The organism is Halococcus hamelinensis 100A6 (genome assembly GCF_000336675.1).
Classification (GTDB): Archaea; Halobacteriota; Halobacteria; order Halobacteriales; family Halococcaceae; genus Halococcus; species Halococcus hamelinensis.
Window position 1 is genome coordinate 1 of record NZ_AOMB01000017.1, and the last position, 53,978, is coordinate 53,978.

General features: G+C 68.8%; 61 protein-coding genes, 1 tRNA gene and 2 pseudogenes (1 of these 64 running past the window's edge). 37 read left to right on the forward strand and 27 right to left on the reverse strand.

The annotated features are described in order from the left end of the window. Nucleotides 1-360, reverse strand: a pseudogene (locus C447_RS06055) (proteasome subunit beta); the annotation flags it as partial. A gap of 93 nt (nucleotides 361-453) precedes the next feature. Here C447_RS06055 and C447_RS06060 point away from each other — a divergent pair. Continuing rightward, nucleotides 454-822 carry a DUF555 domain-containing protein gene (locus C447_RS06060; protein WP_007691915.1) on the forward strand — a complete coding sequence of 123 codons (369 nt, stop codon included), beginning with the start codon at nucleotides 454-456 and terminating at the stop codon, nucleotides 820-822. Here the strand turns inward: C447_RS06060 and C447_RS06065 are convergent. From C447_RS06065 to C447_RS06080, 4 genes are all read right to left on the reverse strand, one after another. Then, a complete protein-coding gene (locus C447_RS06065) occupies nucleotides 819-2,669 on the reverse strand; it encodes a DUF2070 family protein (RefSeq protein ID WP_007691916.1) in 1,851 nt (616 codons plus the stop codon). The two genes, C447_RS06060 and C447_RS06065, sit on opposite strands and share 4 nt — an antisense overlap. Nucleotides 2,670-2,692: 23 nt before the next feature. After that, complete coding sequence (locus C447_RS06070; RefSeq protein ID WP_007691919.1) at nucleotides 2,693-3,274, reverse strand: GMP synthase subunit A; 582 nt, start codon at nucleotides 3,272-3,274, stop codon at nucleotides 2,693-2,695. 51 nt (nucleotides 3,275-3,325) lie between these two features. Continuing rightward, nucleotides 3,326-3,862 (reverse strand): DUF7097 family protein, encoded by a 537-nt coding sequence (locus tag C447_RS06075; protein ID WP_007691921.1) that lies wholly within the window; start codon nucleotides 3,860-3,862, stop codon nucleotides 3,326-3,328. Between the two features lie 64 nt (nucleotides 3,863-3,926). Continuing rightward, entirely contained in the window at nucleotides 3,927-5,426 is a 1,500-nt protein-coding gene (locus C447_RS06080) for an MATE family efflux transporter (protein WP_007691924.1), read from the reverse strand. A 311-nt stretch (nucleotides 5,427-5,737) separates the two neighbouring features. On the opposite strand from C447_RS06080, the gene C447_RS06085 reads away from it, so the two are divergent. After that, nucleotides 5,738-7,186, forward strand: coding sequence for a DHHA1 domain-containing protein (locus C447_RS06085; protein ID WP_007691926.1), 1,449 nt, complete (start codon nucleotides 5,738-5,740; stop codon nucleotides 7,184-7,186). A gap of 22 nt (nucleotides 7,187-7,208) precedes the next feature. Here the strand turns inward: C447_RS06085 and C447_RS06090 are convergent, their stop codons facing one another. Continuing rightward, nucleotides 7,209-7,649: a hypothetical protein gene (locus C447_RS06090; RefSeq protein WP_007691928.1), complete on the reverse strand. Its 441-nt coding sequence runs from the start codon at nucleotides 7,647-7,649 to the stop codon at nucleotides 7,209-7,211. Between the two features lie 98 nt (nucleotides 7,650-7,747). On the opposite strand from C447_RS06090, the gene C447_RS06095 reads away from it, so the two are divergent. Next, nucleotides 7,748-8,779, forward strand: a complete 1,032-nt coding sequence (locus C447_RS06095; RefSeq protein WP_007691930.1) for a tyrosine--tRNA ligase — start codon at nucleotides 7,748-7,750, stop codon at nucleotides 8,777-8,779. 112 nt (nucleotides 8,780-8,891) lie between these two features. On the opposite strand, the gene C447_RS06100 is transcribed toward C447_RS06095, so the two are convergent. Further along, nucleotides 8,892-8,964 (reverse strand) — tRNA-Arg (locus tag C447_RS06100). Between the two features lie 43 nt (nucleotides 8,965-9,007). Continuing rightward, nucleotides 9,008-9,325: a twin-arginine translocase TatA/TatE family subunit gene (tatA, locus tag C447_RS06105; RefSeq protein WP_007691932.1), complete on the reverse strand. Its 318-nt coding sequence runs from the start codon at nucleotides 9,323-9,325 to the stop codon at nucleotides 9,008-9,010. Nucleotides 9,326-9,411: 86 nt separating this feature from the next. Between tatA and C447_RS06110 the strand changes: the two genes are divergently transcribed. Continuing rightward, complete coding sequence (locus C447_RS06110; protein ID WP_007691934.1) at nucleotides 9,412-9,888, forward strand: redoxin domain-containing protein; 477 nt, start codon at nucleotides 9,412-9,414, stop codon at nucleotides 9,886-9,888. Nucleotides 9,889-9,929: 41 nt separating this feature from the next. Beyond that, nucleotides 9,930-10,751, forward strand: coding sequence for an HD domain-containing protein (locus C447_RS06115; RefSeq protein ID WP_007691936.1), 822 nt, complete (start codon nucleotides 9,930-9,932; stop codon nucleotides 10,749-10,751). A 309-nt stretch (nucleotides 10,752-11,060) separates the two neighbouring features. Here C447_RS06115 and C447_RS06120 read toward each other — a convergent pair whose 3' ends face one another. The 4 genes from C447_RS06120 to C447_RS06135 form a co-directional block, all read right to left on the reverse strand. Next, entirely contained in the window at nucleotides 11,061-11,903 is an 843-nt protein-coding gene (locus C447_RS06120; protein WP_007691937.1) for a polyprenyl synthetase family protein, read from the reverse strand. A 244-nt stretch (nucleotides 11,904-12,147) separates the two neighbouring features. After that, the gene (locus C447_RS06125) at nucleotides 12,148-13,116 is read right to left on the reverse strand and encodes an electron transfer flavoprotein subunit alpha/FixB family protein (protein ID WP_007691939.1); all 969 of its coding nucleotides are present in this window, start codon (nucleotides 13,114-13,116) and stop codon (nucleotides 12,148-12,150) included. Beyond that, entirely contained in the window at nucleotides 13,113-13,907 is a 795-nt protein-coding gene (locus C447_RS06130; RefSeq protein ID WP_007691941.1) for an electron transfer flavoprotein subunit beta/FixA family protein, read from the reverse strand. The genes C447_RS06125 and C447_RS06130 overlap by 4 nt, the downstream gene beginning before the upstream one ends. Before the next feature lie 43 nt (nucleotides 13,908-13,950). Beyond that, nucleotides 13,951-15,048 (reverse strand): helix-turn-helix transcriptional regulator, encoded by a 1,098-nt coding sequence (locus tag C447_RS06135; RefSeq protein WP_007691943.1) that lies wholly within the window; start codon nucleotides 15,046-15,048, stop codon nucleotides 13,951-13,953. 107 nt (nucleotides 15,049-15,155) lie between these two features. On the opposite strand from C447_RS06135, the gene C447_RS06140 reads away from it, so the two are divergent. After that, nucleotides 15,156-16,622, forward strand: a complete 1,467-nt coding sequence (locus C447_RS06140; RefSeq protein WP_007691945.1) for a DUF7096 domain-containing protein — start codon at nucleotides 15,156-15,158, stop codon at nucleotides 16,620-16,622. A 27-nt stretch (nucleotides 16,623-16,649) separates the two neighbouring features. Beyond that, complete coding sequence (locus tag C447_RS06145) at nucleotides 16,650-17,102, forward strand: type IV pilin (protein WP_007691946.1); 453 nt, start codon at nucleotides 16,650-16,652, stop codon at nucleotides 17,100-17,102. A gap of 329 nt (nucleotides 17,103-17,431) precedes the next feature. On the opposite strand, the gene C447_RS06150 is transcribed toward C447_RS06145, so the two are convergent. Further along, a complete protein-coding gene (locus C447_RS06150) occupies nucleotides 17,432-18,052 on the reverse strand; it encodes a methyltransferase domain-containing protein (protein ID WP_007691947.1) in 621 nt (206 codons plus the stop codon). A 451-nt stretch (nucleotides 18,053-18,503) separates the two neighbouring features. Between C447_RS06150 and C447_RS06155 the strand changes: the two genes are divergently transcribed. The 9 genes from C447_RS06155 to C447_RS06190 all read left to right on the forward strand — a co-directional run bounded on the left by C447_RS06155 (nucleotide 18,504) and on the right by C447_RS06190 (nucleotide 24,463). Continuing rightward, entirely contained in the window at nucleotides 18,504-19,433 is a 930-nt protein-coding gene (locus C447_RS06155) for a DUF1028 domain-containing protein (protein ID WP_007691948.1), read from the forward strand. A gap of 38 nt (nucleotides 19,434-19,471) precedes the next feature. Beyond that, a complete protein-coding gene (locus tag C447_RS18110) occupies nucleotides 19,472-19,618 on the forward strand; it encodes a hypothetical protein (RefSeq protein WP_007691950.1) in 147 nt (48 codons plus the stop codon). A 310-nt stretch (nucleotides 19,619-19,928) separates the two neighbouring features. Further along, on the forward strand, nucleotides 19,929-20,204 hold the full coding sequence (locus C447_RS06160; RefSeq protein ID WP_007691952.1) for a PadR family transcriptional regulator: 276 nt from the start codon (nucleotides 19,929-19,931) through the stop codon (nucleotides 20,202-20,204). 70 nt (nucleotides 20,205-20,274) lie between these two features. Continuing rightward, on the forward strand, nucleotides 20,275-21,306 hold the full coding sequence (locus C447_RS06165) for a glycosyltransferase (protein ID WP_007691955.1): 1,032 nt from the start codon (nucleotides 20,275-20,277) through the stop codon (nucleotides 21,304-21,306). Nucleotides 21,307-21,342: 36 nt separating this feature from the next. Then, entirely contained in the window at nucleotides 21,343-22,335 is a 993-nt protein-coding gene (locus C447_RS06170; RefSeq protein ID WP_007691956.1) for a beta-ribofuranosylaminobenzene 5'-phosphate synthase family protein, read from the forward strand. 35 nt (nucleotides 22,336-22,370) lie between these two features. Continuing rightward, nucleotides 22,371-23,039 carry an HD domain-containing protein gene (locus C447_RS06175; protein WP_237713368.1) on the forward strand — a complete coding sequence of 223 codons (669 nt, stop codon included), beginning with the start codon at nucleotides 22,371-22,373 and terminating at the stop codon, nucleotides 23,037-23,039. A gap of 63 nt (nucleotides 23,040-23,102) precedes the next feature. After that, the gene (locus C447_RS06180) at nucleotides 23,103-23,531 is read left to right on the forward strand and encodes an arsenate-mycothiol transferase ArsC (RefSeq protein WP_007691960.1); all 429 of its coding nucleotides are present in this window, start codon (nucleotides 23,103-23,105) and stop codon (nucleotides 23,529-23,531) included. A gap of 49 nt (nucleotides 23,532-23,580) precedes the next feature. Further along, complete coding sequence (locus C447_RS06185) at nucleotides 23,581-23,901, forward strand: transcription factor S (RefSeq protein WP_007691962.1); 321 nt, start codon at nucleotides 23,581-23,583, stop codon at nucleotides 23,899-23,901. Between the two features lie 55 nt (nucleotides 23,902-23,956). Continuing rightward, nucleotides 23,957-24,463, forward strand: coding sequence for a YkgJ family cysteine cluster protein (locus C447_RS06190; protein ID WP_029601847.1), 507 nt, complete (start codon nucleotides 23,957-23,959; stop codon nucleotides 24,461-24,463). Between the two features lie 55 nt (nucleotides 24,464-24,518). Here C447_RS06190 and C447_RS06195 read toward each other — a convergent pair whose 3' ends face one another. Further along, nucleotides 24,519-24,995: a redoxin domain-containing protein gene (locus C447_RS06195; RefSeq protein ID WP_007691965.1), complete on the reverse strand. Its 477-nt coding sequence runs from the start codon at nucleotides 24,993-24,995 to the stop codon at nucleotides 24,519-24,521. A gap of 71 nt (nucleotides 24,996-25,066) precedes the next feature. Beyond that, nucleotides 25,067-25,924: a ZIP family metal transporter gene (locus C447_RS06200; protein WP_029601848.1), complete on the reverse strand. Its 858-nt coding sequence runs from the start codon at nucleotides 25,922-25,924 to the stop codon at nucleotides 25,067-25,069. Between the two features lie 150 nt (nucleotides 25,925-26,074). Here C447_RS06200 and C447_RS06205 point away from each other — a divergent pair, with 150 nt between their 5' ends. The 3 genes from C447_RS06205 to C447_RS06210 all read left to right on the forward strand — a co-directional run bounded on the left by C447_RS06205 (nucleotide 26,075) and on the right by C447_RS06210 (nucleotide 26,905). Continuing rightward, nucleotides 26,075-26,272 (forward strand): hypothetical protein, encoded by a 198-nt coding sequence (locus C447_RS06205; protein WP_007691970.1) that lies wholly within the window; start codon nucleotides 26,075-26,077, stop codon nucleotides 26,270-26,272. A 120-nt stretch (nucleotides 26,273-26,392) separates the two neighbouring features. Continuing rightward, nucleotides 26,393-26,542 (forward strand): hypothetical protein, encoded by a 150-nt coding sequence (locus C447_RS17885; protein WP_153300683.1) that lies wholly within the window; start codon nucleotides 26,393-26,395, stop codon nucleotides 26,540-26,542. Between the two features lie 138 nt (nucleotides 26,543-26,680). Further along, the gene (locus tag C447_RS06210) at nucleotides 26,681-26,905 is read left to right on the forward strand and encodes a hypothetical protein (RefSeq protein WP_007691972.1); all 225 of its coding nucleotides are present in this window, start codon (nucleotides 26,681-26,683) and stop codon (nucleotides 26,903-26,905) included. Between the two features lie 51 nt (nucleotides 26,906-26,956). Here C447_RS06210 and C447_RS06215 read toward each other — a convergent pair whose 3' ends face one another. From C447_RS06215 to C447_RS06230, 4 genes are all read right to left on the reverse strand, one after another. Continuing rightward, complete coding sequence (locus tag C447_RS06215; protein ID WP_007691983.1) at nucleotides 26,957-28,234, reverse strand: amidohydrolase; 1,278 nt, start codon at nucleotides 28,232-28,234, stop codon at nucleotides 26,957-26,959. A gap of 38 nt (nucleotides 28,235-28,272) precedes the next feature. Beyond that, on the reverse strand, nucleotides 28,273-28,599 hold the full coding sequence (locus C447_RS06220; protein ID WP_007691984.1) for an uS10/mL48 family ribosomal protein: 327 nt from the start codon (nucleotides 28,597-28,599) through the stop codon (nucleotides 28,273-28,275). A 385-nt stretch (nucleotides 28,600-28,984) separates the two neighbouring features. Beyond that, a complete protein-coding gene (locus C447_RS06225) occupies nucleotides 28,985-29,329 on the reverse strand; it encodes a hypothetical protein (protein ID WP_029601849.1) in 345 nt (114 codons plus the stop codon). 142 nt (nucleotides 29,330-29,471) lie between these two features. Continuing rightward, a complete protein-coding gene (locus C447_RS06230; RefSeq protein ID WP_007691988.1) occupies nucleotides 29,472-30,188 on the reverse strand; it encodes a glycosyltransferase family 2 protein in 717 nt (238 codons plus the stop codon). A 149-nt stretch (nucleotides 30,189-30,337) separates the two neighbouring features. Here C447_RS06230 and C447_RS06235 point away from each other — a divergent pair, with 149 nt between their 5' ends. Together C447_RS06235 and C447_RS06240 are read left to right on the forward strand one after the other, a co-directional pair. Further along, entirely contained in the window at nucleotides 30,338-31,498 is a 1,161-nt protein-coding gene (locus tag C447_RS06235) for a glycosyltransferase family 2 protein (protein ID WP_029601850.1), read from the forward strand. Nucleotides 31,499-31,588: 90 nt separating this feature from the next. Continuing rightward, nucleotides 31,589-32,857, forward strand: a complete 1,269-nt coding sequence (locus C447_RS06240) for a glycoside hydrolase family 26 protein (RefSeq protein ID WP_029601851.1) — start codon at nucleotides 31,589-31,591, stop codon at nucleotides 32,855-32,857. A gap of 30 nt (nucleotides 32,858-32,887) precedes the next feature. Here C447_RS06240 and C447_RS06245 read toward each other — a convergent pair whose 3' ends face one another. Then, nucleotides 32,888-33,883 (reverse strand): glycoside hydrolase family 26 protein, encoded by a 996-nt coding sequence (locus tag C447_RS06245; RefSeq protein WP_007691992.1) that lies wholly within the window; start codon nucleotides 33,881-33,883, stop codon nucleotides 32,888-32,890. A 141-nt stretch (nucleotides 33,884-34,024) separates the two neighbouring features. Between C447_RS06245 and C447_RS06250 the strand changes: the two genes are divergently transcribed. The 5 genes from C447_RS06250 (at nucleotide 34,025) to C447_RS06265 (ending at nucleotide 37,944) form a co-directional block, all read left to right on the forward strand. Then, nucleotides 34,025-35,026, forward strand: a complete 1,002-nt coding sequence (locus C447_RS06250; protein ID WP_007691993.1) for an AAA family ATPase — start codon at nucleotides 34,025-34,027, stop codon at nucleotides 35,024-35,026. 85 nt (nucleotides 35,027-35,111) lie between these two features. Further along, entirely contained in the window at nucleotides 35,112-35,243 is a 132-nt protein-coding gene (locus C447_RS18745; protein ID WP_255409229.1) for a hypothetical protein, read from the forward strand. Next, on the forward strand, nucleotides 35,237-36,226 hold the full coding sequence (locus C447_RS06255) for a YeiH family protein (RefSeq protein ID WP_007691994.1): 990 nt from the start codon (nucleotides 35,237-35,239) through the stop codon (nucleotides 36,224-36,226). Before C447_RS18745 ends, C447_RS06255 begins: the two co-directional genes overlap by 7 nt. Before the next feature lie 38 nt (nucleotides 36,227-36,264). Beyond that, complete coding sequence (locus C447_RS06260; RefSeq protein ID WP_007691995.1) at nucleotides 36,265-36,999, forward strand: helix-turn-helix domain-containing protein; 735 nt, start codon at nucleotides 36,265-36,267, stop codon at nucleotides 36,997-36,999. A gap of 69 nt (nucleotides 37,000-37,068) precedes the next feature. Continuing rightward, the gene (locus tag C447_RS06265; RefSeq protein WP_007691996.1) at nucleotides 37,069-37,944 is read left to right on the forward strand and encodes a sulfurtransferase; all 876 of its coding nucleotides are present in this window, start codon (nucleotides 37,069-37,071) and stop codon (nucleotides 37,942-37,944) included. Here C447_RS06265 and C447_RS06270 read toward each other — a convergent pair whose 3' ends face one another. Continuing rightward, nucleotides 37,945-38,907, reverse strand: a complete 963-nt coding sequence (locus tag C447_RS06270; protein WP_049904399.1) for a methyltransferase domain-containing protein — start codon at nucleotides 38,905-38,907, stop codon at nucleotides 37,945-37,947. A gap of 125 nt (nucleotides 38,908-39,032) precedes the next feature. Between C447_RS06270 and C447_RS06275 the strand changes: the two genes are divergently transcribed. Further along, on the forward strand, nucleotides 39,033-39,602 hold the full coding sequence (locus C447_RS06275; protein ID WP_007691998.1) for a TATA-box-binding protein: 570 nt from the start codon (nucleotides 39,033-39,035) through the stop codon (nucleotides 39,600-39,602). Nucleotides 39,603-39,685: 83 nt separating this feature from the next. Next, nucleotides 39,686-40,060 (forward strand): DUF7473 family protein, encoded by a 375-nt coding sequence (locus tag C447_RS06280; RefSeq protein ID WP_007691999.1) that lies wholly within the window; start codon nucleotides 39,686-39,688, stop codon nucleotides 40,058-40,060. Nucleotide 40,061: 1 nt separating this feature from the next. On the opposite strand, the gene hisG is transcribed toward C447_RS06280, so the two are convergent. After that, a complete protein-coding gene (gene hisG / locus C447_RS06285) occupies nucleotides 40,062-40,907 on the reverse strand; it encodes an ATP phosphoribosyltransferase (protein WP_007692000.1) in 846 nt (281 codons plus the stop codon). A gap of 134 nt (nucleotides 40,908-41,041) precedes the next feature. Between hisG and C447_RS06290 the strand changes: the two genes are divergently transcribed. From C447_RS06290 to C447_RS06300, 3 genes are all read left to right on the forward strand, one after another. Then, nucleotides 41,042-42,262 carry an FAD-dependent oxidoreductase gene (locus C447_RS06290; protein WP_007692001.1) on the forward strand — a complete coding sequence of 407 codons (1,221 nt, stop codon included), beginning with the start codon at nucleotides 41,042-41,044 and terminating at the stop codon, nucleotides 42,260-42,262. 169 nt (nucleotides 42,263-42,431) lie between these two features. After that, on the forward strand, nucleotides 42,432-42,641 hold the full coding sequence (locus tag C447_RS06295) for a hypothetical protein (protein WP_007692002.1): 210 nt from the start codon (nucleotides 42,432-42,434) through the stop codon (nucleotides 42,639-42,641). Nucleotides 42,642-42,741: 100 nt separating this feature from the next. After that, a complete protein-coding gene (locus C447_RS06300; RefSeq protein ID WP_007692003.1) occupies nucleotides 42,742-44,031 on the forward strand; it encodes an amidohydrolase in 1,290 nt (429 codons plus the stop codon). A gap of 4 nt (nucleotides 44,032-44,035) precedes the next feature. On the opposite strand, the gene C447_RS06305 is transcribed toward C447_RS06300, so the two are convergent. Further along, complete coding sequence (locus C447_RS06305) at nucleotides 44,036-45,679, reverse strand: PQQ-dependent sugar dehydrogenase (protein ID WP_007692004.1); 1,644 nt, start codon at nucleotides 45,677-45,679, stop codon at nucleotides 44,036-44,038. Between the two features lie 82 nt (nucleotides 45,680-45,761). Further along, a complete protein-coding gene (locus tag C447_RS06310; protein WP_007692005.1) occupies nucleotides 45,762-46,820 on the reverse strand; it encodes a hypothetical protein in 1,059 nt (352 codons plus the stop codon). A gap of 150 nt (nucleotides 46,821-46,970) precedes the next feature. Between C447_RS06310 and C447_RS06315 the strand changes: the two genes are divergently transcribed. Continuing rightward, nucleotides 46,971-48,245: an adenosylhomocysteinase gene (locus C447_RS06315; protein ID WP_007692007.1), complete on the forward strand. Its 1,275-nt coding sequence runs from the start codon at nucleotides 46,971-46,973 to the stop codon at nucleotides 48,243-48,245. Further along, the gene (gene hjc / locus C447_RS06320) at nucleotides 48,242-48,667 is read left to right on the forward strand and encodes a Holliday junction resolvase Hjc (protein WP_007692009.1); all 426 of its coding nucleotides are present in this window, start codon (nucleotides 48,242-48,244) and stop codon (nucleotides 48,665-48,667) included. Before C447_RS06315 ends, hjc begins: the two co-directional genes overlap by 4 nt. A 211-nt stretch (nucleotides 48,668-48,878) precedes the next feature. Here the strand turns inward: hjc and C447_RS06325 are convergent, their stop codons facing one another. Next, nucleotides 48,879-49,544 carry a potassium channel family protein gene (locus C447_RS06325; RefSeq protein ID WP_007692011.1) on the reverse strand — a complete coding sequence of 222 codons (666 nt, stop codon included), beginning with the start codon at nucleotides 49,542-49,544 and terminating at the stop codon, nucleotides 48,879-48,881. Nucleotides 49,545-49,650: 106 nt separating this feature from the next. On the opposite strand from C447_RS06325, the gene C447_RS06330 reads away from it, so the two are divergent. Further along, nucleotides 49,651-50,430 carry an NAD-dependent epimerase/dehydratase family protein gene (locus tag C447_RS06330; protein WP_007692020.1) on the forward strand — a complete coding sequence of 260 codons (780 nt, stop codon included), beginning with the start codon at nucleotides 49,651-49,653 and terminating at the stop codon, nucleotides 50,428-50,430. A 27-nt stretch (nucleotides 50,431-50,457) separates the two neighbouring features. Here C447_RS06330 and C447_RS06335 read toward each other — a convergent pair whose 3' ends face one another. Next, nucleotides 50,458-50,742, reverse strand: coding sequence for a translation initiation factor eIF-1A (locus C447_RS06335; RefSeq protein WP_029601964.1), 285 nt, complete (start codon nucleotides 50,740-50,742; stop codon nucleotides 50,458-50,460). A 125-nt stretch (nucleotides 50,743-50,867) separates the two neighbouring features. On the opposite strand from C447_RS06335, the gene C447_RS06340 reads away from it, so the two are divergent. Both C447_RS06340 and C447_RS06345 read left to right on the forward strand, forming a co-directional pair. After that, nucleotides 50,868-51,581: a class I SAM-dependent methyltransferase gene (locus tag C447_RS06340; RefSeq protein ID WP_007692024.1), complete on the forward strand. Its 714-nt coding sequence runs from the start codon at nucleotides 50,868-50,870 to the stop codon at nucleotides 51,579-51,581. Nucleotides 51,582-51,697: 116 nt separating this feature from the next. Next, nucleotides 51,698-52,360, forward strand: a complete 663-nt coding sequence (locus C447_RS06345; RefSeq protein ID WP_007692025.1) for a 2,5-diamino-6-(ribosylamino)-4(3H)-pyrimidinone 5'-phosphate reductase — start codon at nucleotides 51,698-51,700, stop codon at nucleotides 52,358-52,360. 18 nt (nucleotides 52,361-52,378) lie between these two features. Here the strand turns inward: C447_RS06345 and C447_RS06350 are convergent. Continuing rightward, nucleotides 52,379-53,615, reverse strand: a pseudogene (locus C447_RS06350) (FAD-dependent oxidoreductase). An 83-nt stretch (nucleotides 53,616-53,698) separates the two neighbouring features. Here C447_RS06350 and C447_RS06355 point away from each other — a divergent pair. Further along, on the forward strand, nucleotides 53,699-53,978 hold the 5' portion of the coding sequence (locus tag C447_RS06355) for a DUF357 domain-containing protein (protein ID WP_007692029.1). It continues 5 nt past the right edge of the window; only the first 280 of its 285 coding nucleotides appear in the window; its start codon is at nucleotides 53,699-53,701; its stop codon lies beyond the right edge, outside the window.

Genomic DNA, 53,978 nt, shown 5'->3' on the forward strand with positions numbered 1-53,978 from the left:
CCCGCTCAGAGATGTGTATAAGAGACAGGCCTCGTAGAGGCGGACCTCGGCCTGGAGGTTGTTGATCAGCGCCTGAGCCGCGCTCACGGCCCCGGAGATGGTGAGCGCGCCGCGGGGGTGGATCTCCGCGATCTTCTCGGCGCGCTTGCTCGCGACGAGGTTGCCCGCGCTGGCGCGGCGGTCGGTGGCGAGCACGACGCCGTCGGTCGTGGTGAGGCCCACGGTCGTGGTGCCGGTCTTGGTGATCTGCTCGTCGGACATGTCGTGCGTCGGCAGGTCGCCGAGTTCCGGGCCGTAGAGACCCTCCGTCGCCGCTTCTCCCGGCCGGCCGAGATCCGGGCTGTTCGGGAAGTCTTGCATACCACCGTTACCGGCCCGACGCTTAAAAGACCAGTCCTTCCGTGCGTCACTCGAAACCACAAGGTTCGACCCTCTACATCACGACGACCAGCTATGACCGACTATCTCGTTGCGATGGAGGCGGCGTGGCTTGTTCGCGACGTCGACAACATCGACGACGCGATCGGCGTCGCGGTGAGCGAAGCGGGCAAACGACTCAACGACCAGGACAAGTCCTACGTCGAGGTCAACGTCGGCGCGACGGGCTGTCCGGCCTGTGGCGAGCCGTTCGATTCGGCCTACGTCGCCGCCGGCACGGCGTTGGTGGGACTGGTCCTCGAGATCGACGTGTTCAACGCCGACGGCCAACAGCACGCCGAACGGATCGCCAAGAGCGAGGTCGGCGGCGCGCTCCGTGACGTCCCGCTCTCGGTGGTCGAGACCATCGAACTCGACGGGGACGAGGAAGAAGCCGCGAGCTAGGTGAACAGGAAGACCACGACGCTCACCGCGAGCATCGCGACGGCGAACGCGCCCGCGAGCGCACTCCCCATCCCGAGCATCGCGTTGGCGTGGCTCGCGAGGGTCTCGGTTCTGTCGTTGCCGAACACGGTGACGCGGGCGCGTTCGGTCGCCATGCCCGCCTCGACCGGTTCGCGGTCGGCGAGGGCCTCCTCGACGAGCGACGCGATGAGCGCGATGAGTTCGTCGTCCGGGATGGCCCCGCCGACCTGGTTCGCCGACTCGACGGTGTTGACGACGTGGGTGTCGGTCGTCATCACCTCCGCCGAGCCCGCGTCGATGTGGTCGAGGATCGCCTCCCGGAGCCCCGGTTCCATGTTGTTGCCGTCGACCAGAACGTAGACCGCGGTCTCGTCCTCGACGGTGAACGCCGCGACCCGGATGCCGAGCGGGCCGATACCCTCGCTCGCCGTCCACGGCGTCTCGTCCCACGCCACCCCGAGTTCGATCGGACCCTGCGGCGCGTTCGCGAGCGCCGCCGAGACCTCGCCGACGCCCTCGATGAGGTCGAACGAGCGCTGGCTGCCGGGGACCACGTGGCCGAGGTCGTCGCCGGTGAGGCCGTCGTTCGCGTTGTGGGCGTCGACCACCATCGCGTCGACGCCGTGGGAGCGCGCCTCGGCGACCGCCGACAGCCCCACCGAGTAGTCGATGTCGTCGGCGAGCCCCGGCGCGTAGGTCGCGACGACCATCGCGCCGTCGCCCATCGCCTGCCCCGTGACGGAGGCCTCGCCGACGCGGCGTCGAACCGGCGGGCTGCCGGTCGTCGAGTACTCGATCCGGTCGTGGGCACGCGAAACCGCGTCGAGGAGGGTGTCGACTTCGCGCTCGGAGACGAGGTTGAAGTCGTGGCCCGCGGTTGCGTGGGGCGGGAATCCCAGCCCGTTAGCGCTTTTCGCGACGCGCTTCGGGAGGTTGCCGCCGCCGATCTCGCCCATCGGCCCTGGATGTACCATGGGAAGCACGAACCGCGCCTTCTCGGAGCCGTCGGAGCGACGGGCCGAGAGCACGCTCACCGGCACCACCGCCTCCTCGCCGAGCGCCGCGAAGAACTCCTCGAGTTCGTTGGATCCCTCCGCGATGTGGCCGATGAACCCCCGACCGAAATCCAGCACGCTCACGCCGAGGCTCCGTCGCCACGGCCGGTCGATGACGCGGACGAACACCACGACGGCGAGAGCGTAGAACGCACAGAGAAGCGCGAGAACGGCGAAATCGAGCGGTTTGACCGCCCCGAACTCGGCGGGGCCGCGGCTCGGCCGCGAGAGGAAGGACTGGACGAGCGGGCCGCCGACCTCGACGTAGCGCGCGGTGCCGCTGTAGACGAAGACGAGGAACGCCGCCGTCGCGGTCTGGATCCCCGCCGGGATCGCCGTGACGACGAGCGACTTCCGCGAGACCGCGAGCAACACCGCGAGTCGGATGGCACCAACCGCGGCGAGGCCGACGGTGAGCGCGTCGAAGACGAACTGCTGGCCGAGCGGCGTGAGGACGGCGATCGCCCCCGCGACCACGAGGACCGCGACCAGGAAGACCTCGCAGACCAGCGCGAGCAGGGAGGCGCGGTTCGGCGTGAGCTGGCCACCGAGCCGTCGGTCTATCGGCGGGGTGGCGACCGCCGCGACTATCGTCGGGACGCCGATGAAGAAGACGCCCTGCCAGGCGTCTTCGAGCACGAACTCCGAGTCGAACGCCGCGACGCCCGCGATCGCCGCGACCACGAGGGCGAACCCGAGGCTCGCGTACCACTTCGGGGCGCGAAAGACGAACCGCGAGAGCGCCGCGAGGTCGCCCTGGGTCTCGGTCATTCGGGAAAACCACCCAGTGGCGGCTAAATCCCTCTTTCGGTGGCCCGCTCGCAGACCGCCCGGAAGTTCTCGAACACCGCCTCGCCCTCCTCGGTGTGGGCGACCTCGGGGTGCCACTGGACGCCGAAGAGGTTCTCGCTGGTGTCGCTCATCGACTCGATGCCGCAGATGTCGCTCCGCCCCGTACGTTCGAAGTCAGGGGGGAGCTCGACGACCTGGTCGGCGTGGCTCGCCCACACCCGCGTCTCGGGCGCGAGCGAACCGACCAGCGGGTCCTCCGGGTCGTCGATCTCGACGGTGACGTCGGCGTAGCCACCGTACTCGCCGGGTTCGACGCGCCCGCCACGCTCGACCGCGAGCACCTGCATCCCGAGACAGATCCCGAGCACGGGAACACCCATGTCGAGATACTCGTCACACCGCCCGCCCGCGTCGGGTTCGTCGGCCGAGTCGGGGCCGCCGGAGAGTACGATCCCGTCGGCCTCGATTTCCTCGGGGGGCGTGGTGTTGTCGACGATCTCGGTCTCGACGCCGATGTCGCGGAGCGCCCGGCCTTCGAGGTGGGTGAACTGGCCGTGGTTGTCGACGACGACGATCCGGGTCATGCCCGAGACTGGCGACGCGCCGGCTAAAATCCCCCGAAACGCGCGCGCCGGTCAGCCGTCGTCGGCCTCGCGGCGTTCGGCGGCCGAGGCGAACTCGAACTCCGCTTGCTCCTGGCTCCGACGGCCCTCGCGGGCGGCGAGCGCCTCGGGGTCGGGGTTGGCGTCGTCGTCGATCCGCGCCCACGAGCCGTGGATCTTGGCGTGACACCACCGACAGAGGTATACAGTAATTTCGTGGCTCACCGCGCGCGAGTCGTCGTCGGCGTACGAGAGGTGGTGTTCTTCGAGCAGCGGCCGCTCGGTGGTGTGGGCCACCCGGCGCTCGTCGAGGCCACACCGGACACACTCACGCGAGCGGTTTCGGGCCCGGAACTGCGGGCAGTCCCGCCAGTCCCAGTCGGGGCCCGACTCCGTCACGACCGGGCACGCGAAGTCGTCGGCCTCGCGCTCGCGGGCGAACGCGGGGTCGTGGGAGCCGTACTCGAGCGCGTACCGACACCGGCCGTCGTCGGTGAGGTGGTCACACCGCTCGACGAACGCGTACGGGTCGGCGACGCCGACCGACGTCCCGGCGGGCGTCTTCTCCATGGCCGACCTCGGCCGCGAACCGATTTGAATCCTCGGTCGTCCAACGGGACCGATCTCGGGGGAGTCAGTCGTCGGTCGTCGAGGTCGTGGTTCGCTGGTGGTTGGCCGACTCCTCGTCGGCGGCGAGGTTGCGGTCGCGCCAGGTCCCGCGGCGGAACCAGAGGTACGACGCGAGCGCGCCGATCACGTTCGAGGCGGGGAAGGAGAGCCAGAGCCCGCTCACGCCGAGGAGGCCCGCGCCGAACCAGGCGACCGGCAGCCGGATCAGTCCGAGGGTACCGACCGCGATGACCGCGGCGACCATCGTGAACCCCGCGCCGCGGAAGCCGCCGGTGTAGACCCGCATGATCCCGATGAAGCCGAACGTCGGCGCGGCGTAGCGGATGAACGTCGCGCTGGTCTCGACGACGGCGGGGTCGGTCGTGAACACCGCGGCGATCGGCCGGGCGAAGAGCCACGCCACGACGCCCACGGCCGAGAGGATCACGAACAGCACCGCCGCGGCGACGTGGTTCGTCCGGTCCGCTCGGTCGGCCTTCCCGGCTCCGATGTTCTGACCGGTCATGGTCTCGACGCCCTGTGAGAGCGCGATCGCCGGCAGGAAGACGACCGAGAAGACCCGGGTGCCGATCCCGTAGGAGGCGACCACTGTGGTCGAAAAGGAGGCCACGACCACCAGCAGGAGGTTGATCGAGACCGCTCGGACGGCCCCCTCGACCGAAGCCGGCACGCCGAGCGCGACCATCCTTCGGGCGTACTCGAGGTCCGGCACCATCTGCGAGAGGCGGATCCGCACGCCCTGGTCGGCGCGGAACATGATCCAGAGCCCGACCACGAACGCGATCGCACGCGAGCCGATCGTGGCGACCGCCGCGCCCTGGATACCGCTTCCCGCGTACCCGGTCGTGGCGTAGAGGCTAGCTTCGAGCCCGCCGAGACCGAAGAAACCGAACAGCGGGTTCGACTCGAACCCGAAGATCAAGAACGGGTCGAGCACGATGTTGATCACGACCGAGACGAACATCACGACCATCGGCGTCACCGTGTCGCCGTAGCCCCGCATCAGCGAGATGAACATCGCGAACCCGAAGACGAAGACGAGGCCGATCATGAACACCCGCATGTAGCCCGCCGCGAGCGGGGCGATCGCGTCGTTCGCGCCCAGGAGGTCGACGAGTACGTCCACGGAGAAGTAGCCGACCACGCCGAGGAGCAACGAGACGAGTATCGAGAAGGCGATCGTCTGCGAGGCGGCGTACTCCGCGCGGCGCTCCTTGCCCGCACCGACGTACTGCGCCACGAGCACGCTGCCCGCGACCGAGAGGCCGATCGCGAGCGAGATAACGAGAAAGACCATCGGGAACGCGAAGCTGATCGCCGCGAGCGCGTTCGTGCTGTGCTGGCCGAGCCAGAAGGTGTCCGCGAGGTTGTAGGCGGTCTGAAAGAGGTTGGTGATGACGATCGGCAGCGCGAGATAGAACAGCGGTCGGCCGATGCCGCCGGACGTCAGGTCGAACTCGTCGCGGGTCTTGAACAGTCCCCGCAGGCTGCCCCTGCGGCTCACTCCGCGAAGCCTCCCGGGCGGGGCCGTAACCGGACCTCATCGTCCGATGGTCGGTCGTGGTTCGTGGTCGATTCGGTCCGTCGCGGGCCGCTCCTCGTCGGAGCCGATGCGAGCGATGCCGGGGGGTGAGCGAGTTCGTAATTCATCGTGTTCGTTCGATACTGACTATGCAGTCAGTGGTTGGCGTGAGTAGCCGTCCGGTGGCTTAAACGTTTTCGGCAGCCCGGTTCGGGTCGGGCGAGTCGCGAACCCGTCGGCGGTCGGGCCGCCGTCCGGAAGCTTAAATCCGATCCCGGCGTACCGGACGACGAATGGCTGGTCCGGTCCCCGAACTCACGACACGCGCGGCGGCGTGCGCGGAGGCGCTCCGCGCGGCGGAGTCGGTCCTCCTCGCCTCCCACATCGACGCCGACGGCCTCACGAGCGCCGCGGTCGCGACGACCGCGCTCTCGCGCGCCGGGATCGACCACGAGGTCGCCTTCGAGAAACAGCTCGACGCCGACGCGATAGCGGGGATGGCGTCGCGGGCGTTCGATACGGTCCTGTTCACCGACTTCGGGAGCGGCCAGCTCGACGTCATCACGGACCACGAGGCGGCCGGCGACTTCACACCCGTCGTCGCGGACCATCACCAGCCCGCCGACGCGGAGACCGAGTTCCACCTGAACCCGCTGTTGTTCGACCTCGATGGGTCGACCGAACTCTCGGGGGCTGGCACCACGTACGTCCTCGCGCGGGCGCTCGGCGAGACACGGAGCGACGAACCGCGAGCCGCAGGCGAAGCGGGGGCGAACCGCGACCTCGCGGCGCTGGCGGTCGTGGGCGCGGTCGGCGACATGCAGGACTCGACGGGGGAGCTCGTCGGCGCGAATCGGGGGATCGTCGCCGAGGGCGTCGCGGCGGGCGTGCTCGAAGAGACCACCGACCTGGCGCTCTACGGCAAACAGACCCGCCCGCTCCCGAAGCTCCTCGAATACGCCAACGACGTCCGAATCCCAGGGATCTCGGGGAGCGAGCGGGGCGCGACCGCGTTCCTCTCGGAGCTCGAGATCGACCTGGAGGGCGAGAACGGCTGGCGGCGGTGGGTCGACCTCGATAGTGAGGAACGCCAGCGGGTGGCGAGCGGGCTGCTCCAGCGTGCGGTCGCCCGCGGGGTGCCCGCCGATCGGATCGACGACCTCGTCGGGACGACCTACCTCCTGACCGACGAACCCGCGGGCAGCCAGCTCCGGGACGCGAGCGAGTTCTCGACCCTCCTCAACGCGACCGCGCGCTACGAGCGCGCCGACGTCGGTCTCGCGGTCTGCTGTGGCGACCGCGACGAGGCGCTGGCGGAGGCCGAGACGCTGCTCTCGAACCACCGCCGGAACCTCGCGACCGGCATCGACTGGGTGAAGCGCGAGGGCGTGACCCAGGCCGACCACCTCCAGTGGTTCGACGCGGGCGAGCGGATCCGCGACACCATCGTCGGCATCGTCGCCGGGATGGCGATGGGCACCGACGGGGTACGCGGCGACCGACCGGTGATCGCGTTCGCGACGAAGAACGAGACCGAAACGAAGGTCTCCGCGCGCGGCACCCACCGACTGGTTCGGTCCGGCCTCGACCTCTCGGCGGTCGTGGGCGAGGCCGCACGCGCGCTCGACGGCGACGGCGGCGGCCACGACGTCGCCGCCGGGGCCACGATCCCCACCGACTCGAAGGCGGCGTTCGTCGAGCACGCCGACGCGCTCGTCGCCGACCAGTTGGGTGAGGCGTGAGCGGTATCCGAAGTGGTTCGTCTTATGCGGGCGCGTCGAGGTCGAGAAGCGTCCAGAGGATGATCTTCGCCTCCACGAGGTCGCGGGTCTCGACGAGGTCGTCCTCGTCGAACGTCTCGACGACCCGCCGGCTCTCGGCGATCATCTCGGTCTCGGCTTCGGTGTGGTCGGGTTCGTCGCGAACGTCGTTCAACAGCGCCTCGAAGTCCTCGCGGATGTCGAAGGAGGCGTAGGCGACGTTACACCGCGAGAGCGGGTTCTGGTCGAGGTCCACGACGAGGTCCCGCACGAGCTCCCAGTCGTTCTCGCAGAAGTGGATCGAGACCTCGCCCACGATGTCGCGCCACGCGATCGACCCAGCGTGTTTCATCCCCTGCACCGCTCGCGGCGGGAGGTCGAGCCGGGAGGTGGTCTCGGGGTTCGCACAGAGACAGCAGGGCTGTTCGGTCTTGCCGGTGTACACGCCACGAGTACGGGCCACAGCCGCATGGGGCTGTTCGTTGCGGCAGCCCCGGGCGGGCGAAGGGAACGGCTTAACAGCGCGCACGGGACAGAGAGGATATGGACGACGCGGAGCGCGGCCACCTCGTGCGGCGCAACACCGCCGAGGTCGTCACCGACGACGAACTCGACGAACTCCTGGGCGGCGATCCGACGGTGTACATCGGCTACGCCCCCACCGGCGAGATGCACATCGGGCACTTCACCACGATTCGAAAACTCGCCGACTTCCTGAAGGCGGGGCTCGAGGTCAAGGTCCTGATAGCCGACCTCCACGCCCACCTCGACGACGAGAAGAGCCCCTTCGACCTGCTCGACGCGCGCGCGACCTACTACCGCGAGGCGATCGAGGCGATGGTCGAGGCGGCGGGGGGCGACCCCAGCGAGATCGAGTTCTCCCAGGGTCGCGACTTCGAACTCGACCCCGACTACTCGCTCGACCTCCTCAGAACCGCCGCCGACACCACGATCTCCCGGGTGCAGCGCGCCGGCAGCGAGGTCGTCCGCCAGTCCGAGAACCCGAAATTGGGGGGATTGATCTACCCGCTGATGCAGACGCTGGACATCGACGCCCTCGACGCCGACGTCGCCTACGGCGGGATCGACCAGCGCGGGATCTACATGCTGAGCCGCGAACTGTTCGCCGACCGTGGCGAGAAACCTCCAGTGTGCGTGTTCGCGCCGCTGCTCTCGGGGCTCGCGGGCGGGAAGATGAGCGCCTCCGACGCGAGTTCGAAGGTGAATCTCACCGACGATTCCAGCACTGTGGCCGAGAAGCTCCAGGGCGCGTACTGCCCCCAGGGCGAGGTCACGGACAACGGCGTGCTCGAATACCTCGAATACCTCGTCTTCCCGGTGCTCGACGAGCGCGGCGAGTCGTTCGTCGTCGAGCGCCCCGAGGAGTACGGCGGGGACCTGACCTACGAGACGTACGACGACCTCGAAGCCGACTTCGTGAGCGAGGAGCTCCACCCGCAGGACCTCAAGAACGCCGCGGCCGACGCCATCTCGTCGGTGGTCGCGCCGGTACGCGACCGGCTCACCGACCGGCCCGAGCTGTTGGCGGAGGCCTACCCCGACGAACACGCCTAACGACGGAAAACAGCCACGATAGGCGCGACGAGAATCACGGTCGGACGTGCTCACATCGCTGCGCGCGGTCTCTCTGATCCGAACGCTGTCGCCCGCCTCCTTGACGGCCGAACGGGCGTGACGGGATTCGAACCCGCGGTCTAGAGGTTAGGAACCTCTCGCCCTCTCCGCTAGGCCACACGCCCCGACGAAAGCTGTGGGCGCGAGGTGAAAAACCGTACCGTTCCGTTACTGGTTGCTCTCGACTTCGGTGTTGCGCTCGTTGACCTCGGGTGGGTCGTAATCGACGTCGTTGTCCTGCGAGGCGGCGTCGGTCGACTCGCTGGCCGTCCCCGAGTCGGCGTCGACGTTGCTGGTCTGCATCTCCTCGAGTTCGTCCTCGACTTCGTTTCGGCCCTTGTCGAACTCGCCACGAGCCTGACCGAGCGCGCCGGCGAGTTCTGGGATCTTGTTCGCACCGAACAGGAGGACGATGATCACGAGAACGATCAACACCTCCGGTCCACCCGGGATACCGGGAATCTGGAGCAGCGATAGTCCAACCATTGTATCTCAATCTTACGATGTGTGAGTTATAGGCTTTTTGCTCAGCGAGCAGAAGCGTCTTCACCACGGCGAACGACCCGTAGACGATGCTTTCCGAGAACGATACGGCTCCCGACTTCACCGCCCCGCTCGCGAACGGCGACGTCGGCGAGCGGTTTGCGCTCGCCGACCGCCTCGACGAGGCCCCGCTGGTGCTCGCGTTCTTCCCCGGCGCGTTCTCCTCGGTCTGTACCGGCGAGATGAACACCTTTCAGGAGCGACTCGGGAGCTTCGAGGACGCGGGCGCGACGATCTACGGGGTCAGCGTCGACTCGCCGTTCGCGCTCAACGCCTTCCGCGAACAGGAGGGCCTCGACTTCGACTTCGTCAGCGACCCGAACCACGAGGTCGTCGAGGCCTACGACGCCACGATGGGCTTCGAGGACCTCGGGATCGACGAGGTCGCCCAACGCGCGGTGTTCGTCGTCGACGACGAGGAAACGATAGCCTACGCGTGGGCGAGCGAGAACCCGGGCGTCGAACCCGATTACGACGCGGTCGAGGCGGCCGTGCGCGACGCGTAGGAACCAGAATCGGTTTTCCCTCGCGGGCCCAACCCCACCCCATGAGTGACAACGCGGACCCCGGCTCGAACGGCCGGGTCTACGACCCCGATGCCGACCACGCCTTCCCCGACGAGCGCCTGAACCGGGTGCTCGAAGTCGTCGAATCGGACGAGGAGATCCAGGCCTACCTCGACGCCCAGAACGTCAACCCGGTGGCACGAAAGCGCTACAACGACCACGGCTCCCAGCACATCTCGATCGTCAGAAATCGTTCGCTCTGTCTCTACGACCTCCTCAAGGCCGGCAACGTCGATTTCAACGGCGCGGCCGACCAGGGGCTCGACGAGGCCGACGAGGCCGTCATCATCGCGCTCGCCGCCACGCTCCACGACATCGGCCACGTCGTCCACCGGACCGACCACCCCTACTACTCGATCCCGCTCGCCGCCGACCTCCTCGACCGCCTCCTCGCCGAGTTCGAGTGGTACGACGTCGGCGAGCGCGTGCGGATGAAGGGCGAGGTGCTCCACGCCATCGTCGCCCACGACACCGACGAGACGCCGCTGACGCTCGAAGCCGGGATCGTACGGGTCTCGGACGCCCTCGACATGGAGCACGGCCGGTCGCGGAGACCCTACGAGGAGGGTGGCCGCGGCATCAACACCGTCTCCAGTCAGGCCATCCGGCAGGTCTCGCTCCAGCCGGGCGACGGGGTACCCGTCCTCGTCGAGATCGAGATGACCGACGCCGCCGGCGTCTATCAGGTCGACACGCTGCTCAAGGCCAAACTCAATGGGTCGGGGCTCGAAGACGACATCCGCATCGTCGCGGTCACCACCCGCGATCCCGAGGAACGCCTCGTCGAGCGCGTCGAGCTCTAAGCAACCACTTTTTTGGACGAGGGAATCGCTCGCTTCCGGCTCGCTCAACCCCCGTCCAAAAACCTGGACTAAAAACTGCTGCTCGCTCCCTACGGTCGCTCGCGGTACAACCACTTACATCTCCGCACAGCATGACCGCCCGCTCAGCACAGCACCGCCGAAGCCCTCACCGCGCGCTCACTTCGTTCGCTACTCACTCGCCTTCGGCTCGTTCGCGCGGTTCGCCCTTCATCCGCCAGGCCCGGACCGCATCCGCGCCACGACCGCCGGACGGCGACCGCTAACCGCACCGCCGCCGCAAGCGGCGGCTCACCGCTCGCGGACCACCACGAACTCGGCGAGGTCTCGGAGGTACTCGGCGGCTCGCTCGTCGGCGACGTCGACCGAGTCCAACGCCGAGAGCGCCCCGTCGGCCGTCTCGCGCGCCAGCGCGTTGGCCTCCTCGGGCGTGAGGTCGGTGACCTCCACGAGGGATGGCCGGTCCATCTCGCTGTCCTGGCCCGTCGGTTTCCCGAGGTCGTCGGCGTCGGCGGTGGCGTCGAGCACGTCGTCGCGGATCTGGAAGGCCACCCCGACGCCCTCGGCGTACTCGCCGAAGGCCTCGACGGTGCGGGCGTCGGCGTCGGCGGCGATCGCCCCGAGCTCGGCGGCGGCCCGGAACAGCGCCCCCGTCTTCCGGCGAGCGAGCGCGAGGTACTCCTCCTCGTCCGTGGGTCGGGCGACGAGTTCGGTGGCTTCGCCCTCGCCGAGTTCGACCATCGCCTCGCTCACGACCTCCGTCGCGCGCTCGTCGTCGAGGAAGAGCGCGAACGCCTCGCCGAGCAGCCCGTCGGAGGTGATCAGCGCCGGGCCATAGCCGAAGGCGGCCCACGCGCTGTCGGTCCCGCGTCGAACCTCGGAGTCGTCGATGATGTCGTCGACCACCAGCGAGGCGTTGTGGACGAGTTCGACCCCCACGGCGAAGTCCACCGCGTCGGCCGCCTCGCCGCCGGCCGTCTCACAGGACAGCACGGTCACGGTCGGGCGAACCCGTTTCCCGTCCGACAGCGCGACGTGGGCGATCCGCTCGCTCAACTCGTCCGGGTCGACCACCTCGCACACCGATTCGAGGCGCTCCTCGACCATGCCTCGACGGTGTTCGAGGTACTCCATCGCCATACGATTCGGTTGGAACGGCCCGCGAAAGTAGGTGACGGTCCCGGATTCGACGACCGAACCCGACGGACCCGTCCCGCCGAAGGGTTGAATCCGAAGCGGAGGGCAGTTCCTCTATTTCCCGGACGATACCCTTCCCAGTCACGACCTCGCGTCGAGGTGCTGCGGTCGCGTCCTACTGTCCACGGCAGGACGACCTGCCGCGCGAATCGTTCCTCACCGAGGCGCTCCTGTAATCCGTTCAGACCTCGGGTGGCTCGCCGCCGAACTCCTCGATCAGCGCGGGCACGACGTCGAAGAGGTCGTCGACGATCCCGTAGTCCGCGAGGTCGTAGATCGGCGCGCTCGGGTCGTCGTTGATCGCGACGATGGTCTCGGCCCCTTTCATCCCAGCGACGTGCTGGACGGCCCCCGAGATCCCGATCGCGATGTAGACCTCCGGCGTGACGACCTTCCCGGACTGGCCGACCTGGCGGTTCTTCGGGAGCCAGCCGTTGTCGACGATCGGGCGGGAGGACGAGAGCGTCGCGCCGAGGGTGTCGGCGAGCGCCTCGATCAGCGCGAGGTTCTCCTCCTCCTCGATACCCCGGCCCACCGAGACCAGCACGTCGGCGTCGGTGATGTCGACGTCGCCGCCGCCGACCTCCTCGAAGCCCGTCACCGTCGAACGAACCTGCGACTCGTCGACGTCGACCTCGAACGCGGAGACGTCGGCGTCGCCGGTGCCCTCGACGGGCGGCCACTCGCCCGGCCGGACGGTGAGCGCGACCCGGTCGGCATCGACGTCGACGACCGTCTCGACCTTCGAGCCGTACATCTCGCGGGTGACCGCGAGGCCATCGTCCCGATGGACGCCGATCGCGTCGGTCACGAACGGGAGCGAGAGCCGGCTCGCGACCGCCGGCGCGTAGTCCAACCCGTTCACCGAGTGGGGCATCAGGAGTACATCGGGATCGAGGTCGTCGTGGAGCGCCTCGACGGCCTGGACGTAGACGTCGTGGTTGAACTCCTCACCCTCGTCGACGGTGTGGACGACGTCGACGCCCTCGCGGTCGAGGTCGTCGGCGAAGGCCTCGACCTCCCCACCGACGACGGCCAAGTGGAGCTCGCTGTCCGTGGCGTCGGCGAGTTCGCGTCCCACAGTAGCGAGTTCGAAGCTCACGTCGCGGAGGTCGCCGCGGCGGTGTTCGGTGATCCCAAGCACTGTCATCCCTCGACCACCCCCTTATCGCGGAGGAGGTCGGCGAGCTGCCCGGCGGTCTCCTCGGAGCTCCCCTCGTAGACCGTGGCGTCGCTCACGGTCTCCGGTTCGTAGAGTTCGGTCAGCGAGACCGCACCTTCGGTCGCGGAGGCATCGAGCCCGAGGTCGGCGAGTTCCTTCGGCGCGATCTCCTTCGACTGGGCCTGACGGATACCCCGGAGGCTCGCGTACCGCGGGTCGTTGATCCCGGTCTGTATCGTCAGCACGGCCGGGGTCTCGACGTCGGTGAGCTCCTCGACGCCGCCTTCGAGTTCGCGGCGAACCGACGCCTGGTCGTCGCCGGCCTCGTAGTCGAGGTGGTTCACGACCGCGGCCCACTCGAAACCGATCCGCTCGGCGAGGCTGACGCCCGTGGCCCCGAAGGCCGAATCGCCCGACTGGACGCCAGTCAGCACGAGGTCCGGTTCCTCCTCCGCGGCGACCGCGGCGAGGACCTCGGCTTTGGTCGTGCTGTCGAGATACTCAGTACTCGCGAGGTCGTCGTCCCAGACCCGAATCGCGCGGTCGACGCCCTTCGCGAGCGCCATCCGGATGGTCTCGTCGGCGCGCTCGGGGCCGACGGTCACCGAGACCACCTCGACGTCCTCGCCGGCTTCCTGGATCCCGACCGCGGCCTCGACGGCGTAGTCGTCCCACTCGTTCAGGTCGTAGGTCAGGTACCGCTCGTCGATCCCGAGGCCGTCGACCTCGAAGTCGTCCTCGACCTCCGCCACCTCCGCCACCGTCACGAGGATCTTCATGAAAAATCCAGTCGCCGCGCGGATGTTAACCGTTCCGAAAGCCTCACTCCTCGTCGGGGAGGCTGATGAGGTTCTCGCGCCCGATCCGGAGTTTGTTCACCCGGCCGTCCTCGTCCATCGCCGACAGGAGCTGTGAGACCTTCGCGTTCGACCAGCCGGTGGCCTCGACGATCGAGGCCTGCTTCATCCGGCCGTCGTTCGCCGCGAGCAGCCGCTCGACGCGCTCCTCGTCCGAGAGGAGCTCCTCGTCCACGTCGGCCAGGACGGTCGTCTCGTCGGGTTCGTCCGACGGGCCGGGTGGGTCGGCGGTCCCCGCCCGCGCTGCCCCAGCCGTTCCATCGCCCGGTCCGTCCGACTCGTCGTCGCGCCGCGTCATGGCGTAGGCACCGGCTACCACCACACCGATCACGAGCAGGACGCTCCCGACCGCGAGCGGCGGCACCGACCCGAAGAGGCCGGAGTCGGAACCCGGCGTCGACGTCGCGGGCTGGTTCCCGCGGCGTTCGAACCAGACGACCGGCGTCCCCTCGGAGAACGATGCCGGCCCCTCAAACCTGACGGTACCGTTCGCGAACCCGGCCCCCGTCGGCGACCGGATGACGCCGTAGTCCGGCGGCGATTTGACGAGCAGCGTCTGGCGCTCGGTCAGCCCCGGGAGCCACGTCCCCTGGGTTCCGTTGAACGCATCGCCGACCATGATTCGGCCGTCGGCGGTCCGGGCGAACTCGGCCCAGGTGAACCCGAGCGTGAGGCGACCGATATCGCTACCCGAACCGTTCGTGGCGATCGTGGCGTTTCGACTCACGTTCGTGACGTTCATCGACCGACCCGTGGCGACGCTGGAGGTGTTCGCGGCCCGCCGGAACGTCGAGGCGGAGATGCCGGCGTCGCCGGCCTCGAACGCCTCGCCCAGCGTCCGAAACGCCGCGGTGTCGTTGGCGTCGTCGAGGACGAACCGGGTTTCGAAGCTGAACCGCGCGTCGCCGTTGGGCTGGGGCTGGATGACGATAGTGGTCGTCGACGTGGCGTTGGTCGCCGTCGGCTCGTCCGCGGAGGACTGCGCGGCGACGGATACAGGTGCAGCGAGCGCGACGACGGCAACGACGACGATCGCCAGCCCCAACACCGCCCGGGAGCGCATACCCCGTCTGTTCGGGCCGCGGCGAAAACGTTTTCCATCCCTGAAGTGTCCGCCGACCGTCGACCGGCCCGATGGTTTTTGTGCGTTCGGCGCACCCATCCCGATGGATGCGTCGCGCGCTCGCGGTGGTGCTGGTTTGCTGTCTGCTCTCCGGAACGGCGTTCGCGGTCGCCGACGGAGCCGTGTCACCGAGCGTGGCGGGAGTGACACCGTCGCCGAACACCACCGGATCGCTCACCGTGGACCCCGACGCGCTCGAAACCGCGTCCTACCGGCGGGCGACCCTCGACGTCTCGGCCACGCTCACCCTCGCCACACGCAGCCTCGACGGCCAGTTCGAACAGCGTGTGCTCGACGAGCGTGCCAACGAACTCGACGCCGCGAGCGCCCGCCGCGCACAGCTCAACCGCAGCGTCGCCCGAGTCGAAACCGGCATCGCCCGGCTCCGCGCCCGCCAGACTGCGGCGGTCCGCGGCTACAACAACGGTACGCTCACCGACCGTGAGTTCGTCGTCGAGCTCGCGTACATCGACACCGCGGCGGGGCGGCTCGAAACCGCGGCGGGTCGGGTAGCCGACCGGGCGGACTCGCTCGCCGGAGCCCAGATCGACGGCCAGCCCGTCGACAACTGGGCGCAGAACCGGCAGGTCCAGCTCGGGGCGCTCGAAGGACCCGTCCGCGAACGGATCGCGGGCGCGCTCCGCGGCGAGAACACGGTTCGGATCGAGAACCAGCCGGTGCGGATCGACGGCGTCAACGCGACCCCCACCACGCGACTCGAACCCCTTCGAGTCTACGTCGAGACCACCGACGCCGGGGTCGTGCTGGCGACGGTCGACGACGGCACCTACCTCCGGGAGGCCTCCCTCCCCGGCGAGCGAAACAACACCACGGCCGGCGAACTCACCGGGATCCAGGACGCGCTCGACCGGGTCCAGACGAGCTACCCGTGGGCGTGGAACCACTCCTCCTCGACGACCTCCGCCGGGGATCGTCGCGCGGGGATCTACGCGTTCACGCTCTATCACGACCAGGGCGTGCTGACGACCTCCCTCAATCGAACCTCCGGGCGGGTGTTCGCCGAGGACCAGCGGATCGACCTCTCGAGCGTCCCGACCGCGACCCCGGTGCAGAACCGAACCGACGACCTCCGCTTGCAGGTGAACCGGACCTCCCCGACCGGCCCGCTCGAACTCTCGCTCTCGACCGCCGACGGCGAGCCCGCCGACGGCCGGATAGCGATCAACAACCAGTCGGTCGGAGCCACCGGCGACGACGGCCAACTCTGGACGGTCGCACCCCACGAGAACCTCTCGGTGACCGCGAGAACGGGCGAGGGAGTCATCACGGTGAACACCGACGCGACCGTTGGAAACGACACCGCCGTCGGAAGCGACAGCACCATCGGGACCGACGCGACCGCCGGAACCGGCACGGCCGCCGGGACGAACGCGACCGTTGGAATCGACACGGCTATCGGGAGTGATACGACGGACGGGAGCAACACACCCGAGCGAACGGCCACGGTCACGACCGCGGTCGCCAGCACCGCCGTCCGCCCCGCCGAAGGTTGAAGTAGGGACACGGGGCCATTCCGTCGCGTGTCCCGGCGTGGCGTCGCCCCGGTCGTCGGTGTCGCGGTACTGGTGGTCGTCACCCTCGTGCTCGCGGCGGTCATCGGCGCCTTCGTCATCGGTCTCGGGGGCGCGGACCACACGCCGACGGCCGCCATCACCGCCGACCGGAACGGCAACGAGGTCGTCCTCACCCACGCGGGCGGCGACAGCCTCGACGTGAACGACCTCACCGTTCGAGTCTTCGTCGACGGGCGAGCGCTCGACCACCAGCCGAGGGTTCCGGCGGTGGGGATGACGGGCTTCAGGGGCGCACCGGGCGGCCCGTTCAACAGCAGGAGCGACGACACCTGGAGCACCGGCGAGGTCGCCTCGGTGACGATCGCGACGACCACGAACGCGCCACAGCCCGCCGCCGGGTCGACGGTGACCGTCCGGATCTACGCCGACGGCGAGGTCGTCGCGACGGCACGGACCTGACGAGCGCGCTCGACGAATCCGAATCAGCCGCCGTGGCGCGCGCTCGTCGTCGGTGACGAGCGAAAGCGAGTCGCCGACGGCAGACGCCGTGCGAGGGATGAACGAGTGAGGGCGGAGCCCGAACGAAGTGAATCGGCTGGGGAGGCGTGTGGCGTGTTGCGGGAACGGTCGCGGTGCGGGGTGGTGGCGGTAGCGGGGCGGTCTCTCGTTTGCGCCAGGCTATCCGCGGTCACATCGAGCGCTCAGCAGATATCGAACTACTCCCGTCGAAATCATCACGTAGCCACCGGCCACCCAAACGAGGGTCGAGCAACAGAACCGATGTCGATTCACTCGGGTGCGCGGGCGAGCGTCGTGATGGCGCGCGGGCTCCCCGGCTTCGCTTGCTGGATGTGGTGTTCGAAGGTCTCGTAGCCCGCGGCGTCGAACATCCGGTCGGCCTCGTCCTCGTCGTAGAACAGCATGATCGAATCGGCCAGCGCGCCGAACACCGAGGTGTGGGGCGCGTCGGGACCCACGACCAGGACCGGCCCGCCGGGTTTCGCCACACGGCGGAACTCCCGGAGCGTTTCTACAGGATCGGGCCAGTACTCGATCGAGCCCGAGGACCAGACGGCGTCGAAGGCGTCGTCGTCGAACGGGAGCCGTTCGGCGTCGCCGCGGTAGAACTTCACCTGATCGTTCTTCCCAAACTTCGCGAAAGCGCGTTCGAGCTGGTGGGGGCTCTGGTCGAGCCCGTGGACGTCGTCGGTGTGTTCGAGGAGCCCCTCGGTGGCGAAGCCGGTGCCACAGCCCACGTCGAGCACGCGGTCGTCCTGGCTCACGTCGAACCAATCGAGGGCCTCGTCGCGCATCGCCTCGTTCCAGACGAACGGGTTGATCTCGTCGTAGACCCGCGAGAGGTACTTGTAGAACACCCGCGCCCGAGCCTTGTTTTCGAGGACGCCCATTGGTCGGTGGTGGCGGGGTACGACCATAACGCTGGGGATGTCGGCTCGTTGGATAGTGCGTGACTGACCCGTTCGCGTCCAAGTTCGATTTTCGTTTCGGACGTGACTGTTGAGGTGTGGATACAGCGGGCGGAATGGGAGATAGCTATGGCGAGCATTGACCGCGAGTAGCCCGGCGCAAACGAGGGACCGCCATCGTCCCGCGACCGCTCCCGCAACGCGCCACACGCCTCCCCAGCCGACTGCGCTCCTCGCTCACTCCGGTGCTCATCCCTCGCACAGTGTTCGCGGTCGGCGTTCGCTATCGCTCACGCACGACCACGAGCGCGCGCCACAGCATTCCGCCCGCCTCTGCACCGCCCCGAAACCACCACCGAGCCGGTTCCCCGGAACGATCCCGGCGCGCGGCCGTGCGAAGCAGGTTTTTGACGACGGGCCGTGAGCGAACCGTATGCCATCCCGACCACCACGCACGAGCACGTTCTCCATCGTCGCCCGCGACCCCGCGACCGACGCGGTGGGGATCGCCGTCCAGTCGAAGTTCGTGAGCGTCGGTTCCGTCGTGCCCTTCGCTGCGGCCGACGCGGGCGCGGTCGCCACCCAGAGCTTCGCGAACGTCGCCTACGGACCGGACGGCCTCGACCTGCTCCGCGAGGGCTACTCGGCCGAGGAAGTAGTGGAAGAACTCACCGAAGCGGACGACGAGGCCACCCAGCGCCAGGTCGGGGTCGTCGGCCAGGACGGCTCCGTCGCGGGGTTCACCGGCGCGGAGTGCTTCGACTTCGCCGGCGACATCCAGGGCGAGAACTACACCGTGCAGGGCAACATCCTCGAGAACCGCGCGACCATCGAGGCGATGGCCGAGACCTACGAGTCGGCCGACGGCGGCCTCCCCGACCGGCTCCTCGCGGCGCTTCAGGCCGGCAACGAGGCGGGTGGCGACGCCCGCGGCGAGCAGGCCGCGGCGCTCTACGTCGTCAAACCCGAGGGTGGCTACGACGGCGGCAACGACCGCTGGATCGACGTCCGTGTCGACGACCACGAACACCCGATCGACGAACTCGAACGCGTCTTCCGCCGCTACGACGTCACACTGCTCGAACGCGAACCGCCCGAGGAATACCACGAACTCGCTGGGGAAACGGCGGAGGCAGTCACGGAAGCGCTCGACGAGGCCGGGTTCCGCGAGGACGCCTCGACGGCGCTCGGCGAGGGCGACACGGCGCTCTCGGCCTTCCGCGGCGCGAACAACTTCGAGAACCACGAGGTCCGGGCGCTGGAGGACGCGCTCGCGCGCGGGTGGGACGACGCCGACGGGGCCGGCGAGGAGCGCCTGGTGAACGCGGTCTGGCACGGGCTGTCGGGCCGCGAGCGCGCGTAGGGACCAGCCTCATTAGGCGCTCGCCCGACGGATGCGGTATGCGCGACGAGGCCGAGATCCGCGAGCAATACGAGTTCCTCGCCGAGGAGCTCGACGACGAGGCGATGAACCACGAGGGCGTTCGGCAGATGTTCACCTACTACCGCCGGGCGCTCGGCTGGGTGCTCGAAGAGGAACACATGTGACCGACAGTCGATAGGGTTAAGTGTGACTGTCCGTTGCATACGAGTGACGCTTCGCTTGGAGGGCCGAAGCGTCAGCGGGGACCAATTCAGGGCGGCAAACGCTCGTCGCGGGCTTTTCTCCCGCGCGGGCGTTTTCCATCCTTCGAACACGACATCTCAACGAGACGTACGTATCCCCAGCCCCGATTTCGAGGGGTACAACGCCGTGAGACGAACCATCGTCGGGACGACGCCGAAACCAGTCGAGTATCCGACAGCGACAGCTCCGTTATGTTTATGATATTCAAACACATACGTGGGACGGACGACGATGTACGACCTCACGGGATTTCAGCGCGACTTGTTGTACGCGATCGCGGGCCAGGACGAACCACACGGGTTGGCGATCAAAGAGGAGCTCGAGGACTACTACGAGACCGAGATCCATCACGGTCGGCTGTATCCCAACCTCGATACGCTGGTCGAGAAGGGGTTGGTCGAGAAGGGCCAGATCGACCGACGGACCAACTACTACAACATCACACGACGGGGCCAGCGGGAGATCGAGGCGCGTCGCGAGTGGGAGACCCAGTACGTCGAGGTGTGAGGGATCGACCGAGTAGGGGGATCCCGCCGATTCGAATAGGTTTTGAGGCCTCCGGTGACAGGAACGGACGATGATTCCGACGGTGGCCGTCGCATACTACCCCGAGGGGGCGGGTCACGCGACCCGGATGCTGGCGGTCGCAGCGGCGCTCGAAGCCCGTGGCGCGCAGGTAACGCTCGCCGGCGGCGGGCCGGGCGCACGCTTCGTCGAGCACAACGACTACGACCAGTTCGAGCCGGCGAGCGTCGACTTCATCGGTGACTACCAGGGCGGGTCGCTGCTCGACGTCGTCGTTCATAGCCTCCCGAACAGCGCCCGCCGGGTCGCCCAGTACGTCGGTTGGCTCCGACGGGAGGCCCCCGACGCGCTGATCACCGACGACATGTTCGCTGCGATGGCCTGCGAGTTCGTCGACATCCCGCTCTACATCTGCTCGCACAACGCCTCGTCGTACTACGACGCGGTCATCGAACAGGGGTTCACCTGGCTGTTACACCGCCACCAGATCCACGCCGCCGAGGCCTTCCTCTATCCCTCGATCTGGCCGCCCGACCGCGGCGACCCGCCCGGCATAACCCACGTCCCGCCCATCGCGCTCGACCTCTCGTCGGACGGCCGGGTTCGTTCGCCGACGGGGAAGCCGACGCGCGTGCTCGCCGACGGCTCGGCCGCCGTGCCGGACGACTCCGACACGCCGGAGTCGTCCGAGGTGCTGGTGGTCCCAAGCGCCTACTCGACGGGGTTCGACGAGCTCGCCGAACGCCTTCGGGACGCGGGTCACGACGTCACCCTCGTCGGCGGCCCCGACTGGGAGTGCGTCCCGGCGCTCCTCCCCTACCTCCAGGCCGCCGACAAGGTGGTGTGCTCGGGCTACTCGACGGTGATGGAGGCCGCCGTCGCCGGCACGCCCTGTGTCGTCTACCCGTTCACCGACGAACAGCACGGCGTCTCGCGCGTGATCGAGCGCACGGGATTAGACGGCTTCCAGATCGAACACTCGATCCGCCACGTGGTCCGCGCGGTCGGCCAGCCGCTCGACCCCCCCGAGTACGAGAACGGCGCGGGACGAACCGCGGCGGCGGTCCTCGACGGCATCGAGTAACGACGACCTTTCCCTCCCTCCCACGGAGTCCCCGACATGACGCGAGTCAGGGTCGCGGCCGGCGGGCGGGTTCACTTCGGCTTCCAGAACCTCTCGCTCGCCCACGAGCGGCTCTACGGTGGGCTCGGGGTCGCGCTCGACGAGCCGCGCGTCGTGCTCGTGGCCGAACCCGCCGACGCGGTCCGTTGTGACGACACACGAGCGGCGGCGTGTGCCGAGCGCGTCGTCGAACTCCTCGACGTTCCCGGGGTCGAGCTCGCGGTCGAGGAACACATTCCCCACCACGTCGGGCTCGGCAGCGGCACGCAGTTCGCGCTCGCCGTCCTGACGGCCGTCGCGCACGCCCACGACCGCGAACCACGGGTCAGGGAGCGTGCGCCGTCGTTCGGTCGCGGCGGCCGGAGCGGGGTCGGCTGTGCGACGTTCGAGGCCGGTGGGTTCGTCGTCGACGCCGGCCACCCCGCCGAGCGCTTCACCACGGAACCGCCGGCGGAGGGCGAATGGGCGGTCCCCGTGCCGGTCGCGCGTCACGCCCTCCCCGGATCGTGGCGGTTCGTGGTCGTGATACCGGCCATCGAGTCGGGCCGGTGTGGGGACGAGGAGAACGAGAGCATCGGTCGGGTGGTCGAGCGCGCCGACCCCGCCATCGCCGACGAGGTCGCCCGGGTGGTCGCCCAGCGGTTGCTTCCGGCCGCGGCCGAAAGTGACTGGGCGGGCTTCGGCGGGGCGGTCGCCGCGGTGAGTCGGCTCAACGGCACGTGGTACGCCGACGAGCAGGGCGGGGTCTACCGGCCGCCGCTCGGCGACATCGTGGACTCGTTGTCGGCCTCGCCCGCGGTCGCGGGCGCGGGCCAGTCGTCGTGGGGGCCCGCGGTCTACGGCCTCACCGACGAGGCACGCGCCGACGAGGCACGGGCGGTCGCCCGGGAGGCGCTGTCGTCGGCGGGCGTCGATGGCGACGTGCTGATGTGCGCGCCGCGCAACGAGGGCGCGCACGTCGAGCGAGACCGACCGGCGAAACCCACTTGACCCGTAGCCGCCTGGTGCCAGCCGAGGACCGTTTCGTGACGAATCTCGACACCTTTTCGGGGGACGAATCGGACGAGAAATACGAGGAGCGGGCGCTGTTCCGGGCTATCGCGGACGAGATGGTCGCGTGGTACGACGGGGACTCGTCTGGCCACGACCTCGACCACGCGTGGCGGGTGTTCCGACTGGGGACCCGACTGGCCGACTCGGAAGGGGCCGACGTCGAGGTGGTCGGCGCGGCCGCGCTGACCCACGACATCCACCGGACGGTGAGCACCGACGACGAGTACGTCCACCCCGAGGAGACTCTTCCGGACGTGCGGGCGGTGCTCGACGCGACCGAGTTCCCGACGGGGAAGGTCCCCGCGGTCTGTCACTGCGTCGCGGTCCACGACGAGTACGAGTATCGAGGTATCGAGCGACCAGCCGAAACCATCGAAGCCGAGATCCTCCGGGACGCCGACAACCTCGACGCCATTGGCGCGGTCGGGGTCGCGCGGAACTTCGCCTACGGCGGGGTCCACGGCACGCCGCTCTGGGATCCCGACGGCGGCTACTCGGGGATCGAACACTACTACGACAAACTCCAGCATCTCCCGGACGAGATGAACACCGAGGCGGCGCGGGCGCTCGCCGAGGAGCGCCACGCGTTCACCGAGGACTTCGTCGAGCGCTTCGAGGAGGAGTGGTACGGCGAGCGATAGCCGGATAGGCCAGAGGCCCCAAACGTTCATTCTCGCTGCGCCCCAACCCCGCGACGAGCAGCCGTGTCCAACAGAAGCGACGGAACCCGCGTCGCGTTCGTCTGTGTCCAGAACGCCGGGCGGTCCCAGATGGCGAGCGCGTTCGCCGAGCGCGAGCGCGACCAGCGAGGGCTCGACGATCTGGCGGTCCTCACCGGCGGCACCCACCCCGCCGACGGCGTCCACGACGAGGTCGTCGAGGTCATGCGCGAGGAGGGGATCGACCTCTCGGGCCGGACCCCCCGCGAGATCACCGAGGAGGAACTCCGGTCGTGTGAGTACGTGGCGACGATGGGTTGTTCGACGCTCGACCTCGACGAGGGGATCGACGTTCGCGACTGGGACCTGCCCGATCCACACGGCGCGGACGTCGAGACCGTCCGCTCGATCCGCGACGAAGTCCACGAGCGCGTGAGGAGCCTGTTCGACGAACTGGCCGCCGACCCGCGATGAATGGGTGGTCGGACCGGCTGCTTTTGCCGTCGGGGGTACGAGTCTCAGCATGCAATTCTGCGACGACTGCGGCTCGATGATGCACGCCGACGGCGACGAGATGGTGTGTGCGGGCTGTGGGGCGCGGGTGGCCAAGGACGCAGAGCGCGCCGCGGCGTTCGTGAGCACCGAGGACCAGACCTTCGACGACGTGATCGAGACCACCGAGGACGCCGCCGACGAGGGGAAACCGACGGTCGAGATCGAGTGCGAGGAGTGCGGCAACGACCTCGCGTGGTACACCATCAAGCAGACCGGGTCGGCTGACGAGCCACCGACGAGGTTCTTCAAGTGTACCGAGTGCGGCCACCGCTGGCGGGGCTACAGCTAGCTATCGAACCACCACCGACCGGAAGGTTTTGGCGGGCGCGTCGCGGAGGGTCGTCGTGACCGACGGACAGCGGATCGAAGTTCATCCCGGCTGTGAGGCGGTCGTGGAGTTCGACCCCGACCTCACCTTCGAGTGCGTGGACTCGTGTACGTGGTGCTGTCAACACGGCGTCCTGCTCTCGGATCCCGATCTCGTGGGCCTCGCCAAACGCGCGAACGTCAACGAGGCCACCGTGGACTTTCGCGGTCAGCAGGCCGTCAAACGCGAGCCGAAGGACCGGGAGAACGACGTGGCCCCCGACGGCGCGGCCTGTTTCTTCCTCCGCGATGACGGCCTCTGTGCGCTCCACGCCGAACACGACTGGAAACCAGTTCGCTGTTCGGTGTTCCCTCTCTCCGTCGAACTCGAAGACGACGACCTCCACATCTCGATCCGCGAGGAGGCCCACGACCACTGCGAGGGGCTCGACGTGAGCGAACGCCGTGTGATCGACCACCTCGACGACTTCCTGCCCGAACGGCTCTGGTCGATCGCGAACCCCGAGACCGCCATCGAGCCGTAGCTAAGGCTAGTCGGCGTGTCGGCTCGAAAAATCGGAGTGGGTTGCCGTCCTTGCTTCAGGCCGCCGCCTCGACCGCCTCTTGGACCTCGTCGTAGTCGGGTTCGTTGGTCGGGTCGTCGGCGACCCACGCGTAGGTGACTTCGCCATCATTGTCGATCACGAACACCGCGCGCTGGGAGACGCCGTAGAGCCCGAGGTCGCCGATGTCGATCTCGAGGTCGTAGGCACCGATGGCCTCGCGGTCCATGTCGCTGAGGAGGTCGAACTCGAAGCCGTACTCGTCGGCGAAGGAGGCCTGGCTGAACGCCGAGTCGGCGCTCACACCGTAGAGCGTGCCGCCGGTCCCGCTGAAGCCGTCGTACTCCTCTTGGAAGGCGACCATCTCGTTGGTACACGGCGGCGTGTACGCCCCGGGGAAGAACGCGAGCACGACCGGAGCCTCGTCGAAGTGCTCCGAGAGCGTGAACTCCTCGGGGTCGTCGCCGGCGAGCGTGACGGTGAAGTCGGGTGCGGAATCGCCTTCTGATACCATGCGCGCGTTTGGGCGTCGGACCACAAGAACCCACGGCTCCTCACGGAGGCGTGCTCACACCCCACACCCGCTCAGCCCACGACGAGCCACGCGAGGAAGACCGCGCCCGCCCCGACCGCGGTGCTCGCGACGCCGTGGATCCGGAGGCGGTCGAGCAGCGCGTGGTCGTCCTCGCCCTTGCCGACGAGGGCCGCGACCTCGCTGCCGACCTCGCACTCGGGCAGGAAGTCCATCGCGATGTGGAGGAAGATCCCGGCGGCGAAGCCGAACACCGCGGCGTTCGTCGCCATCGAGGTGGACGGGTCGAGGAGGCCGATGGCGGTGGCCGTGATCCCGACGCCCGCCGCCGGGAGCAAGAGCGAACCGACCGAGCGGCCCTTCGTCCGAAGCCGACGTGCGGCGGCGTAGCCCGCGGGTCCCTTGTGCGAGACGATCCCGAATCCGAGGAGCAATCCGAGGTCGGGAAGTAGGGAGTAGACCGCACCGATGACGAGCCCCGCCGTGAGCGCGTGTGCGGTGAGCTGGGCGGTCGTGGTCTCGATCGGGAGGTCGCGGTGGCTGAACCGGTGGCCGATGACGTGGCCGGCGTAGCCCGCCAGCAGCCCCGCCGCCACCCCGAACCCGCCGACCTGCGGGTCGTAGCCGACCGCCTGTGGAACCAGGAACACCGCGGCGCTCGTCACCATCGCGCCGCTCGCCAGACCGTAGCTCCAGACCACCCGACGGGGATGGGGGTCGGCGACCGAAACCCGCGCCACTGCCGCCGCACCCGCCATCGCGACGAAGGCAACCCAGCCGATCACGAGCACCTTCCACAGCCCCGCGACCGCCCCGAGCCCGGTCAAAACGACGAACCCCGCCGTCGCTCCGACCCCGACCCACGGCGGACCCGCGGAGTTAACAAAAGACGAAGATTCGTTAATACGCATACGGTCTCAAAACGGCAACCGTCGCTGATAAACCCGTCGCACACGCCCGAGGCGGTCGTGGTCGGACCGGAATCGGTCACGGTCGCACCGGGTGCGGGGTACGAACGCTTTTGCGACCGCGCGTCGAGGTGAAACCAACAGTGGTGTCGCATGAATAAGACGGGAACGGAACTCCTCGGGTCGCTCCTCGTCCCCCTCTGTCGGTTCGGCTACCACGACTACGACCCCCAGTACGTCGTCAGGATGGACGCGATCGGGCTCGGCGACGACCGCTATCCGCTCCGGATGCGCTGGCGGTGCTCGCGGTGTGGGAAGCAGTGTACGCTCCCCGCCGGCGTCTCGCCGTAGTCGAGGAGAGGGGTCGACGACCGCGCACCTTTCGAGCACGCCGACCCACCGGTCCGTCCGAACGGGCGAGCAGGCAGCAGCGTGGTGGGAGTTTATACACGACGGCGGACACGGGCGAACGTGAGTTCAACACCGACATCGAGCGACGTCACCTGTCCGAGCTGTGAGTCCAACAACGTCCAGATAGCCGACGCCACCGCCGATGCCGACGAATCGCACTACGAGTGCCTCGACTGCGAGGAGGAGTTCGAGACGTCGAAATCCGAATAAGGACCCGACACCCCGCTTCGAGTGGCACTCTCAACGCTCGGACGGTATCCGAGAGCCGGGAGACGTGACCCGGAACGAACCACCGTTCGACCGGTCGTTTGTGCGTCACTTATGAGGGACGAGGCGTAAGCCCGAACGATGGGCACACTCGACAGCGTGCGGGCGTTCTTCCAGCGGGACATCGTGTATCTCACGGTTTCGGCACTGTTCGTCCTCGTGGGACTGTTCGATATCGTGGCTCGGACCGGGGCCGTCGGGCTCGTGCTGGGCGTGGTACTGATCTGGCTCGGACTGTCCCGGTTCTACGGCTTCTACATGGGCGAGCGGGTCGGCGAGACGGTCGCCAGGCGCTTCGGACGGTAGATAATACAGCCCGTCGTTCGGCGTTCGTCGACCGACGACTGGTGTCGGAGGCTACGGCCGCTCGCCCGCGATCCGGAGCACCGACTCGGTCAGCACGTCGACACCGATGTCGATCGAGCGTTCGTCGACGTCGAAGGTCGCGGTGTGGTGGCCGCCGGGGTGGTCCGTGCCGATGCAGACGTAGGCCGCGCGCCCGCCACGCTCCTGGACCCGGTGCATCAGGTAGGTCGCGTCCTCGCTCCCGCCGAGGCCGTCGCGTTCGGTGGGGGTGTCGACCCCCTCCGTTTCGGTCGAAGCCTCGTGGACGATCCCGACGAGTTCGGCGTCGCTGGTCGCGCTCGGCGCGCCGCCCACCGTCGAGAGACCGAGCGAGCAGCCGTGCATCTCGGCGGCGGATTCGAGCACCTGTTCGGCGCGTTCGCGCATGTACTCCATGAGCTCCGTCGTCCGACCGCGGACCTCGCCCTCGATGAACGCCTCCTCTGGGATGATGTTGGTCGCGCTCCCGCCGCCGACCATTCCGGCGTTGATCCGGGTGGGGCCGTCGTCGTTTCGGGGGATGGCGTAGAGGTTCTGGATGGCGGTGGCCATCGCCTGAACGGCGTTCTTCCCCTCCTGGGGGTCGGCCCCGGCGTGGGCGGGTTCGCCCGAGAAGTCGGCTCGGAAGTGGTGAACAGCGAGGAAGTCGTCGATGCCCGCGACGACCTCGCCGGTGGGGTGGTCGAGGCCGATGTGGACGGCGAGGAGGTAGTCCACGTCGTCGAGGTGGCCGCTCTCGGCGATCGGTTTCGCGCCCGCGACCATCTCCTCGCCGGGCTGGAAGACGACCTTGAACGTCCCCTGGAAGTCGCTCTCGGCGATCGTTTCGAGTACGCCGATGCCCATCGTGGCGTGCGAGTCGTGGCCGCAGGCGTGCATCGCGCCGGTCTCCGAACGAAAGCCCTCCTTCGTGGGGACGTGCTCGTCCGAACGGGACTCCTCGCGGAGTAAGCCGTCGATATCGACCCGGAGCGCGACGGTCGGGCCCTCGCCACGTTCGAGGACCGCTATCGCGCCGGTGTAGCCCCCCGCCAGTTCTTCGAGGACGTCCTCGCGCGCGCCGGCGGCGCGGGCCCGTTCGTACCACGTCGCGAGTTCCTCGTCGTCCGGGACGGCGGTGCGCTCGCCGTCGGCGAGGATCGCGGGCCCGACGAGGAGTTCGTCGACGCCGATGCGTTCGCACTCCTCGACGATCCGGCTGGTGGTGTAGAACTCGCGCCAGGCGGGTTCGGGGTGACGGTGGAGGTCGCGGCGGAGGTCGACGAGTCGGTCGTGGCGGGCCCGTTGCATGGAGGGGTGTGGCGACCGCCGGTGACGTAACCTTTCGGTCAGCGACCGGCCTGTCGGACCTGGTCGATCTCGACCTCGACGTGGACGCTTGCGGGGAACTCGCCGCCGGCGACGCTCCGGGCGAACTCGTCGTGGCCGACGATCTCGATGGTGCGCGAGTAGACGGTGTAGGTCCAGTCGGCGAACCGGTCGCCGGTCGCGGAGAGGCGTTTCGACTGCGGGGCGTGCTGCTCGTGGGGCTGGCCCGAGTGCGGGCCGCCGAACTCGACGCCCTTCCGCGAGGCGGTCTCCTTGATGTCCTCGACCACACGGTCGAGCGCGCCCCGGTCGCCGCTCGTGAGTTCGAGTGTCGTGACGAAAGGCATTGGTGTCCGTTCTGGGTGGTCACGCACCAAAAACGCACCCGTGTGGAGTCGTCGGTGAACGTCGGTCGCGGTTAGCGGTGCGGTGGTGGGTGGAAGCGGTGCGGATGCTGGGGCGCGCGCTCGCGGTCGCGTGCGAACAAAGTGAGCACCGACCGCGGACACTGTGCGAGGTCTGCGCGAGCGTAGCGAGTGCAGGCTCGGCAGAGCGAAGCTCTGCCGGTGGATGAGTGAAGTGAGCGAACGCGAACGGAGCGAATCGGTTGGGGAGGCGTGTGGCGGTCGCGGGGCGGTTGCGGAGGCGGAGCGAGAAGTCGTTGTGCCGCGAGCGACCGATGGGAGCGAGCGGGCCGAGGAATCCCCGAACGACAGCAAAAAGGTGGAGTTCTCAGATGAAGTCGCGAACCTCGGAGTACCACATCTCGTGGTGGTCGAGGGCGTCGACGCGGCGGGCGATCTCGGTCGCGAGGACGTGCCAGCACAGCTGGTCGGGGTCGTCGGGCGCGAGGTTGTAGGCCGAATCCTTGCAGGTACAGCTGCCGTCCTCGACGACGTACTCGTCGGAGTGGCCCACGACGACGGTGAAGTCGAGGTACTCCTTGATGCGGCGCTCGGCGACCGCCTCCATGGCGCGCACCCCACGGTCGCCGTGGACTTCGATGATCCGCCCGGCGATCTCGGAGTCGAGTTCGCCGCGCTCGTCGAGCGCGTGTCGCCAGGACGTCGCCGTCACGACGGGGGGTTCGGACCGACCGATGAAAACCCGTTCGGTAGCCGGACCGACGACTCCGCAGGTACGCGATTCGGTCGATACCACTGGACGCGGCGAACCCGTTCCCTCGTCGGTCGGTTCGAGTCGCTCCTCGGAGCGGTCGCTACGACCCGTCGAGGATTTCGGCGAACCAGCCCGCCCGCTGGGCCACCCGGCGGGCGGTTTCGAGCCGGGTTCCTCCCCGGATCGGCGTGTTGAACCACTGACGAACGAGCCAGCGGCGTGATTTGCCGTCGAGCCGCCACCACTGGACGTCCGCCCGGCCGAGGAGGTAGGACTTCCGCAGGAAGTGTCGAAACGACTCGACGTAGGTGTGCTCGACGACGAGTTCGGGGACGTACTGGATCGTGTAGGCCTCGGCGATCCGCTCGGCGAGTTCGGACTCCTCGTGGCCCCAGCCGAAGGTCTCCGCGTCGAACCCGCCGACGTCGTCGAGCACCTCGCGTCGGATCGCCATGTTGCACCCCGGCAGCATGTCGGTGGGTTTCGACTCGTCGCCCTGGTCGTACCACGGGAGGTCGAGGTCGGAAAATGGGGCGTCTGCGGGCTGGAAGACCCGACCGGCGACGGCGGGGTAGGCGTCGAGCGCGACGCTCGCGACCCGGAGGTAGCCCCGGCAGGGCACCGAGTCGTCGTCGAGGAAGACGAGCTTCTCGCCGCGTGCCCGCTCGATCCCGACGTTGCGGGCGTGGGCCGCGCCCCCCTCGCGCTGGATCAGGACCTCGTAATTCTCGAAGTCGTCGCCGGCGAGCCGTGCGGCCGATAGTACGTCGGCGTCATCCGAAAGCGTCGTCGGAATGATGACGCTTATCTCGACCATGGAGCGGGTTCCGCGAGCCATCGGAAAGCCCTTCCGACGCGGCGGTGTCGGTCAGTTATGACCGCGAATCGACCCGCTGATACGCGATACCGTCCCGAAGGGCGCGCGGTCAGCAACACTTAATGTTCCCGCTGGCGTCGCCGGTTCCAATGGCCGGATCGGTCGCCGCAGCGGTGCCTGTGGTGCTCTCAATCATCCTTTGGAGTATTGCCCTGCTTTCGGTCTGCTCCATCGCCTACTGGACGTACCTCGTTCTGTTCGTCGTTCGGGGCTCCGAGTATCCCGAGATCGAGCACGACCCGAGCGAGGTCCAGGTCAGGATACTGACCGTCGATTCACCCCAGATCATCCAAAAGAGCGTCAGCGCCATCCCCGATACCGTCACCGACCGCCACGTGATCGCCGAGGAGCCGATGGATATCCAAGGGGCGACGGTCCACGTGGTGCCCGACAGCTTCGACTCCGAGGCGATCCGGAAGGGCCGGGCGCTCGAATGGGCCCGGCAGAACGTCCCCTGCGGGAAGGAGTTCGTGCTCTACCTCGACGAGGACAGCCTCATGTCGGATTTCGAGGGGGTTCCCGACGCGGACGTGGTCCAGTTTCGGGAGCGCCCCCGCCGGAGCCGGTCGTGGCTCTCCTACCTCGCTGAGGTCTTCCGGATGGGCTTTCAGATCGAACAGCGCGCCTTCCCCTCGCTCTCGGTGCCGCTCTACGCCTGGGGCGGTGGGATCGCGATCCGGTCCGACCTCGAAAACCGCGTCACGTGGGACCACCACACCATGATCGAGGACACCGCGTTCGTCTGGAACGCGGTGGCGATGGACGGCGCGGTCGACTTCGACATGGCGCGCACCAAGTTCGACACCCAGGCCCCGCCGACGATCCGCGCGATGGTGAGCCAGCGAAGCCGGTGGCTCGCGGGCTCGCAGTCCGAGAGCGACCTCCTCCCGCTGCCCTATCACCTCCTCACGACCGTCCGCAACCTCGCGTGGGCGCTCTCGCCCGCGGTGCCGTTCCTGACGCTCGTCCCGCTGCTCGTCCCCGGAACCATCCTCTTCGAGACCGCCTTCCAGGTCCTCTCGGTTCTGGTCTTCAGCTTCGTCGTGGTCTGGTCGATCGCGGGGGCCGCCTACTACGACAGGTCGGTCCTCCTCGGGCTGGTCGTGGTGGTGTTGTCGCCGCTCGTCAGCCTGCTCCACTCCTTCGGCGCGTTCGTGGGACTGGTCGCCCCGCCGAACGACTTCTCGGTCACCCGGAAGATCAGCCCCGAACACGTCGATACGCCCGAGCGCGAGGTCGAGGGCGACTGACACCGACGACCCTGGCCCTACGCCGGTCGGCGGTTCCCGCCGCGCACATCACAATGTTTAACCGAAATCGCGGCAAGGACCGACCGATAGATGGATCGTCGGACCTTTCTTCGTACGACAGGGGTGGCCGGCGTCGCCGGGCTGGCGGGCTGTTCGACCCCGTTCGACCCCGTATCGACCCCGGAGTCGTCGAACGGCAGCGGGAGCGCGCCGACCGACGGGTCGGGTGCCGGAAACGAGAGCACGGGCGAGCTCACCGAAACCCCCGAAGCGCCCCAGACCCGCTCCGGCGCGGCGCTCACGGGCGTCTTCCCCGGCAGCGAGGAGCTCGACGCGACCCTCGCGGCGTACTCGAACTGGATCTCGAAAAAGCCCGCCGTCGTACTGCTGTTCGTCGACGCGCTCGCCGAGCCGAGCGCGACGCAGGGCTTCGTCGACGACGCGTTGACGCAGGTCTGGAACGCGGGCCACGTGCCCATGATATCCTGGCAGCCGCTGGTCAACGACGGGCAGACCCCGGAGGCGGTCGAGCGCCGGATCGCCAACGGCGACTACGACGAACAGATCCGGGCGTGGGCGATGGCCCTCGACGACTGGGCGCATCCGCGCGGCGGGCAGACGCGGGGTCGGCGGTTCTACTTCCGACCGGCCCACGAGATGAACGGCAACTGGTTCCCCTGGAGCGCGGTGGATTCGACTCGCGTCCCCGCCAGTACGGACAGCCCGGGCACCGCCGACGACTACGTCTCGATGTGGCGACACGTTCATCAACTGTTCGGGAACACCGACCTCGACGAGACGAACGTCCAGTGGATGTGGTCGCCGAACGCCGACGAGCCGAGCAACAGCGTCCGCGCCGAGCAGTACTACCCCGGCGACGAGTTCGTCGACTGGGTCGGCCTCGACGGCTTCAACTTCGGCGGGAGTCAGGAGTACGACAACGGCGCGACGTCGAACTGGCGCTCCCCGAACGGGATCTTCGGGCCGATGCTCCAGCGAATACGCGACCTCACCGACAAGCCGGTGGCGCTGGCCGAGTTCGCCTCCTCGTCGGTGCCCGAGTCCGGCGACGGCCACCAGCCCCAGCAGAAGGCCGAGTGGATCCAGGACGTCTTCGACTACGTCGCCGAGAACGACATCAAGATGGCCTGCTGGTTCAACGTCGACCAGGAGGGCCAGGACGAGTCCGACTGGGCGGTCTTCGGCGGCGCACGCGGCACCTCCCAGGTCACGATCGGCGGGACGCAGTACCCCGTCTACGAGGCCTACAACCGGTCGGTTTCGGGCTCGGACTACCTCGGCGCGCTGCCGGACTACCCGCCGCTGCTGACCGACGACGAGTTCGCCGGGGACTTCTGAACCGCCGACTCGTCGCACCCTTTCACCTCGTCACTCGCCGCGAAACGCCGCGTCACCGACGAACGCGGTTTCGTCAGCCACGGCCCGGTTTTCGATGTCCGTCGTCGCGTCGCGGTAGGCGGCGTACCGCCAGTGTGGAACCGCCCCGTCGGGCGATTCCGTCCCCCGCGCCCCGTCGAACGCCGCCCAGTCGGTCTCCTTGTCCTCGTTGAACCAGCACCGGAGCGCCACGCGGTCGTCGAGGTAGTCGAACGCGTCGCGTATCCACGCCGCCTTCCTCGACGGGTCGTGACCCGCGGCCGTCACCGACGAGCTCGCGACCTCCGGCACGCAGACCGGTTTCGCGGCGAGCGCGTCGAGCCGGTCGAGCATTTCGTCGAAGACCGCCGCCGGCGAGGCCCATCCCGACCACTCCTGGCTCGTCCCCCAGTTGAAGCCGTCGAGGCCGACCCAGTCGACGAACTCGTCGCCGGGATAACACGCCTCGGCCGTGTGGGAGCCGACGTCGACGTGGTTGACACACCAGACCCACTGGAGGCGCTCGGCCGGGAGGTCGTCCATCCGGTCGTGGACGCGCCGCCACATCGCGACGTACTCCTCCGGCGTTGTGTTCCCGCCCGCGGGGGCCCAGGGATACCAGTCCCCGTTCATCTCGTGACCGGGCCGGAGGAAGCACCGGCGGTCGTCGGCGGTCCCGAGCGCCCCGTCGGGCCCCGCGAGCCACCCGCGAAGTCGCTCCGCCCACGCGTCGAGGTAGTCGTCGTACGCCCCTTCGGCGATCCGCGCTGCGATGTCCGGCGGCGTCGAATCCGGGGTTGGGGTGTAGGGCTCCCAGGTGAGCAGCGGCACGCGGCCCGCGTTCCATACCTCGGGAAGCAGCTGGTCGAAGACGTGGTCGAGCCCGTCGGGATCCCACGGCACGAAGACGACGTGGACGGCGTGGCGCGCGCCGGCCCACTCGTCCATCGCGTCGAGGACGGCGATCCTGTCCGGTCGGACGTAGGCCCCACACAGCGTCGTGGTCATTGGTAGTGCAGTGGGTCGGCTGGTGGTCGTGCGGGCGGCGTGCGGTCGGTGGCCATAGCTCGGGATCCGTTCGGGCGGGATTGAGTCTGGTGGTCGCCACCGACCGACCGATTCTTTTCGGTGGCGCGCCGAGGACGGGTAATGGACGGGCCGCTCTGGACCGACGACCACGCGCCGGCGCTCGCCGACCTCCCCCAGGCCGACGTCCGGCGCTCGCTCGCGCGCGCGGTCGAGGAGCCGCTGAACCTCGTGCTGCACGGCCCGCCGGGCGCGGGCAAGACCGCCGCGGTTCGCGCGCTCGCCGACGAGACCCACACGCACGCCGACGACCTCGTGGAGCTCAACGTCGCCGACTTCTTCGGCCGGACCAAGAAGGAGGTGAGCGAGGACCCCCGGTTCTCGTCGTTCATCACCTCGAAGCGCCGCCGGAACTCCTCGAAGGCCGACCTCATCAAACACGTCCTCACCGAGTCGGCGAGCTACGCGCCCGTCGACGGTACCTACAAGACGATCCTGCTCGACAACGCCGAGGCCATTCGCGAGGACTTCCAGCAGGCGCTCCGCCGGGTGATGGAACGCAACTACAAGACCACGCAGTTCGTCATCACGACGCGCCAACCCTCGAAGCTCATCCCCCCCATCTCCTCGCGGTGTTTCTCGATCCCGGTGCGCGCGCCGACCACCGACGAGACCGTGGCGGTGCTCGAATCGATCGTCGAGGCGGAGGGCGTCGCGTACGACGACGACGGCCTCGAGTACGTCGCGGGCTACGCCGACGGCGACCTCAGAAACGCGATCCTGGGTGCCCAGACCACCGCCGAGGACGCGGGCGAGGTCACGATGGAGACCGCCTACGACGCGCTCGGGTCGGTCGGCAACGACGACCGGGTCGAGGGGATGGTGGCGGCGGCCGTCGACGGCGAGTTCACGGACGCGAGAAGCACCCTCGACGACCTCCTCGTCGACGACGGGCTGAGCGGGAGCGAGGTCCTCGAGGACGTTCTCCGGGTGGCGCGCTCGCGGTCGGTCGGACCGTCCGCCCCCGAACTCCACCGGCTCGCCGGCGAGGTCGACATGGACCTCGCCGAGGGCACCGACGACCGCCTCCACCTCTCGCACCTCCTCGCCGAGCTCGGTCGATAGCACGACCCGCGATCGGTTGTCGTGCGACAACTTTGGCGTGCGACAACCGAACCCGTATGACCGTCCCCCCCCGACTCACGGTCGGATGAACGATGGGTCCCGAGCGGTCGCGAGCGTGGCGCGGTGGTGGAGCGACCTCGACGGCGGGTGGCGGGCGGTGCTCCTCGGAACCGTCCTCGTCGCGGTCGTCCTGACCGGGATCCGGATACCGTGGTGAGGCAGTTTCTGCCGGGCATCGCGGCACTCGTCGCGGTCGGCCTTCTCGCACGCGGCGTGTCACGGGTCGTTCCCGAGGCCAACCACCTGATCGTCGCGATCGTTCTCGGCGTCGTGGTCGCCAACACCTACGGGGTCCCCGACCGGGCGGAATCGGGCGTCGGCACCCACACCCTCTGGCTCGAAACCGGGATCGTGGTGATGGGTGCGAGCGTCGCGCTCGACCGGGTGGTCGCCGCCGGGCCTACGATCCTGGCCCTCGTCGTGGGGACGGCTCTCACGACGGTCGTGGTGGTCGAAGTGCTCGCGCGGGGGCTGTTCGCGATCGACGAGGAGACCGGGTCGTTGCTCGCCGCTGGCTCCGGGATCTGTGGGGTCTCGGCGGTGGTGGCGATCGCCGAGTCGATCCACGCCGACGAGACCCGGATCGCCTACGCCGCCGCCACGGTCCTGCTGTTCGACGCCGTCACCCTCCTCGTCTACCCCGTGGTCGGCCACCTGCTGGGGCTCTCGGACGCCGTCTTCGGGGTCTGGGCGGGGCTCACGATGTTCAGCACCGGGCCGGTGACCGCCGCCGGCTTCGCGTTCTCGCCCGCGGCGGGTCGGTGGGCCCTGCTGGTCAAACTCACCCGCAACGCGCTGATCGGGCTGGCCGCGGTGGCCTACGCGGTCTACTACGCCCGGCGGTCGGGTCGCACCGCCGACGGCGTCGGGCTCGACCACCTCTGGCGGACGTTCCCGAAGTTCGTCCTCGGCTTCCTCGGCGTGATGGTGCTCGCCAACGTCGGCGTGCTCGGGCCACAGGCCATGGATTCGCTCTCGCACGCCTCGGACTGGCTGTTCCTGTTCGCCTTCGCGGGGCTCGGCCTCACGATCGACGTCGACGAACTCCGCTCGACCGGCTACGAACCCGTCCTCGTCGTTTTCGTCGGGCTCGTCACGGTGAGCACGACCGCGCTGATCGTCGTGGCCGCGCTGTTCTGACCCGCACGCTTTTCGTCGTGCGCCAACTCGTCTCGTCGATGCGGGAGTTCACGTTCGTCATCGAGTACGATGCGGGGACCGACCCCGTCATGGACGTCTGTATCGAGCATCCCTCGGTTCTCGCCCACTCGCTCGACGGCTTCGTGACCGGCGACCGGTTCTGGCGGATCGAACGGATCTCGGGGCCCGAACCCGCGCTCGAAGCGATCGAGACCGTCCGGTTCGATGGGACGAAATGCGGCGAGTCGGTCACCGAACACGACTGCGAGGCCGCACGCTACCACGACGTGCTCGAACGCGACGAGGGCGAACTCGTGCTCTACACCTACCTCGAAGACATCACGCGGTGTGAGTCGATACACACCCTCGCGGGCAAACACCTCCCCTCGGGGCTGGTCTTCGAGACCCGTCGGGAGGGCTCGCGCCACCACTGGCGGGTGCTGATGCGGTCGGACGCCAACGTCGGGGTGCTCTACGACGAGATCGGCGCGCGGCTCCGGGACGGACTCACGTTTCGGATGGGACACCTCCGGGACGCCGACGGCTGGCGGCGCGATGCGTTCGCAACGCTCTCGATGCCCGACGAACAGCGAACCGCGCTCGAAGCCGCCGTCGCGGGCGGCTACTACGAGACGCCCCGCGAGACCACGCTCGATGCGATCGCCGACGACCTCTCCATCCCACGCTCGACGCTCTCCTACCGGCTCCGCCGGGCCGAGACCACGCTCGCACGGCGGTTCGTCGGCGAGGACGGGGACCGGTGGCTCCGGTGAGTTCTCCTATTGCTCGTCCGGAGTGCGCCCCGGGGTTAATACCGCTCGCGGCGAAAGGGAGGACACCGGATGAGTGACTCGACGACCGACGCGCTGGTGTCCGCCGAGTGGGTCACGGAGCGCCTCGACGCGTTCGGGCGCGACGACCCGTCGCTCCGGCTGCTCGAAGTCGACATCGAACCCGCGAACTACGACGCGGGCCACGTGCCGGGCGCGACCAAGCTCGACTGGAAACGCGACCTCCAGGACGCCACGACGTTCGACGTGCCGACGAGGACGGCCTTCGAGCGGCTGCTCGGCGACGTCGGGATCACCGCCGATTCGACGGTGGTGGTCTACGGCGACATGATGAACTGGTTCGCGGCCTACGCTTACTGGCTGCTGGCCTACTACGGTCACGACGACGTCCGACTCCTCGACGGCGGTCGGGACGTCTGGACCGCCCACGACCGCCCGACCACGACCGAGACCCCGCAGTTCACGTCGCGGTCGTACGCCGTGGACTCGTTCGACGAAACCGTTCGCGCCGACCGGCCCGACGTCGAGGACGCCATGCGCCGGGGCGTGCCGCTCGTGGACGTTCGCACGCCCGAGGAGTACCGCGGCGAGATCCTCGCGCCGCCGGGCTGGAACGAGGGCGTCCAGCGCGGCGGCCACATCCCGGGCGCGGTGAACGTGCCCTGGAGCCAGGTGGTCGACGACGAGGGCCGTTTCAAACCCCGCGAGGAGCTCGACGCGATCTACCACGAGGCCGGCCTCGACCCCGCGACCGAGGTGATAACCTACTGTCGGATCGGCGAACGGTCGGCGCTGACGTGGTTCGTGCTCTCGGAGCTCCTCGGCTACGCCGACGTCAGGAACTACTACGGCTCGTGGGTCGAGTGGGGGAACTCCGTTGGCGCGTCGATCGAGAAGGGCCAGCGCGCCGGCGTCCGCCGGGAGTAGCTATCCCAACACCGCGATGTAGCGGGTGAGCGAAGCGTGAACCCGGCGTTCGAAGACGTCCTCGACCGTCCAGCCCGCCGCGCGCGCCGCGTCGGTCCACGGTCGGTCGCTGACGAGTACGGCTCGCGGCGCGACCCGTCGGGCTTCGGCGAGCGCGCCGGCCACCACCGTTTCGAGGTCGCCCTCAATCCTCGATTGGCGACCGTAGGGCGCGTCGAACACCACCGCGTCGGCCGCCCCGTCTTCGAGGGGAAGGTGGGTCGCGTCGCCGCGCGCGGTCGCCCACCCGCCGTCGAGGTAGTGTGCGAGGTTCTCGCGCGCCCCGCGGGCCATCTTCGCCTGGGCGTCGAGCCCCAGCACGTCGGCCCCCACCAGACCGGCCTCGACCAGGACCCCGCCGGTGCCGCACATCGGATCGACCACGAGCGAACCGGGCTCCGTGCCGGCGATGTTGGCGAGCGCCCGCGCGAGCAGCGGGCTCATCGACCCCGGCTGGAAGAAGGGTTTCTTCGTCGGGGCGCGCGCGCCGAACCCGCGGTCGGTCTCGATGTCGAGCCAGCCGAGGACACAGCGTTCGTCCGAAAACAGCGCCCGAAGCTCGTGGTCGGGGTCGTCGAGGTCGACCGGAAGTCCTTCGTTCGTGAGGACGCCGCCGAGCTCCCGTTCGGCGTGCGGGGTGTCGACCCCCGTTCCGCGGCGGACGTCGCGCGCCCGGACCGCGACGGTTCCGTCGAGGTCGAGCGGGGCGGCCGCGAGGGACGCGACGGCGGCCTCGACGGTCGCCGCGGACCGGTCCACGACGCGGCTCACACGGTGGGTGTACGCGAGGCTCCGCACCGCCCGTCTATCGACCGCTTCGGCGACCCCGACCCCGGGGGCGACGACCTCGACCCCCGTCATCGCGGTCGCGGCCTCGCGGGCGGCGAAGGCGTCGTCCTCGCCCGCGAACTCGACGACGTACACGGCCTCACTCCGGGCGGGCCGTCTCATGACGATATCGGTCCCGAAGCCGGGATGTTCATCGTCGATACGTATCAACCAACACCACCAACTTTTATAAGTCTTAAATACTATTTTTAAGACGACTCATGTCCGCTCAGGACCCAAAGGAAACCATCAACATCGAGAACGTCGTGGCGTCGACGGGTATCGGGCAGGAACTCGACCTCCAGAGCGTCGCGATGGACCTCGAAGGTGCGGACTACGACCCCGAACAGTTCCCGGGGCTGGTCTACCGAACCCAGAACCCGAAGTCCGCGGCCCTGATATTCCGGTCGGGGAAGATCGTCTGCACCGGCGCGAAGAGCACCGCCGACGTCCACGAGAGCCTCGAGATCGTCTTCGACAAGCTCCGGGACCTCGAGATCAAAGTCGAGGACGCTCCCGAGATCGTCGTCCAGAACATCGTCACGAGCGCCGACCTCCAGAAGACCCTGAACCTCAACGCGATCGCCATCGGGCTGGGGCTCGAGAACATCGAGTACGAGCCCGAGCAGTTCCCGGGGCTCGTCTACCGGCTCGACGACCCCGAGGTCGTCGCGCTGCTGTTCGGTTCGGGGAAGCTCGTCATCACCGGCGGGAAGGAGCCCGCCGACGCCGAACACGCCGTCGACAAGATCACCGACCGGCTCGACGACCTCGGGCTGCTCGACGGCTGAGATACCCCCTTTTCATCCGAACGTGAGCGAGCTATGAACCGCGAGGGAAACCCGGGACGAACCCGCGAGGACGGACGCAGGCGATGATCGAGAACGTCCTCGCACAGGTCACCCCGACCACCGGCAGGCCGCTCGCCTACCTCGGGACGTTCGTGCTCGCGGCGGCGGTCTACTCCCTCACCGCGCACATCGCCGCCCGGAACGTCCTCGGCGACGTGCCGGCTCGGCGAGCGCTCCTCGTTGGACCGGGCCCCGCCGCCGTCTCGGTCGCTCTCCAGCAGTACGGCGTCCTCGCGTTCGCCGTGGCGCTCGCGCTGGATTTCGTGTTGATCCGCTACGTCTACCGGCTTCGCTTGCGAACCGCGGGCCTCGTGACGGTCATCCACCTCGTGGTGAGCGTCCTCGTCCTGTTCGTGGCGCTGAGCGCCTACCGGCTCGCAAGTACCGCGCCCGGATAGCTCAGTCGACGAGGCGTTCGATCTCGGTCACCAGAATGTCGCTCGCGCCGCGCGCCTTGACGTCGGTGATGACCTCGAAGACGTCGCGTTCGTCGACCACGGCGTGGACCGCGACCTGGTCGCCGCCCGCGATGTTCATCACCGTCGGCCCGCCGAGCCCCGGGATCACGTCCCGGATCGCGTCGAGTTCGTCCTCGGGGGCGTTCATCATGAGGTAGCGTTTGCCCTCGGCCGAGCGCACCGAGGAGAGCGCGGTCTCGATCTCGGCGAGCTTCGGGTCGTCGGCGACGTCGGGCCGGACGAACAGCCGGGCGGAGCTTTCGAGGACCTCGTCGACGACCGCGAGCCCGTTGACCCGGAGGGTGGTTCCCGTGGAGGTGATGTCGATGATCGCGTCGGCCATCTCGACGTGCGGGGTGAGTTCGGTCGCACCGGAGACCTCGACGACCTCGGGGTCGATCCCCCGTTCGGCGAAGTACTCCCGGGCGATGTGGGGGAACTCGGTCGCGACGGTTCCGCCCGCGAGGTCATCGACCGACCCGATCGAGCCGTTCTCCGGGGCGGCGAGCACCAGTCGGCAGTTCCCGAACCCGAGGTCGAGGCGTTCGTCGAGGTCGACGCCGGCCTCGCGGACCTGGTCGAGCCCCGTGACGCCGGCGTCGGCCGCGCCGTCGGCGACGTACTCGGGGACGTCAGCCGCCCGGACGAACAGCACCGTGACTTCGGGGTCGACCGTCGAGGCGTAGAGCTGGCGGTCGGTGCCGTTCTCGAGGTGGAGACCCGCGCGTTCGAGCAGACCCACCGTCGGATCGTGGAGGCGGCCCTTGTTGGGCACGGCGAGGCGCATACCCGCTATCGAGTCCCCGCGGATGAACTGCCTTTCGTTACCCGCGCGACCGACCCGCCGGCTCGACCGTCCAACGAACCGCTACCGGGTTCGGCGGTCAACAGCGTCATGACTGCGTAGCGCCAGGATCCGGTATGAACCGGGAGACCGACGTGCTCGTCGTCGGCGGCGGCGCGACCGGGGTCGGCGTCGCGCGCGACCTCGCGATGCGGGGCGTCGACGTCACGCTCTGCGAACGCGGCGGGCTGGGGTCGGGAACGACGGGGCGCTCGCACGGCGTGCTCCACAGCGGCGCGCGCTACGCCGAGTCCGACGCCGAGGGCGCACGCGAGTGCATCGCGGAGAACCGGGTCGTCAAGGGGATCGCCGGCGCGTGCGTCCGGGACTCGGGCGGCTACTTCGTCGCGCTCGACGGCGACGACCCCGACTATTTCGAGGCGAAGCTCGAGGGCTGTCGGGCGCAGGACATCCCCGCCGAGCCGATGTCGGGAGCGGCGGCGCGCGAGGCAGTACCGGCGCTCGCCGACGATGTCGAACGAGTCATCCGGGTGCCCGACGCCGTGGTCTACCCCTCGCGGCTCGTCGCGGCCACGGCCGAGAGCGCCCGTCGCCACGGCGCGCGGGTGCTCCCCGACGCGCCCGTGACGGACCTCCACACCGAGAACGGGCGGGTCGTCGGCGCGACGGTCGACCACGACGGCGGGGAGACCGTTCGGACGAACCACGTCGTCAACGCGGCGGGCGCGTGGGCGGGCCGGATCGCGGAGAAGGCCGGCGTCGAGGTATCGATGCAGCCGACGAAGGGCGTGATGGTCGCGATCGAGGGTGTCGAGGTGGACCCGGTCCTGAACCGCTGCCGGTCGCCCGCCGACGGCGACCTCGTGGTCCCGCACGACGACGAGGTCGTGCTGGGCACCACGAGCGTCGCGGTCGACGACCCCGACGAGTATTCGCGGGAGGACGAAGCGGTCGACCGGATGGTCGCCGAGTGCGCCGCGATGGTGCCCGCGCTCGCGAACCGCGAACCGGACAGAACCTACTGGGGCGTCAGGCCGCTCTACGCGCCCGACGAGGACGAACGCGGCGGCGCGCGCTCGATCTCGCGGGGCTTCTTCCTGCTCGACCACGCCGACGACGGGGTCGGGGGGTTTTCGAGCATCGTCGGCGGGAAGCTCACCACCCACCGCCGGATGGCCGAGGCGGTCGCCGACCACGTCTGCGACGCGCTCGGGGTCGACGGGACGTGTCGAACCGCCGACGAACCGCTCCCCGGCCACGACGACCCCGCGGAACTCGACGACCTCGTCGGCGAGTACGTGACCGACTCGCCCGCCGACAGCGACCTCCGGGACTGACGACGGGCGCGGGGTTTCGGGACCGAGGTCCGCTCGAACCGGGAGTCGTCGGTCACGGCTGTCGACGGACCGCAGCGACCGACCGCCGCTCGCGGATGCGTTCGGTCGGCGCTACCGACCACGTTATCGTCTCGCGGTGCGTCCGTCCTGTCGAGGGGTACGTTACCAATTGTCAGATTCAAAGCAACCGGATGGCCACGCGTTCCAGCCGACCGACGACGAGGAGGACGTCGAGACCGTTCGCCCGTCCGACGACCTCGGCGTCCCCGAGGACCGTCTCTCACGCCGCGCGTGGAAACGGGCGTGTGAGTCGTGCGAGACGCTCGTTCCGGTCGGGAACTACTGTATCGAGTGTGGGGACCCGTTGACCGAGGAGTAGCGCGGCGTCGACGAAGCCGTGGCCGGGTCGTAGCCCACACCGGGGTCGAGAAGCCGCCCGGCTTCGACGGATTGAGGGTTCGGGCCGCCCCAGTCCGGCCATGACCACGCTCGAGATCGTCGGCGGTCGGGTGCTTCGTCCGGACATGACCGTCGAGCACGGGGACGTGCTCGCGGACCGGGAGACGGGCGAGATACGTGCGGTCGGCGACGTTCCCGACGGCGACGAGTCGCTGGACGCGAGCGGCGGGCTCGTCATCCCCGGATTGGTCAACGCCCACACCCACGTCGCGATGACGCTGTTGCGGGGCTACGCCGACGACGAGCCCCTCGAAACCTGGCTTCAGGAGGACATCTGGCCGGTCGAGGCCACCCTCGAACCCGCGGACGTCCGGGCAGGGGTCGAACTCGGGCTGGTCGAGATGATCGAGACCGGCACGACCGGCTTCTGCGATATGTACTTCGACGTCCCCGAGACCGTCGCCGCGGTCGAGGAAGCGGGCCTCCGCGCCCGCGTCGGCCACGGCATCGTCACCGTCGGGAAGGACGAGGACGAAGCCCGGGCGGATCTCGAGGAGGGGCTACGCGTGGCCCGCGAGTTCGACGGTGCGGCGGACGGGCGGGTCTCGACGGCGTTCATGCCCCACAGCCTCACCACCGTCGACGCCGCCGAACTCGACGCGTTCGTGCCGGAAGCACGCGAGGCGGACGTTCCGGTCCACCTCCACGCCAACGAGACGACCGGCGAGGTCGAGCCCATCGTCGACGACCACGAAAAGCGCCCCCTGGAGTATGCCGTCGACCACGGCCTGCTCGAACCCGAGGACTTCGTCGCCCACGGCGTCCACCTCGACGAGCGCGAGGTCGACCTGCTCGCCGAGCGGGGTGCCGGCGTGGTCCACTGTCCGGCCTCGAACATGAAGCTCGCGAGCGGGATCGCCCCGGTGCAGACGCTCCTCGATGCGGGCGTCACGGTCGGCCTGGGAACCGACGGGGCGGCCTCGAACAACGACCTCGACATGTTCGACGAGCTCCGCGACGCCGCGATGGTCGGCAAACTCGGGGCCGGCGACGCGAGCGCGGTCGACGCCCCGAGCGCGGTCGGGATGGCGACGGCGGGGAGCGCCGCGGTCGCGGGCTTCGATGCCGGCCGGATCGAGCCGGGCGCGAACGCCGACCTCGCCGTCCTCGACCTCGACGCGACCCACCTCACGCCCCACCACGACCTCGTGAGCCACCTCGCCTACGCCGCCTCGGGGACTGACGTCCGGCACACGGTCTGCGATGGCGAGGTCCTGATGCGCGACCGGGAGGTCCTGACGCTCGACGTCGACGAAGTCCGTGAAACGGCCGAGCGCCACGCCGCGGCCGTGGTCGAGCGCGCCGAGTAACGGGTTATTCGCGGCCGCCGAGGCGTCGCGCGCCGACCGCCGCCAGACCCGCGAGCGCCGCGACGACGCCGAAACCCGGTCCGTTCGAGCTGGTGGTCTCGTTGCCGCTTCCGCCCGTCGCGCCGGTCCCGGCGGAGCCCGCACCGCTCGTGGCCTCGGATTCGCCGGCCGCCGCACCCCCCGCCGTTCCGTTCGCCCTGGCCGCCATTCCCGTCGATGTGCCCGTCGTCCCGGCGTCCGTCCGGTTCCCGGACCCGCCGCTCGCGTCCGAGGCGGGGACGAGCCGGTGGACGCCACCGCCGTCGTCGCCCCGGGTGAGAGCGTAGAGCTCGTCGTCGTTGTCCCGGCCGATCGCGATGAGCGCACCGTTCAGTTCGCCGTCGTCGGTCGTGGCGACGTCGAGTTTCGTGAACGACCAGAGGTCGTCGCCGTCACTGGGTGTGGCGGCGAACAGCGCGCCGACGGCGGAGCCGCCGAAGAGGTAGTCGCCGAAGACGTACTGGCCGGAGAGCGCGTCGACCGATCCGTCGTAGACGTAGCCGCCGATGACCGACACCCCGACCGGCTGGCCGTCCCTGACGTGCGGATACTCGATGACGGGGTCGATGAGCGGCTCGCCGCCCCGGACCGACTCCGGGGTCGAACTCGGGCAGCTGTCGCCGCTCGTGCCGTAACAGTGGGTCCCCTCCCGGACGTTCCAGCCGTAGTTCCCGCCGTTCTCGACGATGTCGACCTCCTCGTACTCCGACTGGCCGACGTCGGCGACGTAGAGCTCGCCGTTGGAAAAGCCCATTCGCCAGGGGTTGCGAAAGCCCCACGCGAAGTGTTCGTCGAGGCCCTCTTCTCCCACGAGGGGGTTGTCCTCGGGGATGCCGTAGGGTTTCCCGTCCGATTCACCGTCGACGTCGATCCGGAGGACGCTCCCGAGGAGGTTCTCGGTGACGTCCTGACCGTTGCCGCCCTCGTTCGCGTCGTACCAGTCCTCGGCGTGACCGGTGCCGGCGTCGCCGCCCTTGCCGCCGTCGCCGAGCGAGGCGTAGAGGTAGCCGTCGGGCCCGAACGCCACCGCACCGCCGTTGTGGTTGCTCTGGGGTTCGGGCTCCGAGATGAGCTGGCGTTCGGAGTCTGGGTCCCCGCTCGACCCGTCGTCGGTCGCCGTGAACTCCGAGAGCACCGCGTTGTGCGAGTAGGGGTCGGGCGTCTCCTCGGTCGGGGGTTCGCTGTAGCGGAGGTAGAACCGGCCGTTGTCCGCGAACTCGGGGTGGAAGGCGAGCCCTAGCGCACCCTGTTCGCCCTCCACGGGGGTCATTCGGTCGGCGATGTCGATGAACGGTTCGTCCCGGCTGCCGTCGTCGTCGACCACGTAGACCTGGCCCGCACGTTCGAGCACGAACCACCGGTCGTCGCCCGCCGGCGCGGCGAAGTCGATCGGTTCTTCGAGCCCGTCGGCGACGGTTTCGAGCCCGATCGACGGACCGCCCGGCACCACCGCCGCCTGCTGTCGAGCCGGCGTCGCACGACCCGTGCCGACCCCACCGAGACCGCCGGTCACCCCGGCGAGCGTGCCGGCTGCGACGGTTCCGAGCAGACGGCGGCGGGTTGGAGTCGGTTCGAAGGAGGAAATCTCGGGGCGGCTATCTGCGTTCATCGGGTGAGTGTCACGTTCGAGTCGCCGTCCGGGTAAAGTTCTACCGGCCCCACGTGCTGCGATTCGGCCTCTGTCCGACGGCTCAGTCCCCCGAGAGCCGGTCGCCGACCGACTCGCCCGGTTCGACGGTGTTCCAGGGCTCGCCGTCGACGGAGACCCGAAGCGTCGCGTTGCCGTCGTTGCTCAGGGAGGTGACCTCGCCCGTCGTCCGATAGCTGTCGACGCCACCGTCACCGACGAACCCGTAGATCTCGTTGGTTCCGATAGGTGACCATCGGTCCGGACGGTCCGCCTCGGCGGGAACGTCGGCCTCGTTGCCGAGCGTGAGTCCCTCGGTCGCCGAGAGGAAGTACATCGACTCGCCGCTCCCGACCGCCTCGACCCGGACGACGTTCTCCGAGTCGCTCGGCGGCGGCAGCGTGGTCGGCGCGATCGTGGTGTTCCCCTCTAGCCCCTCGCCGGGTTCGAGCGTGTCGGTCCGTTCGCCGTCCTCGTAGACCGCCAGCGTCGCGTTGCCGTCGTTGACCATCGTGCCCGGCGAGACACCGGTGATGTAGCTGTCGACGCCCCCGTCACCGACGTAGCCCTGAATATAGGTCTCGGTCAGATGGATCGTCCGGTCCGGGTGGTCGGCACCCTCGCGGTCCGCCTCGGGCCCGAGTTCGATGCTCCCCGGGACGTAGATCCGGTAGTAGGACTCGCCGCTCCCGACCGCCCGCACGACCAGATATCGCTGGTCGTCGTCCAGCCCGTCGGGCCGTTCGACGACCGACCCGGATTCGGTTCCCGTCGGCGTGTCGGTCGGCGTCGCGGTGCTCGTGGCGGCCGGTGTTGCAGTCGGAGTACTGGTCGGTGTCGGAGCGGGAGTCGTCGCTGTCGGCGTCGCGGTTGATGCTGTGGTCGCGGTCGCCGTCGACGTCGCGGCGCGAGTCGTCGGGGTGGCCGCTACGGTCGTCGTGGTCTCGGCGGGCGTCTCGGTCGCGTCGTCGCCTCCCGTGGGGGCCCCGCCAGCCGCCGTCCCTTCGATCGGCGTCGACGTCGGTGCGGCGGTCTCCTCCCCACCGAGACCGGCGAGTCCGGCACAGCCCGAGAGCAGAACGGCCACGGCGATCACGATCGCGAGGGTGGATTTCGACGTCATCTCGTCGTTGGCGTTCGGAAGCGCTCCGGTGGCATATAAACCCCACCGTTGTCGCGGCGGTGGGCGCGTTCGACATCCCTCGGGCGACGTGTCGCGGTCGATCCACCGGGCTTCGGTAGGGTTTTGAGCCCACTGGCTCTCGATACGACCATGACCGCATCTCCGATCACCGACCGGCTCGACGACCCGGCGGCGAGCCGGGAGTCGGGCCGCCAGAAGATCGACTGGGCCCGCGAACACATGCCGATCCTCGACGCGCTCCGCGAGGAGTTCGAGGCCGAGCAACCCCTCGCGGGCGAACGCCTCGGGATGGCGATGCACGTCGAGGCCACCACTGCCGTCCTCACCGAGACCCTCGCGGCGGGCGGGGCGGAGATCGCCATCACGGGCTGCAACCCGCTCTCGACCCACGACGACGTCAGCGCGGCGCTCGACGCCAACGATTCGATCACCTCCTACGCCGAGCGCGGGGTCGACGACGACGAGTACTACGACGCGATCGAGGCCGTCATCGACCACGAACCCACCATCACCGTGGACGACGGCATGGACATGGTCGCCGCGATCCACGAGGACCACCCCGACCTCATCGACTCGATCAAGGGCGGCTGCGAGGAGACGACGACCGGGGTCCACCGCCTCCGCGCGATGGACGACGACGGCGCGCTCGACTACCCGGTGTTCGCGGTGAACGACACCCCGATGAAACACCTCTTCGACAACGTGCACGGGACCGGCGAGTCCTCGCTCGCCGCCATCGCGATGACCACCAACCTCTCGTGGGCGGGCAAGACCGTGGTCGTCGCTGGTTACGGCTTCTGCGGGCGCGGCGTGGCGAAGAAGGCCGCCGGGCAGAACGCGAAGGTCGTCGTCACGGAGGTCGACCCCCGGCGCGCGCTCGAAGCCCACATGGAGGGCTATGAGGTCCTGCCGATGGACGAGGCCGCCGCCGTCGGCGACGTCTTCATCACGACGACCGGGAACCGCGACGTGATCACCCGCGACCACTTCGAGTCGATGCAAGACGGCGTCCTGCTCGCCAACGCGGGCCACTTCGACATCGAGATCGACCTCGACGCGCTCTCCGAGCTCGCCGAGAGTGATCGTGAGGTTCGCCCCGGCGTTCGTGAGTACGCGCTCAGTGATGGAAGACGGCTCAACGTGCTCGCGGAGGGTCGGCTGGTGAACCTCGCCGCGCCGGTGGCGCTCGGCCACCCGGTCGAGGTGATGGACCAGTCCTTCGGGGTCCAGGCCGTCTCGGTTCGCGAACTCACCGAAGCGAGCTACGAGCCGGGCGTCCACGACGTGCCCGACGAGCTGGACAGGGAGGTCGCCGAGATCAAACTCGACGCCGAGGGGATCGACCTCGACGAACTCACCGGGGCACAGACCGAGTACATGGGGAGCTGGGACCACGGGACGTGAGCCACGCGAAGGGCGACCGGGTGGAACGCGAACTCGTCAATCGGCTCGATGGGGCGGGCTACGCGGTGATGCGCGCGCCCGCCTCGGGAGCGGCCACCGAGCGCGAACTCCCGGACGTGCTCGCGGGCAACGGCGACGACTTCTACGCCATCGAGGCGAAATCGTCCTCGGGGGATCCGATCTACCTCACCGGCGAGGAGGTCGAGGCGCTCGTCTTCTTCGCGCGGAACTTCGGCGCGAAACCCCGGATCGGGGTGCGCTTCGACCGCGAGGACTGGTACTTCTTCCATCCCGGCGACTGCTACGTCACCGACGGCGGCAACTACCGCGTCAAGAAGGAGACCGCCCTCTCGGACGGCATCGACTTCGACGAACTCACCGGCCAGTCCTCACGAACTCAGCTCGACGAGTACGAGCCCTGACTTCGATCCCACGGCGACCGCCGCCGAACCCGGTTCGTCGTGCGAGTGTCTGACGCGGAATTAAGTACCGTCCGGGCCTCGTCCCGAGCGGGCGCGTCGACCGGTTCCACCCCTCCCCCACACTTCCCCCCGTTCGCGCGCCCGGTTTTCCCTCTCCTCTAGATCGGGGCTCCTCCACCCCGACCCCGACCGTTCGAGCCGCGCCGCCGGTTCAGTCGTCGGCCGTCCCGTGGATACGGTCGCGGACCGCCGAGACGACGTCCGGTTCGGCCATCATCGCGAGGCGGTCGCCGGTCTCGACTTCGGTCCTCGGCAGCGGGATCGTCATCGGCTCGTCCGCGCGACCGTGGGCGTAGATGTGGGCGTCGTCGGGGATGTCGAGCGCGACGACGCGTTCACCCACCACCGGGGAGTCCTCGGGGACGACGAGCACGATCGCCGAGAGCCGTTCGGTGATGTCGGCGAGCACGCTGAAATCGCCGCCGAGCAGCGCGGTCTTCGCGCCGGCCGCGCCGAGCTGCTCGGGGTAGATGATCTCGTCGACGCCCTCGCTGTACTTTCGGTAGACGTCCTCGGTGAACTCGTCGCTGATCCGGAGAACGGTGCGACAGCCGTGGTCGTTCCCCGCCCGACAGGCCTCGAAGTTGACTTCGGGGTCGCCGGTGAGACCGCCGACCGCGTCGGCGGTTTCGAGGTCGGCTGATTCGAGCACCGCCTCCGAGGCTCCGTCGCCCTCGATCACGTCGATCCCCGCCTCGCGAGCCCGTTCGACCTTCTCGGGGTCGTTCTCGACGACGGTCACCTCGTGGCCCTCCGTATCGAGGATCTGTGCGGTCCGGATCCCGACGCGGCCGTAACCCACCAAGACGCAGTTCATGCGCCCTCTTGCGCACCGGGGATGAAAACCCTACCTGCTTTCCGGCACGAACGACCTGCCAGGCCGTCATCAAGCCCTATGTACTCTCCCGGAGAACGGCGGTACGATGACGAAGATCGCGATAACCGGCGCGGCGGGCAACGTTGGACGAGTGCTACTGGATGGCTTCGCCGACCACGAGGTCACGCCGCTCACGTTCGAGGAAACGGACGACCTCGATTCGATCGTCTGCGATATCACCGACCGCGAGGCGTTCGTCGACGCGCTCGACGGTCAGGACGTCCTGATCCATCTGGCCGGGAATCCCTCGCCGTACGCCGAGTGGGACGACCTCAAGGAGCCGAACATCGACGGGGTCTACAACGCCTACCACGCGGCCATCGAGAACGACCTGGACCGGGTGGTGTTCGCGAGTTCGAACCACGCCGTCAACATGGACGACATCTCGGATCCCACGGAACCCGAGACGATGGCCGCCGACGCGCCCACGGTCTACCCCGGGACCGCGGGCCGGCCCGATTCGTTCTACGGGGTCTCGAAGGTCGCGGGCGAGGCGCTCGGCGACTTCTTCTCGAAACGCTACGACATCGAGGCCGTTAGCCTCCGCATCGGCTGGCTCATGACCGAGGACGAACTCGAAGACTCACAGGACACGGCGGACAGCGACTACCCCGAGGACGCCGCCCGGTTCGGGCGCGCGATGTGGCTCAGCCACCGCGACTGCCGGGACGTCTTCGAGTCCGCCGCCACCGCCGAGGTCCCGCACGAACCGCTCGTGGTCCACGGGATCTCGCGCAACGACGACCGCTACCTCTCGCTCACCGAGACCCAGCGCACGATCGGCTATCGGCCACGTGACAACGCGAGCGAAACGCTCGAAAACTAATCGTTCGGAACGCGAACGTCGGATCGGTTACTCGATGTGGCCTTCGCGCCGGAGCTGGTCGGCGTCCTGGTCCTCGTAGCGCCACTCGATGGTGCCCTTCTCGTCCTGCCAGTCCCAGGGCTCGAGGATCACGACGTCGCCCTCGTTGATCCAGACCCGATACTTCATTCGACCGGGGATCCGCCCCATGCGCTCTCTCCCGTCCATACACCGTACGCGGACGTGGTTGCCACCGTTGTGCTCGGTGACGACCCCGAAGACCTGGTTGTCGTCCGGCATTCGGAGGTTCTTTCGTCCGGATCCTTCGCTCATGCGTTCCGGTAGGTGACATGGACTCTTAAGCCATTGGAAACGTTCGGTAGCGTTTGCCACGCCCTCGATGGGTGGAGAACCGATCCGATGGATTGGTGCGTTCGCGGTCGGTACGGGTTCGAACCGTGCCCCCGAACGACTCCGCGACCCCGTTCGCGAGCGCCGAGACCTACTACGCCGACTACCGCCCGGGGTACGGCGAGCCCGCCATCGAGTACCTCCAGGGTCGATTCGACCTCGACGGCAGTTCGCGCGTGCTCGACCTCGGCTGTGGGGCCGGTCAGGTCGCGGTCCCGGTCGCGGCACACGCGGGGTCCGTCCTCGGGATGGACCCGAACCCGGAGATGCTCCGGGAAGCCGAGGCGCGCGCCGAACGCGCTGGACGGGAGAACCTTGACTGGGTCGTCGGCTCGGACGCCGAACTGGCGGGGGTCGAGGGCCCCTTCGACCTCGTCACGATGGGGCGCTCGTTTCACTGGATGGACCAGGCACGAACCCTCGAACGGGTCCACGAACTCACCAGTCCTGGGGGCGGTGTCGCGCTCCTCACCAACCGCGAGTGGATCACGCGCGGGACGAAGGAGTGGCAGGACGCGGTCTACGCGCTCGTCGGCGAGTACCTCGCGGACCTCCCCGAACGAACCGGCCCCGATCGAGTACGACGACCCCTGGGACGAACTCGTCACGGAGTTCGGGTTCGCCGTCGTCGAGACCGCGACGTTCGGGTTCGAACGCGCCTGGGACGTCGATTCGGTCGTCGGCTACGTCTTCTCGCTCTCCTTTTGCTCGCCAGCCACCGTCGGGAACGAGAAGGAGGCGTTCGAAGCGGCCCTTCGTGACCGGCTCGACGGGTTCGACGAACCGTTCGTCCAGGACGCCGTCGTGACGGTGATCGCCGGGAGGAAATAGCTCCGGCCACCGAAAGCGGCTTTCGCCGTCGTGGAGTACTCGCCCCATGCACGTCGTGGCCAACGCGGCGATGAGCGCCGACGGGAAGCTCTCCTCGCGCCGACGCGAGCAGGTCGTCATCAGCGGGCCCGAGGACTTCGCCAGAGTGGACGCCCTGCGGGCGTCGTGCGATGCGGTGCTCGTCGGGGTCGGCACGGTGCTCGCCGACGACCCCCACCTGACCGTCGAGGACCCGAAGCTACGCGACGAGCGACGCGCGCGCGGCGACCCCACCCACCCCGCGCGGGTCGTGGTCGACACCCGTGCACGAACGCCGCCCGGGAGCCGGATCCTCGACGACGAGGCCTCGACCTACGTACTCGTCGGTGAGGCGGCCCCCGAGGACCACCGAGCGGCCCTCCGTGAGGCTGGCGCGCACCTCCTCGAAACCGGCGACGACCGCGTTGACCTCACATCGGGGTTCGCGGCGCTCGAAGCCGAGGGGATCGACCGGCTCATGGTCGAGGGCGGTGGCGAAATTCTCTTTTCCGTGTTCGAAGCAGGCCTCGTCGACGAACTCTCGGTCTTTCTCGGCTCGCTGGTCATCGGTGGCCGGGAAGCACCCACGCTCGCCGACGGAACGGGCTTCGTCGAGGAGTTTCCCGACCTCGCGCTCGAATCCGTCGAGCGGATCGACGACGGCGTGCTGTGTCGCTACGCGGTCGAGTGAGAAATCGGATTGGGACCGTCAGTCGTCGTCGGCGAACGCGGCTTCCGCTTCCGCCGTCGGTGCGTCGTGGGTTTCGAGATAGTCGTCGGCGTCGAGTGCGGCCTTCGCGCCCATGCCCCCGGCGGTGACGGCCTGCTGGTAGTGTGAGTCGACGACGTCGCCCGCACCGAAGATGCCGGGAACGCCGGTTCGGGTCTGTCCGCCGCCGGTGCCGCCCTNGGCCTGCTGGTAGTGTGAGTCGACGACGTCGCCCGCACCGAAGATGCCGGGAACGCCGGTTCGGGTCTGTCCGCCGCCGGTGCCGCCCTCGGTGTGGAGGTAGCCCGTGGCATCCATCTCGACGCCCGTCTCCCGGAGGTAGTCGGTGTTGGGGGTGTGGCCGATGGCGAGGAAGACCGCGCCGACGTCGAGGTCGACCTTCTCGGTTTCGGGGTCGTCGCGCTTCTCGCTCGGGTGGCCCTCGGGGTGAGTGAGAAGCGAGACGCCTTCGATGCCACCCTCGGGAGTCCCACGTACTTCGTCGAGTTCGGTGTTTTTGACGACCTCGACCTCGCCGGCATCGACGTGCTCTTCGAGGCGGTCGATCCAGTAATCCTCGGCGCGGAAGGTCTCGCGGCGGTGGATCAGGTGGACTTTGGAGGCGAACTTCGTGAGGAAGCTGGCCTCCTCCATGGCGGCGTCGCCGCCGCCGACGACGACCATCTCCTCGTCGCGGAAGAAGGCCCCGTCGCAGGTCGCACAGGTCGAGACGCCGTAGCCCATGAGGTCGTCCTCGCCGGGAATTCCGAGAGTGCGGGCACTGGCACCGCTGGCGACGATGACCGCGTCGGCGGTGAGCGACTCCCCACTGGAGAGGGTGAGTTCGAAGGGTCGGGTCGAATCGTCGACGGCCTCGACGACGCCGTGGCGGACGTCGGCCCCGAAGTTCTTGGCCTGTGTCTTCATTCGCTGGACGAGTTCGGAGCCCCCGATGCCGTCGGGGAAGCCGGGGTAGTTTGCGACGTCGGTGGTGAGAGTGAGTTGGCCACCGGGTTCGTCGCCTTCGAGGACGAGTGGGTCGTTGTTCGAGCGGGCGGCGTAGATCGCGGCGGTCAGCCCCGCNGGTGGTGAGAGTGAGTTGGCCACCGGGTTCGTCGCCTTCGAGGACGAGTGGGTCGTTGTTCGAGCGGGCGGCGTAGATCGCGGCGGTCAGCCCCGCGATCCCCGACCCCGTGACGACCAGGCGGTGGTGTTCCGGCTCCTGGTTTTCGGACATACCTCCTGTAGGGTCCGCGGAAGTAATTAGCTTGTGGACTCGGGGCTCGAAGCGTTTAGGTGGGTCTCGGCTCTTCGACTCGCATGCCCGCAGACCTCGCGGAGAAGACCGACCGCTACGAACGACTCCTCGCCGAGGCGCTCGACGCCGCGAGCACCGCGCCCCCGGAGGGAACCCCGCTGGCCGGCGTCGCCGCCGACTACGAGGAGATGGCGCGGTCGTATCTCGCCGACGGCCGCCACTTCCGCGAATCGGGCGACCCCGTGAACGCGCTCGCGGCGTTCTCGTACGGCCACGCCTGGCTCGACGCCGGCGCGCGCCTCGGCGTGTTCTCGGTGCCGGACGAGGGCGACCTCTTCACGG

Excerpts from the sequence above, each read along its gene's own strand:
- C447_RS06275 (WP_007691998.1), top strand. The coding sequence starts at position 39,033 with ATGTCCGCTCAGGACCCAAAGGAAACCATCAACATCGAGAACGTCGTG.
- C447_RS06305 (WP_007692004.1), bottom strand. The coding sequence starts at position 45,679 with ATGAACGCAGATAGCCGCCCCGAGATTTCCTCCTTCGAACCGACTCCA.
- C447_RS06085 (WP_007691926.1), top strand. The coding sequence starts at position 5,738 with ATGGCTGGTCCGGTCCCCGAACTCACGACACGCGCGGCGGCGTGCGCG.
- C447_RS06335 (WP_029601964.1), bottom strand. The coding sequence starts at position 50,742 with ATGAGCGAAGGATCCGGACGAAAGAACCTCCGAATGCCGGACGACAAC.
- C447_RS06300 (WP_007692003.1), top strand. The coding sequence starts at position 42,742 with ATGACCACGCTCGAGATCGTCGGCGGTCGGGTGCTTCGTCCGGACATG.
- C447_RS06210 (WP_007691972.1), top strand. The coding sequence starts at position 26,681 with ATGGGCACACTCGACAGCGTGCGGGCGTTCTTCCAGCGGGACATCGTG.
- C447_RS06115 (WP_007691936.1), top strand. The coding sequence starts at position 9,930 with ATGAGTGACAACGCGGACCCCGGCTCGAACGGCCGGGTCTACGACCCC.
- C447_RS06140 (WP_007691945.1), top strand. The coding sequence starts at position 15,156 with ATGCGTCGCGCGCTCGCGGTGGTGCTGGTTTGCTGTCTGCTCTCCGGA.
- C447_RS06095 (WP_007691930.1), top strand. The coding sequence starts at position 7,748 with ATGGACGACGCGGAGCGCGGCCACCTCGTGCGGCGCAACACCGCCGAG.
- C447_RS06185 (WP_007691962.1), top strand. The coding sequence starts at position 23,581 with ATGCAATTCTGCGACGACTGCGGCTCGATGATGCACGCCGACGGCGAC.
- C447_RS06330 (WP_007692020.1), top strand. The coding sequence starts at position 49,651 with ATGACGAAGATCGCGATAACCGGCGCGGCGGGCAACGTTGGACGAGTG.
- C447_RS06230 (WP_007691988.1), bottom strand. The coding sequence starts at position 30,188 with ATGGTCGAGATAAGCGTCATCATTCCGACGACGCTTTCGGATGACGCC.
- C447_RS06205 (WP_007691970.1), top strand. The coding sequence starts at position 26,075 with ATGAATAAGACGGGAACGGAACTCCTCGGGTCGCTCCTCGTCCCCCTC.
- C447_RS06280 (WP_007691999.1), top strand. The coding sequence starts at position 39,686 with ATGATCGAGAACGTCCTCGCACAGGTCACCCCGACCACCGGCAGGCCG.
- C447_RS06215 (WP_007691983.1), bottom strand. The coding sequence starts at position 28,234 with ATGCAACGGGCCCGCCACGACCGACTCGTCGACCTCCGCCGCGACCTC.
- C447_RS06155 (WP_007691948.1), top strand. The coding sequence starts at position 18,504 with ATGCCATCCCGACCACCACGCACGAGCACGTTCTCCATCGTCGCCCGC.
- C447_RS06200 (WP_029601848.1), bottom strand. The coding sequence starts at position 25,924 with ATGCGTATTAACGAATCTTCGTCTTTTGTTAACTCCGCGGGTCCGCCG.
- C447_RS06195 (WP_007691965.1), bottom strand. The coding sequence starts at position 24,995 with ATGGTATCAGAAGGCGATTCCGCACCCGACTTCACCGTCACGCTCGCC.
- C447_RS06110 (WP_007691934.1), top strand. The coding sequence starts at position 9,412 with ATGCTTTCCGAGAACGATACGGCTCCCGACTTCACCGCCCCGCTCGCG.
- C447_RS06060 (WP_007691915.1), top strand. The coding sequence starts at position 454 with ATGACCGACTATCTCGTTGCGATGGAGGCGGCGTGGCTTGTTCGCGAC.
- C447_RS06120 (WP_007691937.1), bottom strand. The coding sequence starts at position 11,903 with ATGGAGTACCTCGAACACCGTCGAGGCATGGTCGAGGAGCGCCTCGAA.
- C447_RS06260 (WP_007691995.1), top strand. The coding sequence starts at position 36,265 with ATGCGGGAGTTCACGTTCGTCATCGAGTACGATGCGGGGACCGACCCC.
- C447_RS06235 (WP_029601850.1), top strand. The coding sequence starts at position 30,338 with ATGGCCGGATCGGTCGCCGCAGCGGTGCCTGTGGTGCTCTCAATCATC.
- C447_RS06250 (WP_007691993.1), top strand. The coding sequence starts at position 34,025 with ATGGACGGGCCGCTCTGGACCGACGACCACGCGCCGGCGCTCGCCGAC.
- C447_RS06310 (WP_007692005.1), bottom strand. The coding sequence starts at position 46,820 with ATGACGTCGAAATCCACCCTCGCGATCGTGATCGCCGTGGCCGTTCTG.
- C447_RS18745 (WP_255409229.1), top strand. The coding sequence starts at position 35,112 with ATGAACGATGGGTCCCGAGCGGTCGCGAGCGTGGCGCGGTGGTGGAGC.
- C447_RS06075 (WP_007691921.1), bottom strand. The coding sequence starts at position 3,862 with ATGGAGAAGACGCCCGCCGGGACGTCGGTCGGCGTCGCCGACCCGTAC.
- C447_RS06125 (WP_007691939.1), bottom strand. The coding sequence starts at position 13,116 with ATGACAGTGCTTGGGATCACCGAACACCGCCGCGGCGACCTCCGCGAC.
- C447_RS06170 (WP_007691956.1), top strand. The coding sequence starts at position 21,343 with ATGACGCGAGTCAGGGTCGCGGCCGGCGGGCGGGTTCACTTCGGCTTC.
- C447_RS06135 (WP_007691943.1), bottom strand. The coding sequence starts at position 15,048 with ATGCGCTCCCGGGCGGTGTTGGGGCTGGCGATCGTCGTCGTTGCCGTC.
- C447_RS18110 (WP_007691950.1), top strand. The coding sequence starts at position 19,472 with ATGCGCGACGAGGCCGAGATCCGCGAGCAATACGAGTTCCTCGCCGAG.
- C447_RS06290 (WP_007692001.1), top strand. The coding sequence starts at position 41,042 with ATGAACCGGGAGACCGACGTGCTCGTCGTCGGCGGCGGCGCGACCGGG.
- C447_RS06315 (WP_007692007.1), top strand. The coding sequence starts at position 46,971 with ATGACCGCATCTCCGATCACCGACCGGCTCGACGACCCGGCGGCGAGC.
- C447_RS06160 (WP_007691952.1), top strand. The coding sequence starts at position 19,929 with ATGTACGACCTCACGGGATTTCAGCGCGACTTGTTGTACGCGATCGCG.
- C447_RS06325 (WP_007692011.1), bottom strand. The coding sequence starts at position 49,544 with ATGAACTGCGTCTTGGTGGGTTACGGCCGCGTCGGGATCCGGACCGCA.
- C447_RS06165 (WP_007691955.1), top strand. The coding sequence starts at position 20,275 with ATGATTCCGACGGTGGCCGTCGCATACTACCCCGAGGGGGCGGGTCAC.
- C447_RS06240 (WP_029601851.1), top strand. The coding sequence starts at position 31,589 with ATGGATCGTCGGACCTTTCTTCGTACGACAGGGGTGGCCGGCGTCGCC.
- C447_RS06070 (WP_007691919.1), bottom strand. The coding sequence starts at position 3,274 with ATGACCCGGATCGTCGTCGTCGACAACCACGGCCAGTTCACCCACCTC.
- hisG (WP_007692000.1), bottom strand. The coding sequence starts at position 40,907 with ATGCGCCTCGCCGTGCCCAACAAGGGCCGCCTCCACGATCCGACGGTG.
- C447_RS06345 (WP_007692025.1), top strand. The coding sequence starts at position 51,698 with ATGCACGTCGTGGCCAACGCGGCGATGAGCGCCGACGGGAAGCTCTCC.
- C447_RS06150 (WP_007691947.1), bottom strand. The coding sequence starts at position 18,052 with ATGGGCGTCCTCGAAAACAAGGCTCGGGCGCGGGTGTTCTACAAGTAC.
- C447_RS06220 (WP_007691984.1), bottom strand. The coding sequence starts at position 28,599 with ATGCCTTTCGTCACGACACTCGAACTCACGAGCGGCGACCGGGGCGCG.
- C447_RS06265 (WP_007691996.1), top strand. The coding sequence starts at position 37,069 with ATGAGTGACTCGACGACCGACGCGCTGGTGTCCGCCGAGTGGGTCACG.
- C447_RS06245 (WP_007691992.1), bottom strand. The coding sequence starts at position 33,883 with ATGACCACGACGCTGTGTGGGGCCTACGTCCGACCGGACAGGATCGCC.
- tatA (WP_007691932.1), bottom strand. The coding sequence starts at position 9,325 with ATGGTTGGACTATCGCTGCTCCAGATTCCCGGTATCCCGGGTGGACCG.
- C447_RS06065 (WP_007691916.1), bottom strand. The coding sequence starts at position 2,669 with ATGACCGAGACCCAGGGCGACCTCGCGGCGCTCTCGCGGTTCGTCTTT.
- C447_RS06130 (WP_007691941.1), bottom strand. The coding sequence starts at position 13,907 with ATGAAGATCCTCGTGACGGTGGCGGAGGTGGCGGAGGTCGAGGACGAC.